At 41.3% G+C, this 57,671-nt stretch carries 50 protein-coding genes (1 of these 50 only partly in view); 30 read left to right on the forward strand and 20 right to left on the reverse strand.

What is annotated here, in order from left to right:
* Positions 1–185, forward strand: partial view of a peptide-methionine (R)-S-oxide reductase MsrB gene (msrB, locus tag ABD930_RS14570; protein ID WP_345232470.1) — the 3' portion only. 331 nt of this gene lie to the left of the window's left edge; the window shows 185 of its 516 coding nt (coding positions 332–516); its start codon lies beyond the left edge, outside the window; the stop codon is at positions 183–185.
* Positions 186–221: 36 nt separating this feature from the next.
* Positions 222–1,634 carry a cardiolipin synthase gene (gene cls / locus ABD930_RS14575; protein WP_345232471.1) on the forward strand — a complete coding sequence of 471 codons (1,413 nt, stop codon included), beginning with the start codon at positions 222–224 and terminating at the stop codon, positions 1,632–1,634.
* 351 nt (positions 1,635–1,985) lie between these two features.
* Here the strand turns inward: cls and ABD930_RS14580 are convergent, their stop codons facing one another.
* Both ABD930_RS14580 and ABD930_RS14585 read right to left on the reverse strand, forming a co-directional pair.
* Complete coding sequence (locus ABD930_RS14580; RefSeq protein WP_345232472.1) at positions 1,986–3,425, reverse strand: Gfo/Idh/MocA family oxidoreductase; 1,440 nt, start codon at positions 3,423–3,425, stop codon at positions 1,986–1,988.
* Positions 3,426–3,688: 263 nt separating this feature from the next.
* Positions 3,689–4,150: a DUF4268 domain-containing protein gene (locus tag ABD930_RS14585; RefSeq protein ID WP_345232473.1), complete on the reverse strand. Its 462-nt coding sequence runs from the start codon at positions 4,148–4,150 to the stop codon at positions 3,689–3,691.
* A 123-nt stretch (positions 4,151–4,273) separates the two neighbouring features.
* On the opposite strand from ABD930_RS14585, the gene ABD930_RS14590 reads away from it, so the two are divergent.
* Both ABD930_RS14590 and ABD930_RS14595 read left to right on the forward strand, forming a co-directional pair.
* Positions 4,274–5,440, forward strand: a complete 1,167-nt coding sequence (locus ABD930_RS14590) for a hypothetical protein (protein WP_345232474.1) — start codon at positions 4,274–4,276, stop codon at positions 5,438–5,440.
* Positions 5,441–5,626: 186 nt separating this feature from the next.
* Positions 5,627–7,192, forward strand: a complete 1,566-nt coding sequence (locus ABD930_RS14595; protein ID WP_345232475.1) for a carboxylesterase/lipase family protein — start codon at positions 5,627–5,629, stop codon at positions 7,190–7,192.
* On the opposite strand, the gene ABD930_RS14600 is transcribed toward ABD930_RS14595, so the two are convergent.
* A complete protein-coding gene (locus tag ABD930_RS14600; protein WP_345232476.1) occupies positions 7,185–8,207 on the reverse strand; it encodes a LacI family DNA-binding transcriptional regulator in 1,023 nt (340 codons plus the stop codon). The genes ABD930_RS14595 and ABD930_RS14600 overlap by 8 nt on opposite strands.
* 214 nt (positions 8,208–8,421) lie before the next feature.
* On the opposite strand from ABD930_RS14600, the gene ABD930_RS14605 reads away from it, so the two are divergent.
* From ABD930_RS14605 to ABD930_RS14635, 7 genes are all read left to right on the forward strand, one after another.
* Positions 8,422–9,294, forward strand: a complete 873-nt coding sequence (locus tag ABD930_RS14605; protein WP_345232477.1) for an inositol oxygenase family protein — start codon at positions 8,422–8,424, stop codon at positions 9,292–9,294.
* Positions 9,295–9,433: 139 nt separating this feature from the next.
* Positions 9,434–11,125, forward strand: coding sequence for a sodium:solute symporter family transporter (locus tag ABD930_RS14610; RefSeq protein WP_345232478.1), 1,692 nt, complete (start codon positions 9,434–9,436; stop codon positions 11,123–11,125).
* Between the two features lie 86 nt (positions 11,126–11,211).
* Positions 11,212–12,459 (forward strand): PQQ-dependent sugar dehydrogenase, encoded by a 1,248-nt coding sequence (locus ABD930_RS14615; protein ID WP_345232479.1) that lies wholly within the window; start codon positions 11,212–11,214, stop codon positions 12,457–12,459.
* A gap of 340 nt (positions 12,460–12,799) precedes the next feature.
* Positions 12,800–13,549 carry a sensor histidine kinase gene (locus tag ABD930_RS14620; RefSeq protein ID WP_345232480.1) on the forward strand — a complete coding sequence of 250 codons (750 nt, stop codon included), beginning with the start codon at positions 12,800–12,802 and terminating at the stop codon, positions 13,547–13,549.
* Positions 13,542–14,252, forward strand: a complete 711-nt coding sequence (locus ABD930_RS14625) for a LytR/AlgR family response regulator transcription factor (RefSeq protein WP_345232481.1) — start codon at positions 13,542–13,544, stop codon at positions 14,250–14,252. Before ABD930_RS14620 ends, ABD930_RS14625 begins: the two co-directional genes overlap by 8 nt.
* Before the next feature lie 221 nt (positions 14,253–14,473).
* A complete protein-coding gene (locus ABD930_RS14630; protein WP_345232482.1) occupies positions 14,474–16,747 on the forward strand; it encodes a cation:proton antiporter domain-containing protein in 2,274 nt (757 codons plus the stop codon).
* Between the two features lie 135 nt (positions 16,748–16,882).
* A complete protein-coding gene (locus ABD930_RS14635) occupies positions 16,883–17,104 on the forward strand; it encodes a hypothetical protein (RefSeq protein WP_345232483.1) in 222 nt (73 codons plus the stop codon).
* Positions 17,105–17,197: 93 nt separating this feature from the next.
* Here ABD930_RS14635 and ABD930_RS14640 read toward each other — a convergent pair whose 3' ends face one another.
* The gene (locus tag ABD930_RS14640; protein WP_345232484.1) at positions 17,198–17,851 is read right to left on the reverse strand and encodes an NAD(P)-dependent oxidoreductase; all 654 of its coding nucleotides are present in this window, start codon (positions 17,849–17,851) and stop codon (positions 17,198–17,200) included.
* 403 nt (positions 17,852–18,254) lie between these two features.
* Between ABD930_RS14640 and ABD930_RS14645 the strand changes: the two genes are divergently transcribed.
* The 8 genes from ABD930_RS14645 to ABD930_RS14680 all read left to right on the forward strand — a co-directional run bounded on the left by ABD930_RS14645 (position 18,255) and on the right by ABD930_RS14680 (position 33,951).
* Positions 18,255–19,685, forward strand: coding sequence for a glycoside hydrolase family 140 protein (locus ABD930_RS14645; RefSeq protein WP_345232485.1), 1,431 nt, complete (start codon positions 18,255–18,257; stop codon positions 19,683–19,685).
* Positions 19,686–19,846: 161 nt separating this feature from the next.
* Entirely contained in the window at positions 19,847–20,419 is a 573-nt protein-coding gene (locus tag ABD930_RS14650) for an RNA polymerase sigma-70 factor (RefSeq protein WP_345232486.1), read from the forward strand.
* A gap of 88 nt (positions 20,420–20,507) precedes the next feature.
* Positions 20,508–21,644 (forward strand): FecR family protein, encoded by a 1,137-nt coding sequence (locus tag ABD930_RS14655; protein ID WP_345232487.1) that lies wholly within the window; start codon positions 20,508–20,510, stop codon positions 21,642–21,644.
* A gap of 208 nt (positions 21,645–21,852) precedes the next feature.
* Complete coding sequence (locus ABD930_RS14660; protein ID WP_345232488.1) at positions 21,853–25,206, forward strand: TonB-dependent receptor; 3,354 nt, start codon at positions 21,853–21,855, stop codon at positions 25,204–25,206.
* Between the two features lie 47 nt (positions 25,207–25,253).
* Positions 25,254–27,068 carry a RagB/SusD family nutrient uptake outer membrane protein gene (locus ABD930_RS14665; protein ID WP_345232489.1) on the forward strand — a complete coding sequence of 605 codons (1,815 nt, stop codon included), beginning with the start codon at positions 25,254–25,256 and terminating at the stop codon, positions 27,066–27,068.
* 94 nt (positions 27,069–27,162) lie between these two features.
* Positions 27,163–29,382 (forward strand): glycoside hydrolase family 3 N-terminal domain-containing protein, encoded by a 2,220-nt coding sequence (locus ABD930_RS14670; RefSeq protein WP_345232490.1) that lies wholly within the window; start codon positions 27,163–27,165, stop codon positions 29,380–29,382.
* Positions 29,383–29,394: 12 nt separating this feature from the next.
* A complete protein-coding gene (locus ABD930_RS14675; protein WP_345232491.1) occupies positions 29,395–31,449 on the forward strand; it encodes an alpha-galactosidase in 2,055 nt (684 codons plus the stop codon).
* A 39-nt stretch (positions 31,450–31,488) separates the two neighbouring features.
* On the forward strand, positions 31,489–33,951 hold the full coding sequence (locus ABD930_RS14680) for a glycoside hydrolase family 2 TIM barrel-domain containing protein (RefSeq protein WP_345232492.1): 2,463 nt from the start codon (positions 31,489–31,491) through the stop codon (positions 33,949–33,951).
* A 27-nt stretch (positions 33,952–33,978) separates the two neighbouring features.
* On the opposite strand, the gene ABD930_RS14685 is transcribed toward ABD930_RS14680, so the two are convergent.
* The 9 genes from ABD930_RS14685 to ABD930_RS14725 form a co-directional block, all read right to left on the reverse strand.
* Positions 33,979–34,137 carry a hypothetical protein gene (locus tag ABD930_RS14685; RefSeq protein WP_345232493.1) on the reverse strand — a complete coding sequence of 53 codons (159 nt, stop codon included), beginning with the start codon at positions 34,135–34,137 and terminating at the stop codon, positions 33,979–33,981.
* Positions 34,138–34,161: 24 nt separating this feature from the next.
* Entirely contained in the window at positions 34,162–34,725 is a 564-nt protein-coding gene (locus tag ABD930_RS14690) for a hypothetical protein (RefSeq protein ID WP_345232494.1), read from the reverse strand.
* 127 nt (positions 34,726–34,852) lie between these two features.
* Positions 34,853–38,323, reverse strand: coding sequence for a DEAD/DEAH box helicase family protein (locus tag ABD930_RS14695; RefSeq protein WP_345232495.1), 3,471 nt, complete (start codon positions 38,321–38,323; stop codon positions 34,853–34,855).
* Between the two features lie 45 nt (positions 38,324–38,368).
* On the reverse strand, positions 38,369–38,932 hold the full coding sequence (locus ABD930_RS14700) for a PIN domain-containing protein (protein WP_345232496.1): 564 nt from the start codon (positions 38,930–38,932) through the stop codon (positions 38,369–38,371).
* A complete protein-coding gene (locus ABD930_RS14705; protein ID WP_345232497.1) occupies positions 38,922–39,377 on the reverse strand; it encodes an excisionase family DNA-binding protein in 456 nt (151 codons plus the stop codon). The genes ABD930_RS14700 and ABD930_RS14705 overlap by 11 nt, the downstream gene beginning before the upstream one ends.
* 88 nt (positions 39,378–39,465) lie before the next feature.
* The gene (locus tag ABD930_RS14710; RefSeq protein WP_345232498.1) at positions 39,466–40,491 is read right to left on the reverse strand and encodes a hypothetical protein; all 1,026 of its coding nucleotides are present in this window, start codon (positions 40,489–40,491) and stop codon (positions 39,466–39,468) included.
* Between the two features lie 19 nt (positions 40,492–40,510).
* Positions 40,511–41,704 carry a restriction endonuclease subunit S gene (locus ABD930_RS14715; RefSeq protein ID WP_345232499.1) on the reverse strand — a complete coding sequence of 398 codons (1,194 nt, stop codon included), beginning with the start codon at positions 41,702–41,704 and terminating at the stop codon, positions 40,511–40,513.
* Position 41,705: 1 nt separating this feature from the next.
* Positions 41,706–43,181, reverse strand: coding sequence for a class I SAM-dependent DNA methyltransferase (locus ABD930_RS14720; protein ID WP_345232500.1), 1,476 nt, complete (start codon positions 43,179–43,181; stop codon positions 41,706–41,708).
* Positions 43,182–43,314: 133 nt separating this feature from the next.
* The gene (locus tag ABD930_RS14725; protein WP_345232501.1) at positions 43,315–43,887 is read right to left on the reverse strand and encodes an outer membrane beta-barrel protein; all 573 of its coding nucleotides are present in this window, start codon (positions 43,885–43,887) and stop codon (positions 43,315–43,317) included.
* Positions 43,888–44,079: 192 nt separating this feature from the next.
* Here ABD930_RS14725 and ABD930_RS14730 point away from each other — a divergent pair, with 192 nt between their 5' ends.
* Together ABD930_RS14730 and ABD930_RS14735 are read left to right on the forward strand one after the other, a co-directional pair.
* The gene (locus ABD930_RS14730) at positions 44,080–44,316 is read left to right on the forward strand and encodes a type II toxin-antitoxin system VapB family antitoxin (protein WP_345232502.1); all 237 of its coding nucleotides are present in this window, start codon (positions 44,080–44,082) and stop codon (positions 44,314–44,316) included.
* A complete protein-coding gene (locus ABD930_RS14735) occupies positions 44,313–44,477 on the forward strand; it encodes a PIN domain-containing protein (protein ID WP_345232503.1) in 165 nt (54 codons plus the stop codon). Before ABD930_RS14730 ends, ABD930_RS14735 begins: the two co-directional genes overlap by 4 nt.
* A 53-nt stretch (positions 44,478–44,530) precedes the next feature.
* Here ABD930_RS14735 and ABD930_RS14740 read toward each other — a convergent pair whose 3' ends face one another.
* Positions 44,531–45,538 carry a helix-turn-helix transcriptional regulator gene (locus tag ABD930_RS14740; protein WP_345232504.1) on the reverse strand — a complete coding sequence of 336 codons (1,008 nt, stop codon included), beginning with the start codon at positions 45,536–45,538 and terminating at the stop codon, positions 44,531–44,533.
* 279 nt (positions 45,539–45,817) lie between these two features.
* Here ABD930_RS14740 and ABD930_RS14745 point away from each other — a divergent pair, with 279 nt between their 5' ends.
* Positions 45,818–46,195, forward strand: coding sequence for a hypothetical protein (locus ABD930_RS14745; RefSeq protein ID WP_345232505.1), 378 nt, complete (start codon positions 45,818–45,820; stop codon positions 46,193–46,195).
* Between the two features lie 19 nt (positions 46,196–46,214).
* A complete protein-coding gene (locus ABD930_RS14750; RefSeq protein WP_345232506.1) occupies positions 46,215–46,712 on the forward strand; it encodes a hypothetical protein in 498 nt (165 codons plus the stop codon).
* Positions 46,713–46,881: 169 nt separating this feature from the next.
* On the opposite strand, the gene ABD930_RS21890 is transcribed toward ABD930_RS14750, so the two are convergent.
* The 4 genes from ABD930_RS21890 to ABD930_RS14765 form a co-directional block, all read right to left on the reverse strand.
* The gene (locus ABD930_RS21890; RefSeq protein WP_425571135.1) at positions 46,882–47,097 is read right to left on the reverse strand and encodes a SymE family type I addiction module toxin; all 216 of its coding nucleotides are present in this window, start codon (positions 47,095–47,097) and stop codon (positions 46,882–46,884) included.
* Positions 47,051–47,218, reverse strand: a complete 168-nt coding sequence (locus ABD930_RS14755) for a hypothetical protein (protein ID WP_345232507.1) — start codon at positions 47,216–47,218, stop codon at positions 47,051–47,053. The genes ABD930_RS21890 and ABD930_RS14755 overlap by 47 nt, the downstream gene beginning before the upstream one ends.
* 131 nt (positions 47,219–47,349) lie before the next feature.
* Positions 47,350–47,649: a type II toxin-antitoxin system RelE/ParE family toxin gene (locus ABD930_RS14760; RefSeq protein ID WP_345232508.1), complete on the reverse strand. Its 300-nt coding sequence runs from the start codon at positions 47,647–47,649 to the stop codon at positions 47,350–47,352.
* Positions 47,649–47,882, reverse strand: a complete 234-nt coding sequence (locus ABD930_RS14765; protein WP_345232509.1) for a hypothetical protein — start codon at positions 47,880–47,882, stop codon at positions 47,649–47,651. Before ABD930_RS14765 ends, ABD930_RS14760 begins: the two co-directional genes overlap by 1 nt.
* A 204-nt stretch (positions 47,883–48,086) precedes the next feature.
* On the opposite strand from ABD930_RS14765, the gene ABD930_RS14770 reads away from it, so the two are divergent.
* Both ABD930_RS14770 and ABD930_RS14775 read left to right on the forward strand, forming a co-directional pair.
* A complete protein-coding gene (locus ABD930_RS14770; RefSeq protein ID WP_345232510.1) occupies positions 48,087–48,278 on the forward strand; it encodes a type II toxin-antitoxin system VapB family antitoxin in 192 nt (63 codons plus the stop codon).
* Positions 48,275–48,508: a PIN domain-containing protein gene (locus tag ABD930_RS14775; RefSeq protein ID WP_345232511.1), complete on the forward strand. Its 234-nt coding sequence runs from the start codon at positions 48,275–48,277 to the stop codon at positions 48,506–48,508. The genes ABD930_RS14770 and ABD930_RS14775 overlap by 4 nt, the downstream gene beginning before the upstream one ends.
* Before the next feature lie 134 nt (positions 48,509–48,642).
* Here ABD930_RS14775 and ABD930_RS14780 read toward each other — a convergent pair whose 3' ends face one another.
* Both ABD930_RS14780 and ABD930_RS14785 read right to left on the reverse strand, forming a co-directional pair.
* A complete protein-coding gene (locus tag ABD930_RS14780; protein ID WP_345232512.1) occupies positions 48,643–49,272 on the reverse strand; it encodes a hypothetical protein in 630 nt (209 codons plus the stop codon).
* Positions 49,273–50,257: 985 nt separating this feature from the next.
* The gene (locus tag ABD930_RS14785) at positions 50,258–50,473 is read right to left on the reverse strand and encodes a hypothetical protein (RefSeq protein ID WP_345232513.1); all 216 of its coding nucleotides are present in this window, start codon (positions 50,471–50,473) and stop codon (positions 50,258–50,260) included.
* 392 nt (positions 50,474–50,865) lie between these two features.
* Here ABD930_RS14785 and ABD930_RS14790 point away from each other — a divergent pair, with 392 nt between their 5' ends.
* The 5 genes from ABD930_RS14790 to ABD930_RS14810 all read left to right on the forward strand — a co-directional run bounded on the left by ABD930_RS14790 (position 50,866) and on the right by ABD930_RS14810 (position 57,658).
* Entirely contained in the window at positions 50,866–53,031 is a 2,166-nt protein-coding gene (locus ABD930_RS14790; protein WP_345232514.1) for a glycoside hydrolase domain-containing protein, read from the forward strand.
* A gap of 48 nt (positions 53,032–53,079) precedes the next feature.
* The gene (locus ABD930_RS14795; RefSeq protein ID WP_345232515.1) at positions 53,080–54,105 is read left to right on the forward strand and encodes a LacI family DNA-binding transcriptional regulator; all 1,026 of its coding nucleotides are present in this window, start codon (positions 53,080–53,082) and stop codon (positions 54,103–54,105) included.
* 165 nt (positions 54,106–54,270) lie between these two features.
* The gene (locus ABD930_RS14800; RefSeq protein ID WP_345232516.1) at positions 54,271–55,419 is read left to right on the forward strand and encodes a glycoside hydrolase family 130 protein; all 1,149 of its coding nucleotides are present in this window, start codon (positions 54,271–54,273) and stop codon (positions 55,417–55,419) included.
* Between the two features lie 9 nt (positions 55,420–55,428).
* A complete protein-coding gene (locus ABD930_RS14805; protein WP_345232517.1) occupies positions 55,429–56,337 on the forward strand; it encodes an ROK family protein in 909 nt (302 codons plus the stop codon).
* Positions 56,327–57,658, forward strand: a complete 1,332-nt coding sequence (locus tag ABD930_RS14810; protein ID WP_345232518.1) for a sugar porter family MFS transporter — start codon at positions 56,327–56,329, stop codon at positions 57,656–57,658. Before ABD930_RS14805 ends, ABD930_RS14810 begins: the two co-directional genes overlap by 11 nt.
* Positions 57,659–57,671: the final 13 nt, after the last annotated feature.

Genomic DNA, 57,671 nt, shown 5'->3' on the forward strand with positions numbered 1-57,671 from the left:
TTGAACCGGTAAGATCCAATGGTGTTATCTATAAAACGGATAATTCGTTTGGTATGCATCGGATAGAGGTAGAATGTGCACGATGTAATTCCCACTTGGGCCATATTTTCGATGATGGGCCTGCGCCAACATATAAGCGTTACTGCATGAATTCGGTATCGCTGGATTTTGAGCCAGGTATTTAAATCTACAACAACAAAATTAGTTAAAGCTTGGCGGTAATGAAATTAGATTGGTTTCTGATTTACGAAGTCGTTTATGTTATTGTTGCTATTTTGGTATGCTTACGGATCGTTTACGACACCCGTAATAATACCAAAACCTTAGCCTACCTCTTACTGGTTATTTTCTTACCGATTGTTGGTATTATCTTTTATTTTTCATTTGGTATCAATTACCGAAAGCGGAAGATGTATAGCAAGAAGCTGGTTGAAGATGAAAACCTGACGAAGAGGTTGGCCGACGAAATAGTTAAATATTCAAAAACTACTTTTGACGAAAGCCGAGAAGATATTAGTCAGAATAAAGAACTTATGCTGATGCTATTGCGTGATAGTATGAGTCCGTTAACAGCTAACAATGCTGTTAAATTACTGATAAATGGAGAAAATAAATTTCCTGAGGTCATACAAGCCTTGCGTGATGCAAAAAACCATATTCACATCGAATATTATATTTATGAAGATGATGAAATCGGCCAGACGATTGAACAGTTACTTCTAAAAAAAGTACAGGAGGGTATAACCGTACGGTTTATTTACGATGATTTTGGTAGTAGCTCTATCCGACGTAGGCTAGTTAAGCGTCTAAAGGAAGGTGGCGTTCAGGTCTTTCCGTTTTCTAGGGTTTTGTTCATTGCCTTTGCAAACAGACTGAATTACCGTAATCACCGAAAAATCATTGTGGTAGACGGAAAAACAGCTTTTGTGGGTGGTATAAATGTTAGCGATCGATACATCAATAACGAGACGAATCCCAATAAGCTGTTCTGGCGAGATACTCACCTACGTATTGACGGCCCTGGCGTTCAATATTTGCAACATATCTTTTTATGTGATTGGAATTTTTGTTCGGATGAAAACTTACGTCCAAATGCTACGTATTTTCCTAAAATTAAAGATCTTCCCATTACAGGAAATAAAGTGGTACAAATTGCAGCTAGCGGACCGGATTCGGATACACCACTTATTATGTACTCCTTATTGCAGGCGATCAATCTAGCGACAAAAGAGATCTTAATAACGACTCCTTATTTTATTCCTGATCAAAGTTTGGTTGACGGATTAACAATTGCTGCGCTAAGTGGTGTTTCTGTTAAACTTTTACTACCTGGAATTTCAGATTCCTGGTTGGTAAATTTAGCGGCGCATTCCTACTATCAAGATCTGTTAAAGGTCGGGATAGAAATTTATCAGTATAAAAAAGGCTTTGTCCATAGCAAAACGATGGTTACAGACAGAAGTATGGCCATGGTGGGGTCTGCTAATATGGATAACAGAAGTTTCGACCTGAATTTTGAGGTTAATGCGATTGTGTATGATACAGAGATTGCGATGCAGTTGCGCGATGCCTTTTTTCAAGACTTAAAAGATGCTGAAAAAATAGATGCAATATCTTGGGGAACGCGGCCTTAGTATAAACAATTGCTAGAGCAAACCGCACGCTTGATATCACCTTTGTTATAATAAATTTCTATCACTTTTTCCGCAAACCATGGAGTAGTTTGAATGCCTTTAAAAACAAACTCGATATGAAAAAAGTGACACAAAAGCTCGTCACTTCAAAATTTACCGTAACACTAGTGCATCCCACTGCATAAGGTAAATTTTGGATGCGATATTTTCGGTAATCAACATCAGGTGTTTTTTAACGTATTATTTCTTAATATATAATTTTTTCTGTTAGCGGTTTCCTGGTTATTTTGCAAAGACCTTTAAACAAAAAGGGCCTCAATAACCATACATTTGAGGCCCTTTAAATCGTTTTTAAACTTTATAATACGCTTCCCAGCCTTTTCGAGGAGGTTCACCAACCAGTAGTTCGTTGGCTCTTTTGTTATTCGTGATGATTTTCTTATCTCGATCAAATAACAATTTGGTATTTAATCGCTGCGCTAACACACCTAAGCAGAATACCTGGCTAAGTGGGCCTGCTATATGGAATGGCGAACGGGTTTCTTCTTCTCCTTTACAAGCCAGTAAGAAATTCTTGTAATGATTAGACGGACTTACCGGAACCTCAGGTAATTTGGAAGCCATTTCCTTAGCCTTTTCTTCCGGAATAATCGATAAGGTGCTACCGTGTGTTCCCCCTTTAAACGTTAATTCTTTGCTATAAATAATCTTACCCGGATTAAGTTTGGCAGGTTCAATGGCCCCATTACTTGGGGGTGGGATATTCGGATCTAATCCGGAAACACCATAGCCTTTCGGGATAGGAGGGAGGTTGTCTATGCCGTCATACCAAGTAACTTCCAGTGCAGGCATTTTTTTCCGTTTAGGGAATTTGAATGAAAGGGTTGATGACATCGGGAAGAAGAAATCGTTATGACCCGTCAATTTGACGGCATTTACTTCTTCCGGTAATCCAAGGTCTAGAAATTGATGCGCTGTATCTAAGATGTGTGCGCCCCAATCGCCCAAAGCGCCCATACCGAAGTCGTACCAACAGCGCCATTGTCCGTTAACATAGTCGTGATTATAGTTATGGAAAGGACGTGTCATCAGCCAAGTATCCCAATCCAAGGTAGACGGGATGGGTTCGCCAGGAGGCAGAGACTTTATATTCGGATCCCAACCGTGCCAGCGTCTTGGCGCGTTCATGTGTGCCGTAATCGCCGTTACATCCTTGATGATACCGGCGTCTACCCAAGCTTTGAATTGAAAATAATTGGCCTCAGAATGTCCTTGATTCCCCATCTGTGTAACCACTTTTGGATTTTTCTTTGCGGCCTTCATCATTAATTCAATCTCATTGAATGTCCGCCCCATCGGTTTTTCCGTATAGATATGAATGCCTCGGCTAATAGCCTCCATGACAATGGGAAAATGCGAAAAATCTGGAACGCCAGCGGTTACCGCCTCTATCTGGTTGCCCATTTTGTCGAACATTTCACGAAAGTCTTTAAAGCGAGGCACATCCGGAAACTGTTTGAGTGTTTCCAAGGTATGCGGTGCTCCCATATCTACGTCGCAAAATGCAACAAAGTTTGCTAAACCTGTTTGGTGAAATTCACGTAAAATTTCTCCTCCTCTATTACCTATACCACAACAAGCGAGATTAACCCGTTCGCCGGCTTTAGCTAGTTTAACTTCAGAAAAAGGATTGGTTGTGGCACGTATTATGCCCGGACTAACCGCTGCCGCTGCAGAGAGCATCATTGCCCGCTTTAAAAATGACCTTCTGGAAGAATCTTTTGTATTCATTTTTTTTAATGGTTTATACCTGTTTAGATGTTTGCTGATATATGGCTAGTTTGACATCGGACAGGTCGTTGGTATGTAAATTATTTTTGCCTATTTTTTTATTTAATCCCTTTGCCAACTCGTTAAAAACAAGTCGAAATTGGTTATCAAATGTTGAATATAGGGAATTTTTACAGAAAAAAATCAAGGCTTCGCTGTAACAGATATGTTAAAATTTGTTAAAACAACCGTTTTACGAAAACGATGTCGTAGAGCGATTTCGGTCATTTTAAGGCATCAAATGGATATTTTGCCAAGCTCCAAAATTCGTCTAAAGCTAGGATTCTTTTTTTAAAAAAAGTGATTAATTGCGGCCAGTCTTCTTTTTTAAATACGCTCACTTGATGAATTTCCTGCCAAATCTTACTAATGGTTTTGTCGTATTCATTGACGGCATGTAGCTGCCAGTTCCATTCTTCTTCTAAGGTCTCCTGAAGGAGCTCTTTGAAAACTTCAAACTGCTCAAAAAACAACGCTTGTATTTCCAGGTCAGGATGGCTAATTTCAATGGCAATAGATGCTGTATGCTTATCTGCCGCCATTCTGAAAAACAAATGCTTATGTCCTGTTTTATAGTTTATCCAATTTGTTTTTAGGCCTTCGGCCGAAGGAATAACCGCCATATATTGGCCAAAAGTTGTCCAAAATGCTTGTTTTAGTCGGGATGCCTGTTCGCGTGTATACACCTTTGTGTTGTCAGGTTAGTTTTGTTATTCCATCTCCCAAACTTAGGCAACGTATGTCATTTTTACAATGAAATCCCTATCTTTCACCTGATTTTTAGAAAACAACCCTTATAAACTAAACGAATGAATCGGCGGCGTTTGATTTTATTTCTCTTTCTATTAAGCGGTATTGTCATCATCGTCATGCAATGTACAGAACGGCCTCCCACAGATGTGAGGGGAACAGCATACGCCGCTCAAGAAACCTGTTTACAATGCCATGGAGAAATTGCAAACCAATATGTTCATAATGCGCATTTTAGAACGTCAAGTGTCGTATCATCTGCAAAGATGGCAGATAGTTTAGGGTTAAACGAAGGTATGTATGTTTTTAATAGCCATACGAAAGTAGGCATCGAGAAAAAAGCAGATGGTATTCATCAGATAGCCTATATAAATGGTGAAAATAAGAAAGAAGAGCACGCTGATCTTGCTTTTGGTGCCGGTATCACAGCCTACACTTTGGCTTATTGGTACGATCAAAAGCTCATGCAACTTCCGTTAAATTACTTGACCCAAAGGAAAGAATGGGTGAATAGTCCGGGCTTTCCCTCCGATCAAATTTATTTCGGGCGGGCAATTGTTACGAAATGTTTGGAGTGCCATAGTTCTTTCGTAGAAGCAAGAAAGATTCCTACGAAAGATTTAAGCATGGAAGAAACCTTCGTAAAAAACTCTTTAATTGTTGGTATTGACTGTCAGCGTTGCCATGGGCCTGGTGCGGAACATGTTACGTTTCATCAAGAACATCCAGCGGTTAAGGAAGCAAAATATATGGCTAGTTATCACCAACTATCTCAAGCACAAAAGGTGGATATGTGTGGAGTTTGCCATTCAGGATCCAATGTACAGCTATTAGATCCTGCCTTTTTCTTTAAACCTGGCGATACGCTTCGAAATTTACCTGAATATACGACGTATACAGGTGAAGACCCGGATGTCCATGGTAAACAAAAACAATTATTACAAGCGAGTAAATGCTATCAATTAAGCAATTTAGATTGCAGTTCTTGCCACCGTTTGCATGACCGGGTTGAACCCAGTTTAGCGGTATATTCACAGACGTGCCAAAAATGCCACGAAAAAGTGAAACACCCGTCAATGGATCAAAAAGCGTTACTAGCGGCAAAAGATAACTGTATCGATTGCCATATGCCTGTCAAGTCATCAAAAGCTATTGGTTTTCAACGGAGCGGAAGTAAGGAAATGATTCCTTATCAGCAACGTACCCATAGAATTGCGGTGTATTAGGTTGGTTGTTAATTAGATAATAGGAAGTAGGTAGGGAGTAGTTGGTGGTTTAGTTGTTGGTCGGTATTGCGTAGGGCCTATTGCCTATTGCCTATTGCCTATTGCCTATTGCCTATTGCCTATTGCCTTTTACCTTTTACCTTTTACCTTTTTATTTTTTACTTTTGAATTCAAATCCTATAAACCATGAAAACTATTTTAGGGATGCTGATCGTTCTCGTAATGCAGTTAGTATATGCACAAAACACTGTCGAAGGGGTGCATCCGCGCATAAAGGTTTCCGAGGGTACTCTAGAGGGGCAGTACAAATCAGGAATAGCGTCTTTTAAGGGTATTCCTTTTGCTGCGCCTCCTGTTGGGAAGTTTCGTTGGCGCGAGCCACAGCCCGTGCAGCCTTGGCAAGGTGTACGAAAAGCAGATCGGTTTGGACCTAGAGCAATGCAACGACCTATTTTCGACGATATGCAATTCCGATCAGACGGGATGAGCGAAGACTGTCTGTACCTAAATGTATGGACACCGGCAAAGACATTTAAAGAAAAATTGCCGGTATTGGTTTATTTCTATGGTGGCGGTTTAATTGCCGGAGATGGTTCTGAGTTTCGTTATGACGGAGAAAGTATGGCCCGAAAAGGTATTGTAACGGTTACCGTAAATTATCGGTTGAATATTTTTGGCTTTTTTTCCCATCCGGAGTTAACGTCAGAATCCCCTTACCACGCATCTGGGAATTATGGTTTTTTAGATCAGCTGGCAGCATTAAAATGGGTACAGCAAAATATAGGCGCTTTCGGAGGTGATCCCACAAAAGTTACCATCGCGGGAGAGTCTGCCGGTTCTTACTCCGTAAGCGCACAAATGACCTCTCCTTTAGCAAAAAAACTTTTTCGTGGAGCGATTGGTGAAAGTGGTGCTTTATTAGATAATCATCGTCCGCGACCGTCATTGGCTGAAGCGGAACAAAACGGACTTGCTTTTGCTAAGGCGGTACAAGCAAATTCGCTGGCCGAATTAAGAGCGCTACCTGCTGAAGAACTATTGGCAGCAACAGCTAAGTTCGATGCTAACTTTTCAGCAACCATCGATGGTTATTTTTTCCCAGATGATCCCGTGAGCATATTTAAGCGTGGCGCACAGGCAAAAGTGCCTTTATTGGTAGGGTGGAATACCGAAGAATCAAACTACCGAGGCTTATTGGGAGATAAAGCTCCGAACATCGCTAATTTTAATCAAATCATAAACGAACGGTTTGGTAAGCAGGCAGCACAGCTCTTGCAGGTCTATAAGCCCCAATCGGATGAAGAAGTGAAACAGGTTGCAACTGATTTTGCTGGCGATCAGTTTATCGCTTATGGAACTTGGCGTTGGTCGGATTTGCATAGCCAAACGGGGAATCAACCCGTTTATCGTTATCATTATGCACGGCCAAGGCCGGCGATGCGTCATCAAACGGGTGAAATAGCTACTGGAGCAGTACATTCGGCCGAAATTGAGTATGCTTTAGGTAATTTACCAACCAATAGAGTTTATAATTGGCAACCAGAAGATTACCAGGTATCAGCCATTATGCAAGCTTATTTCGTAAACTTCATCAAAACAACCGACCCGAATGGCCTTGGCCTCCCGGTATGGCCTAGGGTGAAGGCTGGTGAGCCCGCACAACTGATGCATATTGACGTTGAAACGAAAAGCATCACGGAACAGCATCGGGATCGCTACTTATTGTTGGAAAAATTGTCTGATGCTAAGTAGTATACAGCATTGTCGATTTCCTCAGATCAAGTTTTGAAGGGATAATGACTTTGGTTTCCGCTGGATCCACTGATTTTCCTTTAATGGTTTTGATGAGTAAGGAAGCTGCGGCTTGCCCCATTTCAAAGGCAGGCTGCGTAATCGTCGTCATAGGTGGTTGTAAAATAGATGCCGTGGGTAAATTAGCAAAAGCTGCAATCTTTATAGTTTCTGGAATGCTTAAATGCTTTAACGCACAAGCATGATACGTACATATTACCAACTTCTCTACGGAGGCAATAATGGCATCTGGTCTGTTCTTATGGCCAAGCCGATATTGTATTAATCGTTCATTTTCCTGATCATGATTGGAACATACGATTAAGTTTTCGGTATTAAATATTAATCCATAATCCAGCAACGCTTGTTTATAGCCCTCTAAACGGGTCTTTATGATCGACAAGGCATTGGAAAATAATAGAAAATCAATATTGCGACAGCCCTGCTGAATGAGGTGTTCTGTCAATAAATAACTTGCACGGTAATCATTTGTCGTAACTTCTCCTCGTCCGATATTTTCGAAAATACGATCAAAAAATACAACAGGCAGACCTGCCGCAACTAATTCATTAATGTGATATGCTTCTTCGCTCTGTCGGGTGACAGAAATAAGCAGGCCATCAATCCGCCCATTGAGCAATTCCTTCAAAATAGCTTTTTCCCGTTCCAATTGTTCATGGGTTAAATAAATCAATACATGGAAACCATCCGCATAGGCAATCTTTTCTACGCCATTAATTGCCTGGGCAAAATAACTGTCGGCCACTTCGGGGATAACCATTGCAATGGTTTTGCTTTTTTTACCCCTTAAGCTACTCGCTTGGGCATGAGGAATATAACGGAGCTCTCTAGCGAGCTTTAAAACCCGCTGTTTTGTTTCATCACTGATATCATAACTGTCGCTTAGCGCCTTTGATATGGTTGCAGTGGATAAATTGAGCGCTTTAGCCAAATGCTTCATACTTATATTTTTCATACCTATGTTGCTTGTTGGTTCTTAACTTAGCTTTACGTAATCGATTAAGTAAATATATCTAATCAAAAACAATTTATCCTAAAGAAATTGTCGCAAATTTGGTTATTCCAATTAGCTAAATGGCGAATGAGCCAATAGGATAATAAGCTAATTTTTAATGGATTTGTACGTAAAAGAATAGGGAACAACGAATAACTAACAAACAATAACCATTATGAGCAATCAAATAAGTCATACACCACTGCCAGATTTAGATTTATGGGAAGACGATTTATTGCGCCGTTATCCTGATCCAGACACCATCGCAAGTAGCAAAACGAAAGAGGAATATCGAAATTATGAGGAACCTAGTCGTGATAGTGTCAAGGAGTTTTATCGCTTAAATCATACCCATCAAACGTATGCGTTTGTAGAAGAGAAAAAACGGGAATTTTTGAAATTCGATAAGAAAGAGATGCCCATATGGGACGCTTTTGATTTTTTAAATCAATTGGTAGATGATTCGGACCCCGATACCGATTTAGATCAATTTCAGCATTTATTGCAAACGGCTGAGGCTATACGGGCTGATGGGCATCCGGATTGGATGGTGTTAACTGGATTGTTCCACGATATGGGCAAGGTTCTTTGCTTGTTTGGTGAACCGCAATGGGCTGTCGTGGGTGATACTTTCCCTTTGGGATGCGCATTTTCCGATAAGATTGTTTATCCAGAGTTCTTTCAAGCCAATCCGGATTATCATCATCAATTGTATAGTACCAAATATGGTATTTATGCGCCGCACTGTGGCTTAGATAAGGTCCAGTTATCATGGGGGCATGATGAATATATTTACCATATGATGAAGGATTACTTGCCTGAATGTGCACTATACATGTTGCGTTACCACTCTTTTTACGCCCAACATCGTGAACATGCTTATGATCATTTATTGAGCAAGCATGATCAGGAAATGTTTTATTGGGTTAACCTTTTTAATCCGTACGATCTCTATTCTAAAAATCCTGTTCCCCCTGATTGGAATAAATTAAAGCCCTATTATGAAGATTTAGTCGCTAAATACCTTCCAGCAACCTTGAAATTTTAATGGAGGCAAATAATTTTCTAAAAAAGAGTTTCTTTTTTGTGATTAGGCTACATTTTAATGGAGGATATTCGTAAATACGTGTATTTTAGCTATGTTTGCGGCTGTGCATCCAATTATTACTGTCGTTTAATTTACATTTATGTCTACTCATCTCGTTATTTGGGATTTCCTTGTTTTCGCCCTATATTTTGTTTTGGTCGTTTCCTACGGGTATTTTATCTACAAAAAGAAGAAGAAATCTGAAAGCAGCGATTCCAAAAACTTTTTTTTGGCAGAAGGTTCCCTAACGTGGTGGGCAATCGGAGCCTCTATTATTGCTTCCAATATATCTGCTGAGCAGTTTATAGGCATGAGCGGTGACGGCTTTTTCGCTGGTATAGCCGTTGCCGTTTATGAATGGTTAGGGGCGGCAACGTTGATACTGGTTGCTTTTTTCTTGATGCCCATTTATATTAAAAACAAGATTTATACTATGCCACAGTTTTTAACCATGCGTTATAACAGTCAGGTGGCATTGATTATGTCTATTTTTTGGCTTTTTCTATATGTGTTTGTCAATCTTACCTCTATTCTTTATTTGGGTGCGTTGGCCATTAACGGCTTATTAGGTGGAGGCTATTTTCATGAAGTGATGTTGGTGCTGGCCCTATTCGCCATATTCATAACCCTTGGCGGAATGAAAGTTATTGGTTATACCGATGCTATACAAGTGGCAGTATTGATTATCGGTGGTTTAGCCACGACCTACATGGCTTTAACCATCGTTAGCCAAAATTTTGGGTTTGGTAAAGATGCTTTAGCGGGCTTTAAGGTCCTAATGCACGAGGCACCTGATCATTTTCATTTGATGTTTAAGAAGCCAAAAGTGGATGCACCGCAGATAGATATCGATAAATACTTGATATTACCCGCTTTCGGTATGTATGCAGCAGGGCAGTGGATCAGTAACTTAAATTATTGGGGTTGCAATCAATACATTACACAGCGGGCATTGGGTGCTGATCTCAAAACTGCCCGTACCGGGATCTTGTTTGCCAGTTTACTTAAAATTTTAATGCCTGTTATTGTCATGTTACCGGGTATTATCGCTTATGTGCTCTATCAAAAAGGCTTGCTTCCCGGTATGGAAGATGGCAACAAAGATTCGGCGTATTCAGCGATCTTAGCCTTCTTGCCCACCGGTTTGAAAGGTTTAGCGGTTGCAGCCTTAACGGCTGCGATTGTTGCCTCATTGGCGGGGAAAGCGAATAGTATATCCACGATTTTTACAATGGATATCTACAAAAAATACCTCCATAAAGATGCGGGCGAAGTTGCGATGGTTAAAACAGGACGCCTAACCGTTATCGTAGCCATGTTGCTAGGAATAGCCTTTACTTGGAACGATCTACTGGGTATTAGCGGCGAAGGAGGATATACTTTTGTGCAGAAGTATTCCAGCTTTATTAGTCCGGGAGTCCTGGCCACCTTTTTATTGGGAATGTTTTGGAAGCGTACAAGTGGTGCTGCTGCGGTGGCTGGTATTGTTACCGGTTTTTTAGCTTCTATTTTTTTCAACCAGTTGGCTGTTCGTATTTTTGGTCCGGAAACCTGGTTGTATTCGGCTTTCCGTAATTCGGAAGGTGTCTATGAAATCCCATTCTTTATTTGCTTAGGCTGGTCTTTTCTAACAACGATGTTGGTCATGATAGGCATCAGTTTGGCAGGTCCTGTAATAAGCGAAAAAGCCATTTTTCTGGATAAAGCGATGTTTAAATTGGAGCCATCGTCCATTATACTAAGCGTCACAACCATGCTGTTGTTGGCGGCTATCTATAGTAGATTTTGGTAAATAAATCAACCTACCTATCCTACATGATAGGAATATGCAGAGATATGTTTAGTTTTGCGGCCGCAGACTAAACAAGCAAGAATAAAATGTACAAAAGCCTAAAAAAAATTATTACTGCTGGCGTGATAACGAGCGCCTGTTTCGGTTGTCAGCCAACCGCAAAGCAATCCGTGAAAATTGCTCCTATTAAAGTTGATTCCGGTTTTACAGCAACGATAGTTGCCGATTCACTTGGCGCAGCTAGGCACATAAGTGTCAATAAGCGTGGTGATATTTATGTTAAACTTGCCCATTTGAAGGATGGAAAAGGTATTTATTGTTTATCCGATACCGATGGAGATGGCGTTATAGACCAAACAACAGCTTTTGGCGATTACCCGGGCACCGGCATCCTGATTAATGGTGATTATTTATACGCTTCTTCTAACACAACGGTATATCGGTACAAATTAGATCAAAACCAACACGTAATCGATACATTGCATCCGGAAATTATTGTAAAGGGATTGGTAGAACGGGCCGTTGATGGAGCGAAGCCCCTGGTCATTGACCCCCAGCAAAATTTATATGTAGCCGTAGCATCTTATTCGGATGCCTGTGCAAATGAATCTAAGGACGGAAAATCCTGTCCGTTACTGGACTCTGTAGCCGGAATCTGGCAATTCAGTGCAAATAAGCAAAACCAAAGCTATGCTGATGCTATTCATTACGCCACAGGTCTAAAGGGAGTAATGGGTTTTGCTTGGAACGATAGTTCGCAGGCATTGTTCGCATTGCAACACGGTAGGGGTGCCTTTCACGAGAAATATCCGCAATATTTTGATGCGGCGTATTCGGCAAACTATCCAGCAGAAACGTTTTATGAATTGACGAAAGGTGCCGATGCCGGTTGGCCTTATATTTATTACGATCAGGATCAGCATAAAAAATTGCAAGCGCCAGAATTCGGTGGCGATGGAAAGCGGGAGGGAGACGCTAAATATTTGGATCCCATTATGGCTTTTCCTGCACACTTAGGTCCTAATGCACTCTTATTTTATACGGGGGATATGTTTCCTGAAAAGTATAAAAATGGAGCTTTTATAGCCTTTCACAGTCAATCGTCAACACTTCATAAAGGTTTTTGTGTGGCCTTTGTTCCCTTTAAAGATGGGAGGCCTTCTGGCGACTGGGAAATTTTTGCCGATGGTTTTGCGGGTATTGATTTAGCCAAACCGGAGGGTCCGGCACAACATAAACCTTGCGGATTAGCGCAGGGACCAGATGGTGCACTTTATGTGAGCGATGACATGCAAGGAACTATTTATAAAATAACCTATCATGGAAAAAGCTAAGAGGTTATGTCAATATCCTATTAAAGTAAAAAGCATAAAAAGCGAATCAGCCGCAGGAATGTGGTAATCCGGTTTAAGGAGATAAAGATTTGTTAATTCGTTTTAGCAATATGTTAAAATATGTTAAAACCTAGAAATAATTTGCAGGGAACGTTTCCGGTCCTTATATTTGTGTCATCATAATTTAGGTTTATAATTGGTTAGTAAAGGTCTTCAATCTCCCCGGTTGGAGACCTTTCGTTTTTTAAATCAATAAGAAACCAAGTGCATATTTGTTAGTAGCTTTAAAATTGCATAATTATAGTAGTTTACATATGTTTGCCTACAAAAGAATACTATTTTGTTCAATCAAGAATCCATAAAGCCCCTGCTCTTTGTTGTTGGTATAATGGCCTTCGCATTTATTGTTGTATCATTCGTTTTATGGAATAAATTAAACGTTTTCAAAAAGGAGAATAGTAGATTAAAACGGAATTATCAAGAGCTGGAGAAAAAAAGCGCTGTTGTTGACGATGAAGTATTACGCTATAAGCTCAATCCGCATCTTTTTAAGAATGCACTCAATGCGATACAATCGCATGCCTATCAAAGCTATTATGCCTTGGATAAACTATCCAATGTATTAGATTATATCTTATATGAATCAAGTACACAATATGTGCGGTTAAGAGAAGAGGTTGAATTTACGAAAAGCCTTATTGAAATAAATCGATTAAAAACGAGTCCGCTCTTTAATTTACATGTAAAAAACAAGGTGGATACAACAGATCCCCTCTATGAAAATGGCCTAATTGCACCGTTAATCACCATAAACCCGATAGAAAATGCCTTTAAGCATGCCAATCTCCATCGGGAAGACGCCTTTATATCCATCGTTTTTGATTTAGTAGATGGTTGGTTCCAACTTTCGGTTTCCAATAGTGTGGACGACGGAACGCAGTCGGAAAATGAGAAAGGGGGCTTAGGGAATCCGACCTTCAGCAAACGCTTAAAACGGATTTATGGAGAAGATTTTGACTATAATGAATCCGTTGGCAATGGCATCTACAGTACGTCTTTAGCTATCAAATTGAGGGAGCCTTATGGTTAGATGCATATTGATAGATGATGAGCTTCCCGGACTTGGCTATTTACGACGCCTATGCGAACAGATTCCTGATGTAGAGGTCGTGAAAGCCTACACCGATCCCAAAAAATTTTTAAAAGAGGTGGATGATCTCACTTTTGACCTGTGTATACTCGATATTGAAATGCCGGGAATGAATGGTTTGGAAGTTGCTAAACATCTACGGGATAAATTGATTATTTTCTGCACGGCCTATAAAGAATACGCTGCGGAAGCTTTTGATCTGGAAGCAATCGATTATGTTCGAAAACCCATCCAGCAAGATCGTCTGGAAAAGGCTTTGCAAAAGGCGAAATTACAGTTAGAGCAAGGGAAAATAGCAGATGAATTTATCCATATCAATAGTAATAAGGGAAAAACCTTTCTTTACTTCAGTGAGTTGCTCTATATTACTGTTGCAGATACGGATAAACGAGACAAACGGGCTGTTCTCCGAAATGAAACGGAACTGATACTCAAAAACATCTCGTTCGATGATCTGATGAAATACTTGCCTAAAAGTATTTTTATTAGAATAAATCGGCAAACCATATTGGCAAAAAAGATCATAACGGCCTATACCGCCGATACCATAACAACGGCTATAATAGGACCTGATGGTAAGCCGGTAAAGTTTGCACTGAATGAGCATTATCGAAAAAACTTTTTGGATTATTATAAGCATTAGTGTCATCATCTCCGTCATGAAGGTACCCGAAAAGTTTTATTTTATTATCGAATTATTATAGAATTGCTTCACCTTGGTTCCTCAGGTTTGCCAAGAAGAGAGAAGGAGCCCTTTCATTACAAAATTTATCCGCTTCATTACAAAATTCTTTCCGCGACTTTTCAAATAAGGGATGTACCTGTATTTTAGCAGTCCTCTAGACGCTATTGGGCATATTTACTATGAAGGGAATTAGGAATTTAATATTTTATATTGCGGTCATTGGCGGACTTTCTGTCTTTATCTATTTTATCATTCTCCATGGAGAATCGTTTCAAGAAGGCAGGCTTTCGATAGCAGTTTCCAGCTCGGCAACTTCCAGCTGGAGCCATTTTATCGAATCCATGGCACATAGTGTAACCAATCCCTTTGCCATCCTGTTGTTACAGATTATAGCCATTATATTGGTTGCACGGGTTTTTGCTTTTCTATGTAGAAAGATTGGCCAACCGTCTGTCGTCGGTGAAATCATTGCGGGGATCGTTCTCGGGCCCTCTCTTGTAGGAACGTATTTCCCCGAATTTTCGGCCTTCCTGTTTCCAGCTTCGTCTTTAGGCAACTTAAGCATCATGAGCCAAGTCGGACTAATCCTATTTATGTATGTGGTTGGTATGGAGTTAGATTTGAAGGTGTTGCGTAATAAAGCACATGAAGCAGTGGTTATCAGTCATGCCAGTATTATTTTTCCTTTTGCGCTGGGAGTTGTACTGGCATATTTTATCTATCAGCAATCGGCTCCGGATCACGTGAGCTTCATCTCTTACGCGCTGTTTATCGGCATATCGATGAGTATAACCGCCTTTCCCGTTTTAGCACGAATTGTACAGGAAAGAGGCCTTACCAGAACAAAATTGGGATCTGTTGTCATTACCTGTGCTGCTGCAGACGACATTACAGCCTGGTGCATATTGGCTGCTGTAATAGCCGTAGTTAAGGCAGGTTCACTACTTAGTGCGGGCTACACGTTATTACTCGCGATCGCTTATGTTTTTCTGATGTTGAAGGTGGTTCGTCCCTTTTTAAAACGGATGGGTGATATTTATTCCAATAAAGAAGCGTTAAGCAAACCCGTTGTAGGCGTTTTCTTTGTGACACTTTTATTATCCGCTTGGTGTACAGAAGTTATTGGTATTCATGCGCTTTTTGGCGCTTTTATGGCTGGCGTGATTATGCCGGTGAATGTCAATTTCCGGAATATTTTTGTAGATAAAGTGGAAGACGTCGCCTTGGTATTCTTGCTCCCCTTATTTTTTGTGTTTACAGGATTGAGGACGCAAATAGGGTTACTAAATGAGCCAGGTTTGTGGCAGTTATGTGGATTAATTATTTTGGTTGCCGTAGCAGGTAAATTTCTGGGTAGTGCACTTGCTGCCCGTTTTGTAGGGCAAAATTGGCATAATAGCCTCACGATAGGTGCCTTAATGAATACCCGAGGTCTTATGGAATTGGTGGCCTTAAATATTGGTTATGATCTAGGCGTATTAAGTCCTTCGGTATTCGCAATGTTGGTTTTAATGGCCTTAGTGACTACCTTTATGACAGGGCCAGCCTTAGACCTCATCAATAAATTATTTAAAAATGAAGAAGAATCGGTTGTTGAATTGAGTATGAAGGATAAGTATAATATCCTCATTTCTTTCGGTAATCCGATTACCGGTAAGCTCTTGGTGAGATTAGCGCATGCGATGGTTCGCAAGTCGCGCGAATCGGCAACGATAACCGCTTTACATCTTTCCCCTGGTAATGAATTGAATCACTTTAATATGGGAGCCTATGAAAGTGAAAGTTTTGCTCCGATCAAAGAAGAGGCCAATAAACTCAATCAACCGGTAATCTCTTTATTTAGACCATCGCAACGTATTGACGATGAAATTATTGAAATGGCCAATGAGGGGAATTTTGATTTATTATTAATCGGTATCGGACAATCGGTTTTTGAAGGTACTTTTTTAGGTAAGATCCTCGGTTTTACTACACGTGTTATTAATCCCGAACGGATATACGATAGCTTAACAGGTAAAGAGAATTTGTTTACCGTTGGTGTTTTTGATGAACGTACGAAACAAATTTTGAAGTCGACCAAAATTCCTACCGGAATCCTTATTGATAAAAATCTAGGCGAGATAAAACAAGTTATTGTCCCTGTTTTTTCGCTAAGTGATAGCTTTTTATTGATTTATATACAGAAATTAATTCATAACGGACAAGTAAAGATTACCGTATTGGATGTAACCGGTGTAATCAAACATGATGTCGAGTTCAAGGAAGCTATACGGGCCATTCAGCAGGTTGCATCGGATTACATTACTTGGACACATCATGATCAGATGAAGATGGAATCTTTGGCCCAGCAAGACTTGATGATTATTAGTCATAATAGCTGGAAAACGGCCATTGAAACGAGAAGTGTTTGGTTGGCAGAAACACCTTCTGTTTTAATTATGAAACCGGCTTAGGGAAGTGATGAGCCTGTTCACCTACCGGCGGGTTGCGTGTTGACAACTCACAACTTTAGAAAGGTTTTGATACGTATGTCTTGATACGAATTAAGTAGTGATAGTAATTGAGTGTGTAAACATAAATTTAATCTTATGGAAACGTTAAAATTTAAAACAAGCTTGGATAAGCCTTCTGCTTTAAAAGAAATCGCCCCGCTCTTAAAAGGGGTACACGGTTTAAAGCGGTGGACAGTAGATTTTGACTCCATCTACAATTTGTTGATTGTGGAGGGGATTGGTTTGTGCGCATTAGAAATTATCAATAGCCTGCAGCATGCGGGCTTTATGGCGATGCGCCTGTATGAAGAAGGGTGATAAAGAATGTCCGAAAAGTCCACATTGCTGTCATTACCATACTCATCGTAATGACGCGTTTTTTGCAAAGGCTTTCCGGACACTTCCTTCCTGTTAATAACCCACAGTAAAACGCTGTTTGCGATGTTTAGGATGTAAGGCCTCATCAACGATTGCTACCGCGAGGTCGTCTACGGTAATCCACGAGCGGCCGCTTTCATCGGCTACCGGATAGTCTGTTCCAATGCGATAAGTTCCCTTGCGCTCGCGAGGTAATCCCTGATGCATTTCAGGTGCAGGGCTAATAAAGGTCCAATCCAGTTCTTTTTCTTCTTTTAAGATGTTCAAATAATCCCGGGCTGCGCTGGCACCTGTTTTCCAGTCGTCTGGAAATTCGGGGGTATCTACCAATTGCCTGCCATCTGGGGTGTATAGACTACCTGCACCACCAATAACCAGTAAACGTTTTACGCCAGCTTTTTTTACACCTTCCTGAATGGCTGTTGAACCGGCTATGAAATCCTCATAAAGCGTTGGATCCGCCCAACCTGCGTTATAGGCACTGATGACTACGTCATAATCCTTCACTGCAGCGGCAAGTTCATCAATATGGGTAACATCGGCTTTTATGACATGCAGTTTTTCGCTAGTTTCAGTTAATTTAGCGGGGTTGCGAACAATGGCGGTAACCCCTTCGCCTCGGGATAATAATTCGTTTAGAACCGTTGCGCCAACAAATCCTGTGGCACCAATTAATGCAATTTTCATGATGAAAGTAAAATTAATAAAGTAAAAATTCAAAAGCCTGCCTCCCGTTAGGGAGGGTAAAAAAACCGAGTTGTTATTTTTCTCTTATTGCTACACAAAGATACAAGCGCTATAGTTGATTTCGGTTGATATAAGGTAAAGAATTGCCCTAAAATGCTATTATGTAAATGTGCAATAGAAGTTATGAAAATTTGCAATTAAACAAATATTTCATCTCCGGCATCAATTACAAAAACATTGGTTTACGGCGGAGAGGAAAATGAAAAACGATCAAAATATACAATTATAAGCTGGAAAAATATAGCCGATGAATAGTTGCAATCATGGGTAATTTATCCGGTCTTGCTATTTCATTTTCACTGTAATATTTTGTAAACTTAGGGTGTATTTTAAGGAACCAATTATGATTATCAATTCTTCAAAATGGCTACGGAAGCAAGCATTGTTCGTGTGTTTTGCTGTTTGCTTGGCAATGTATAGTATTGCAGTGGGGCAGCCGCAGGAAAAGAAACGTTTAATTGTTTCTGGAGATGGTCATGGATTGCAGTTTGAAAATGGCACACCTTTTTTCTGGTTAGGAGATACCGGTTGGGAATTATTTCATCGGCTTACACTGCCCGAGATTGAACAATATTTAGATAACCGTGCAGCCAAGGGGTTTACGGTGATTCAGGCTATTGTATTGGCCGAGTTTGACGGATTGAAACGGCCCAATCCTTATGGCGAATTGCCTTTGATTGATCAAGATCCAACAAAACCCAATGACGCCTATTTTAAAGTAATCGATAGCACCGTTCAGATGGCATCAGAACGAAAGTTAATTTTAGGCTTGCTTCCCACTTGGGGCGACAAGGTAACAAAGGCATGGGGAACGGGGCCAATGATTTTTGATAGCGTTAATGCCTACGCTTACGGTCATTGGTTGGGTAAACGCTATCAGGATCGGCAAAATATTGTTTGGATTTTAGGGGGCGATCGGCCGCCTGTCTTCGAAGGTAAAGATTTCCGCCCTGTTTGGCGTCAAATGGCTAAAGGACTTCGAGATGCTACAAAGGGAAGATGTTTAATCGCTTATCATCCTTGGGGCGGGAACGTGTCTAGTTCCAGCTGGCTGCAACAAGAAGATTGGTTGGATATCCATATGTTCCAGTCTGGGCATGGAGATGGACACGATGTGCCCAGTTGGAAAACGGTAAAACGCGACCTTCAATTGCAGCCTGCGAGGCCGACGCTGGATGGGGAACCCAATTATGAAGACCACCCGGTCAATCCTTGGCCAAAATGGAATCCTGACAACGGTTATTTCCGCGATTACGATGTGCGTAAACAATGTTATCGCTCTGTTTTTGCAGGAGCTTGCGGCGTTACTTATGGTCATCACGCCATTTGGCAATTTATGAGTGCCCGCGAAGAATTGATCAATTTTGCCGACCGCGGTTGGGTCAACGCAATGGATAGGCCCGGTGCTTTTCAAGTAGGATATTTACGTAAACTCATTGAATCTAGACCATTTTTGAACAGGGTGGCTGATTCGAACTTGGTTGTTGGTGGCTTGGGTGTGCGATCGGAACATATGGAAGCATTCCGTGGCGATGAGAATCACTATGCGATGGTTTATTTGCCGATAGGGCGAACAATTGAACTGAACATGAGCTTTATGAAAGCGAAAGAGATTAAGGCGTGGTGGTTTAACCCTAAAACAGGAGAGGCAACACCATTAGGCCATCTAAAACGGTTAGATAAAATGAAGTTTACTACCCCAACTCAAGGTAAAGAAAATGACTGGGTATTGGTGGTAGAAGATGCGAATAGGAAGTATCAGACTTTGCAATGATGCAAATATAAATCGGTGTTGCAAAAGAATGTATATGCTCAAAAAAACATATAAATAGTGACGCAATTTAAAATTGTCCAACTTTTTATATAGATTCGTGCCGCGTAGTATACTTAACCACACGTTGCCTAGTTTTTAGCATAAACTTAAGAATGGAATCGATGCTAACCAAATATGGAAGCTTTACGGACGAACAGTTGCTCGAACATGTCCAACAAAATAGTGAAGAGGCCTTTACGGAACTATACCATCGATTTTGGAAAAAATTATTTGTCGTAGCAGCCAATAAACTTCAGGACAAGGCTGTAGCGGAAGAGTTAGCACAAGATTTATTGGCTGATGTTTGGCAACGCAGGCACAGTATACGCATCACTACTACACTGCAGGCGTATATGGCCGTATCGATGAAATATAAAATCATCGATTATCTGGCACATCTCAACCATCGCCAAAAGTACCAAGCTTATATTCAATCAACCGGTACATCTCTAGATCACGGAACCGAGAAATGGTTAAACTTCGAGGAATTAAGGGTCCGGCTTGAACAATATGTGAACGATTTACCTGAAAAATGCCGATTGGTTTACCAACTTAGCAAGGAGCAGGGCTATAAAAATCAGCAAATTGCGCAAGAGAAGGGTATCTCGGAGAAAACAGTAGAAGCGCATCTTACCCGGGCTCTTAAGGTATTGCGGCGCAAGCTCAGCCATTTCCTATTTTCCCTTCTTTTTTAAAGCACGTCGCCGCCTTCAAAAAAAAATCTTTTTGATATAGGGTTTTTTCATTCACAACCGATATTATATTACAAAGACCAATACTTGCATGGGACAAGAAATTGATAAACGTTATTTAGAACTTGCCGAAAAATGGTTGAATGGCACCATAACCCCAGAAGAAGAGGTTGTTTTTGCCAACTGGTATAACCAAAACCAAGACAATACCGTATGGGTAGAAAGCGATTATGCCGCCAACGAAGTAGTTCTGCGGGAGCGCATACGCAAGCGTTTACAGGCTCGTAATAAATCTGTACGTATCGGTCAAGAAAAATGGAAGCCATACGCCTATCCACTTGCAGCAAGTATTGTATTGTTGTTGGCCGTGGCCGTTTACTTCGGCACATCTCACTATTTTGAAAAAGGGGAAACGACCGATATTCTGCCCGGTGGTAACCATGCCGTGCTGACCTTAGGCAACGGTAAAAAAATCTCATTAGATGAGGTTAAAAATCAACATCTCATAACCGCCTCGGGCATAAACCTCACCAACACAGATGAAGGTACCTTGGTATATACTTCTACTGCACTTGCTGCACCTGATCAATCCACCGAGAAAAATCAGATTGCCACACCAAATGGTGGAAAATACCGTATTCTTTTGTCTGATGGGTCAACCGTTTGGCTAAATGCCTCTTCTTCCATTAGCTTTCCGGTGGTCTTCAGCGATACAGCCAGAGAAGTTGAACTGGAGGGAGAAGCTTACTTTGAAATCCAAGCCGATAAACACCGGCCTTTTCGTGTCGTAACGGCAAAACATACCGTAAATGTATTGGGCACTTCCTTTAATATTTGTGCTTATCCAGACGATGCTGCAACCAAAACAACGCTCATAAATGGTGCCGTACAGGTAGCAACCGCTCAGACGCATACGCTATTACAGCCTGGCCAACAAGCTGCAAGCTTCTTGGCTGATGCTCGTTTACAAGTAAGCGAAGTGGATGTTGAAGCAGCCATGGCGTGGAAAATGGGCTTTTTTACCTTTGATAATGAAAGTCTTGCCGAAGTCATGAAAAAAGTTTCCAGATGGTATGATGTGGAGGTGGTTAACCAAAGTAAGTCAAATGACTTTAGATTTGGTGGAACCTTTTCATGCAACAAGAAGCTGTCCGAATTATTACGCCACCTGGAAGAAATCAGCAATTATCATTTTACCCTCAAAGAAAGGAGGATTATCGTCCAATAAAGACTTATTAGACAAGATATAGACTTTAAACGTTAGAGGCGCGTCAACGCCCCCAACGCTTCATCAGCAAGGCTGATGGCAGGTCAAAAATTCTATTTTTGTTCAGCTAACAAAACAATTATTAAACCTACATAGTCAAATGTATAAAATTTTTACTGCATTCTTTTTAAAGAAATGCCAAACTGTTTTTTATAATTTTTTTCTGATCATGAAACTTGCATTCGTTCTACTCTTAATTACCTGCATACAGGTAAATGCAAAAAGTTTCGCACAAAATGTCAGTATCCGAGCATCCAACACTTCATTGTTAACCGTTTTAAAGCAGTTGAGGAAACAAACTGGATATGACTTCTTGTATAATTTCCAACTGATAAAGAACGCTAAACCGGTGTCGGTCAACTATGAAAATGCATCGCTAACAGAGGTCCTTGATGCTTGTTTAACTCCGCAGCAATTAACATATCGTATTGAAGAGAGTACGGTTGTCATTAAAAAAGCTCCTTCGATTACTACCAATGCGGTAGACCAAATCGAAAGCGCTTCACAAGCAACTCCACAGCAAATGCAGGTATCTGGAAAGATTGTTGATGAGCGTGGTGATCCTCTCCCGGGTGTAAGTGTTTATATTAAAGGGAACACCGATGTGACCCAATCTGATGCAAACGGTAATTACCAAATTACAGTTGCCAGTGGTACCGAAACGTTGGTTTTTAAGTTTGTCGGTTACAAGTTTCAGGAAATTGCGGTAGATACCCGTAGGCGAATCAATGTTACTATGGAACCAGATATTGCCAGTTTAGATGAAGTAGCCGTCGTAGCCTACGGTACCCAGCGAAAAGAAAGCGTGGTTGCCTCTATTTCAACAGTTAATGTACACGACGTAAAACAGGCCGCACCACGTTCCTTAACCAATGCTTTAGCAGGGAAAGTTTCTGGGCTTATTTCGGTTCAACGGAGTGGAGAACCGGGATATGATGATGCGCAATTTTGGATTAGAGGAATCAGTACGTTTGGTGCTGGAGCCCAACCCTTGGTGCTCGTGGATGGAGTAGAACGGCCAATAGCCAATATAGAGCCGGAGGAGATAGAAACATTTTCTGTGTTAAAAGATGCGGCAGCTACGTCTGTCTACGGTATAAGAGGAGCGAATGGCGTTATTTTAGTCACCACTAGAAGGGGGGCGAGCCAAAAACCGAGCATCAGTTTCAAAATGGAAAGCGGAACAAATAGGCCTACCGATTTACAGCAATATGTAGACGGACCTACTTGGTTGGAGTTATACAATGAGGCCCAGGTGGCCACTAATCCGAACTTTGCTACGCCATATACACCCGAAATTATTGAAAAATATCGATCTGGTGAAGATCCATATCTATACCCAAATGTGGATTGGCTTGATATGATGATGAAAGATCAATCATCCAATCAAAGAGCTAACTTAAATATTACTGGTGGCAGCGAGATGGCGAAGTACTTCGTTTCCGCAGGCTACTATCAGGAAGATGGTATATGGAAAGGAGACAATTTAAACGACTATAATACAAACGCCAAATTGAAACGCTATAATTTCCGTGCGAATATTGATGTGAATCTCAATAAAGATACAGAGCTTAGTTTGGGTTTAGGCGGCATATTAGTAACTGCAAACTATCCTGGGACAGGCAATGGTGATATCTGGGGTGCTATTCAGAATAATACCCCAATAGGTTATTCTCCTACCTATCCTGATCCAAAGGATCCGAATGGTTTTGTGTATGGAGGGATAAGCAGTTTAATCAACCCTTATGCCCAATTAACGGGTACCGGTTTTAAAACACAATGGCGAAACAATATCCAGTCTGACCTCACGCTAAAGCACGATTTGTCCCGATTTGTAAAGGGGTTATCCGTTCAAGGAAAGTTCGCATTCGATGGCTACAATTATCATTATATTAACCAAACGCGGGCATATTTAGCCAATAGTGATCAGGTTGATAAATATTATGCAACAGGTCGAGACGAGAATGGTAATCTGATATTGAGCCAGCTCGTGACCGGAAAAGCCGATCTGACTTTCGGCAAGTCATCCAGTGGAGATCGCCGAATCTATATTCAAGCTAATATCAATTATAGCCGCAGTTTTGGCAAGCACGATGTAAAGGGCTTGCTCTTATATAATCAACAAGATTACCAAAATGCGGATGCCGGAGATGCCATTAGTGCCTTGCCTTTCAGACTTCAGGGATTGGTTTCCAGACTTTCCTATGGTTACAATAACCGTTATTTTGCAGAATTCAGTGCGGGTTATAACGGCTCGGAAAATTTTGCAAAAGGTCATCGCTTTGGTTTCTTCCCGTCTGCCGCAGCAGGTTGGATACTTTCTGAAGAATCTTTCTTCAAAAATCATGTAAAAGGAATTGAGTACTTAAAGTTTAGAGGTTCATGGGGAACCAAAGGTAATGATCAAATCGGCGGGCGAAGATTTGCGTATTTAACAACGGTGGGCGGTGGAAATGGTGCTTATTACTTTGGTATAGATGGCAATAACCGTTTTGATGGTAGAGGAGAAGATCAATGGGGTTCGAACTTGACGTGGGAAAAGGAAAGGGAGATTGATTTGGGCCTAGAGATGCGGTTCTTGAAAGGATTCAGCTTACAAGCCGATGTGTTTAAACGCCACCGAGATGGAATATTTTTACAACGTGCCTCATTACCTGCCATGCTAGGTTTAAAGAATAACCCTTATGGTAATCTAGGCGAGATGGAAAATAAGGGTTTCGAAGCAACATTGGAGTATCGGGCAACTTTAGGGCAGGTAGATCTCTCTTTCCGCGGTAATTATACGTTTGCTAGGAACAAATTGCTCAATACCGACCAGCCAGATTATACCTATGCTTATCAAAACAGGGTTGGAAAGCGGTATAACCAACCGTTCGGACTTATCGCTGTGGGCTTGTTCCATGATCAGGAGGAAATTGATCATTCGCCTACACAACAATTTGGTACGGTAAGGCCGGGTGATATTAAATACCTAGACTATAATGACGATGGTGTTGTAAATACGTTTGATGCGGTAGCCATTGGTAATCCACCGGTACCGGAAGCCATATATGGTTTTGGTACGACAGTCGCCTTCAAAGGTTTTGATTTTTCGATGTTTTTTCAAGGGAGCGGACCTGCTAGCTTTACTCTTGGAGGTAAGGGGTGGTACCCGTTTGAAGGGGGTGGATTGATCGGAAACTTGAATATTAATAGTTTAGATCGGTGGACGCCCGAAAACCCAAGGCAGGATGCCTTATTTCCAAGGCTTTCTTTTGGTACAAACTCCAATAATTATCAAACGTCCACTTGGTGGCAGCGTGACGCAAGTTATCTGAGGTTAAAGTCGGCCGAAATCGGTTATACCATCCCGAAAAGGTTAACAAATAAATTGAAAATAAATACGCTACGTGTTTATGCTAATGGTTTGAATCTATTAACCTGGAGCAGTTTTGATTTTTGGGATCCGGAATTGGGCAGTGCAAATGGTGGCGCTTATCCCATTCAGAAAACCATCAATTTCGGAATTAACCTGAACTTTTAACGTTGAAGATAGACAAACTAATCCAATAAAGCTTTAAGTAACAGATTATGTTCAATAAAAAATCTATATATTTTATACTAATCGCCTCAACAATTATCTTGTTTTCTTGCGAAAAGTACCTGGACAAACAGCCCAATGATATGTTGACGATCGATGAAGTGTTTTCTACTAGGTTGGAAACAGAAAAGTATCTGGCCAGTGTCTACAGTTATATTCCCGATCCATTGGTTTGTAATGGCGTAAATTATACCCCGCTTTCGGATGAAGCGGACTGGGTGTTTAACTGGCCTCATCAGCAGATTAACACAGGCAATTGGTCGCCGGTAAACACACCCTATAATATATGGGCCAAATACTATCAAGGTATCCGATCTGCCAGTACCCTTATCCATCGCGTAGGCGAATGTCAAGAATGTGAGGACCTTAACCCGGGTATTACCGTTCAATATCGAGAAGAAGCAAGGGTACTTCGTGCTTTTTATTATTTTCTCTTGATCAGGCAATACGGGCCTGTCCCTCTTCTTCCAGATGAACCGTTGGCTATTGATGCACCTTTATCTGAGATTCAGCTACCACGGAACTCATACGATGAGTGTGTCGATTTCATTGTTTCGGAGCTGGATAAAGCGCAAGCTATTTTACCGGATAAGCCTACCAATACAAACGATTATGGTAGAGCTACCGCTGGCCTGGCTAGTGCTTTGAAAGCTAGGGTGTTACTTTATGCTGCTAGTCCTTTGTGGAATGGGAATAGCGATTACGCGGATTTTAAGAATACCGATGGTAAGCAACTTATTAATCAAATATATGATGAAAATAAATGGAAAAAAGCTGCTGAAGCAGCTAAAGCCATCATTGATCGTATGCCCGACGGACTATATAAAAAGAATGATGCCAGTGGAAATTTCGACCCCTATTTGTCTTATCAATATGTGTTTTTAGACCGATGGAATAAAGAGGTCATTTGGGGCAGACCGAGAACCGGTGATGAGGTTCGTTGGGAGCGTTGTGCCTCGCCTCGCCAGCTGAATGGTTATATCGGTCTTTCACCCAGTCAACAACTCGTTGATGAATACGAAATGGCAAACGGGTTAAGCCCTTTTGCAAAGGAAAGTACAACCGCAAACCCGGTTATCAATCTGGCATCAGGATATTCCGAAACGGGTTTTTCGGAGACAGCTACCAAATATACGAAAGCAGGTATCTATAATATGTACGTTGGAAGAGAACCGCGTTTTTATGCTACAGTAGGTTACAATGGCATGGATTGGCTTTATAAAGGCGCAGACGGTAAAACCATCACTCGGGTAGAACTCTATTCAACGGGAAGGGATGGGTACAATGGCTCAAATGACCACTCTACAACCGGTTATACCTCCGTTAAATTGGTGCATCCCGACAGTGATGTGAAAAATTCGAAGCATGTATTGAAATCGTGGATATTCTTCCGGTTAGCAGAAATGTACTTGAATTACGCTGAAGCACTAAACGAATACGATCCAACCAATACAGATATTTACAAATACATTAACTTGGTACGTGAAAGAGCTGGTATGCCAGAGATACCTTCCGGTCTTGACCAAGATGAATTGCGCCAACGTATCAGACATGAGCGCAGGATAGAACTAGCCTTCGAAGAACATCGCTTCTGGGATGTAAAGCGTTGGAAAATTGCAGAGGAAACGGATGCCGCCCCCATTTATGGGATGAACGTAAGAGCCGGCACCAGTTTTACAGATCTGAGTTTTTATAAGCGTACAGTTGCTGAATCACGTGTGTTTGAGAAAAAACACTTGTTATGGCCGATTCCTCAATCAGAAATCGAGCGAAATATAAATTTAGTTCAAAATCCCGGGTGGTAACCACGATCATTTATCATTCCATCCTACCGATATCGGTTCGGTAGGATGAATGAAATAAAAGCCAATAAGGGTCTATAGTCAGACGCTACTATATATGAAAAAAATTTTAATAATACCTTGCTTATGGTATGCAGTAGCATTTGCTCAACTAGCACCATCTGCAGTTGATGGTAAAGTCGAAGCACTGATGGCCCGAATGACACTGGAAGAAAAAATCGGACAACTAAATCAATATTCGAGTGATCGACTGACAACCGGACCTGTACGGCCTAATAGCGACAAATATAACGATATAAGGCAAGGCAAGGTCGGGTCGATGCTCAATGTGAAGGGTGCGAAAGAAACACGGATGGTGCAGGAACTCGCTTTACAATCCCGATTAAAAATTCCATTATTATTCGGGATGGATGTTGTGCATGGATACCGCGTCACCTTTCCAATCCCGTTAGCCGAAGCAGCAAGTTGGGACTTAGAGGCCATACAATTGTCTGCGCGTATCGCAGCAAAAGAAGCTGCTGCCGCCGGCCTACATTGGGCTTTTGCTCCCATGGTTGATATCGCTCGTGATCCAAGATGGGGACGTGTCATGGAAGGAGCTGGAGAAGACCCTTACTTAGGGGCGCTCATTGCTACCGCTAGAGTTACGGGCCTTCAAGGAAAAGGCTTGGGTCAATTAGATGCTGTGATGGCTTGCGCGAAACATTTTGCGGGTTACGGAGCAGCCATAGCGGGAAGAGATTATAATTCGGTGGATATGAGCGAACGCATGCTATGGGAAGTGTACCTGCCACCTTTTAAAGCCGCTGTAGATGCAGGAGCTGCAACGTTTATGACCGCTTTTAATGATCTGAATGGTGTTCCTGCCACGGCTAATGTGCATTTGTTGCGCAACATCCTAAAAACAAAATGGCAATATCCGGGCTTTGTGGTAAGCGATCACAGCGCGGTAATTGAGTTGATCAACCATGGTGTCGCGGCAGATAAGGCAGAAGCAGCAAAAGCGGCCATATTTGCAGGTTGCGACATGGATATGGAAGGTCATGCCTATATCGAAACCCTCAAACAACTCGTTCAAGCAGGAAAGGTACCTATCGAGCTGATAGACGATGCGGTAAGGAGAATACTGCGTATCAAATTTGAACTCGGCTTATTCGATGATCCTTTCCGTTTTAGCGATGAAAATCGAGAGCAAAGGGTGCTTAATGCTCCCGAACATCATCAAGCAGCCTTAAAAATGGCGGAGAAAAGTGTGGTATTGCTGAAAAATTCTGCGGCTACCTTACCATTAACTGGTGATTTAAAATCGATCGCCGTTATCGGGCCATTAGCGAAATCCAATTGGGATATGCGGGGTAGTTGGTCTGTATATTGGCCAGAAGATCATATGACATCTTTATACGAAGGTTTACAAGCTAGGGTGGGCAAAGCAACACAACTGCTTTATGCCAAAGGTTGTGGTATTGCCGATACGTCAAAGAAAGGCTTTGCAGAAGCCGTTGCGATAGCCAAGAAGGCTGATGTGGTTATTATGGCCTTGGGCGAATCAACGGATATGACGGGTGAAGCAAAAAGCCGTGCACATATTGAAATTCCAGGTGTACAGGAGGAATTAGTCAACGCAATAAAATCAACAGGAAAAAAAGTAATTGTCTTAATGATGTCTGGACGACCGCTGATCTTTCCTTCAACTGCTAAAAATGCGGATGCAATTCTCTATACCTGGTGGTTAGGCAGTGAGGCAGGCCACGCAATGGCAAATGTTTTATATGGAGATTACAACCCTTCAGGTAAACTACCCATCACCTTCCCCCGCATGGAAGGGCAGATTCCCATCTATTACAGTCACCGTAACACCGGTAGGCCACTGGTTGAAGGACAAAATACGAACTATCGTTCTAAATACCTAGATGTGAGCAATGAACCGGCATTTGCATTCGGTTACGGACTAAGTTATACCACTTTTGAATTTAGCGACCTACGGTTGTCACAAAAGACAATGAGCGCCACTGATACGCTTACCTTAAGCTGTGTGTTGAAAAATACAGGCCACTATACCGGAGAAGAAGTGGTGCAACTGTATATTCAAGATCCGGTTGCAAGTATTGCCCGGCCGGTAAAAGAGTTAAAGGGGTTTAAAAAAATAAAGTTAAAACCTCAGGAAAGTAAAAAAGTTACCTTTGCCATCGATAAAGAAATGCTATCTTTCTTTGACGAACAGTTGCAATGGAAGGCAGAACCCGGAAAATTTAACGTACTATTGGGCAATTCTTCTGATAATATACTACTGAAAGAGACATTTGAACTCATAAATTAGCATTGCGGAAAAATGATGAAATATTTATATGCCATTTTATTTACGTTTATAGCTTGTGCCCAAGGTCAAGCACAAGATTATTACAGCCGTTTGGAAAACGATACACTGACCATCGGGAATAAGCTGATTGAACGGAAATTCATTTGGAACCATGGAAACTTAATCACTTATAGCCTCGCCGATAAGCGTGCGGATCAATGTTGGTTGAATCAAAATGAATCGCCAGACTTCCATATTGTAGACGGCCGGGTCACTGCAACGAACGCATCGTATCAGGCTACCGAAGTGAAAGAAACCGTCATACACCCGGCCTATCTGGAGACCATCGTTACCTTTTCTTTAGGAAATACAGCAGTCAAAAGGGTGTACCGAATATATCAAGATTGTCCAGCAATTGCCTGCGATACCTACCTAAAAGGAAGCAGCGAGGCGAATTGGGATGGAAAGACGGCCAACTTGGCTGATATGAAAAATATCGAGTCTACCGCAGACATGCAATCCAAGCAAGTAACTGCCGTGCTTGACCAAATCAAGCTACAAGGATTTCATTGGCAGACAAAAATCGTGGAATTTCAGGATGTCACAGATTGGAATAATAACCTGGTTTTTGAAACGAATATCATCCCTTATCGAAAAAATTCCTATCGGGGAAATTTGCTTTTCGCTCGTAACAATGAAAATGGAAAAGGCTTCTTTATGCTAAAAGAAGCACCTTCTTCGAGTGTGCAACTGAATTACAATGGCCATGACTTTATTACGGCATTCGGGCATTTTCAAATGACTGGCTTGGGTATATCTGCGAAAGATATCCGCAATGATGAGTGGCGTAAAGCATATGGCTGCGTAATCGGGGTTGGTACGAATGAATTAAACCAACTGTTGGCCTTGCGTACTTATCAAAAGCATTTGCGAAAACTACTTCCTGAGCGAGATGAAATGGTTATGATGAACACTTGGGGCGATCGCAGTCAGGATTCGAAAGTGAACGAGAAATTCAGCTTAATCGAAATTGAAAAAGCTGCCCGATTGGGTATCACTCATTTTCAGATAGATGATGGATGGCAGATTGGCAAAAGCCCGAACTCTGCCGTAGCCAAAGGTTCGTTTAAAAATATCTGGGATAATCCCGACTATTGGAAGCCAGATCCGCAAAAATATCCGAATGGATTCCGGCCGATTATAAAGAGAGGGAAGGAGCTCGGTATAGAAATTTGCCTGTGGTTTAATCCAAGCGTTCAGCACGATTATGCGGATTGGGAAAAAGATGCACAGGCCCTCATTTCCCTGTATAAACAATATGGCATTCGTACCTTTAAAATAGACGGCCTAGCCATTCCTAATAAGCAATCAGAAATCAACCTGCGCCAGTTTTTCGATCGGGTGCTTGAAGCAACCGACCATCAGGTGGTCTTTAACTTAGACGCTACTGCCGGAAGGCGCGGGGGCTATCATATGTTTAATGAATATGGGAACATATTTCTTGAAAATCGCTATACCGATTGGACGAACTACTATCCCTACTGGACTTTACGCAACTTATGGTGTCTATCTAAATATGTTCCGGCGGAGAAGTTGCAGATCGAGTTTTTAAATAAATGGCGAAATGCAAATAAATATAAGCAGGATGCTTTTGCACCGGCAAACTATTCGTTCGACTATTTATTTGCCACCACCATGGCCGGTCAGCCTCTGGCTTGGTTTGAAGCTAGTGGCCTGCCGGAAGAGGCTTTTTCCATCTCCGGGCTTATAGATCAGTATAAAAAAGTGCAACACGATTTTCATCTGGGCACTATTTTACCAATCGGCGATGAACCATCGGGTAGATCGTGGACAGGATTTCAGTCGATTAAGGAAGATCGCGGCTATCTTATTTTTTACCGGGAAGATAATCCGAATAAGACGGCCTTTGTCCAAACTTGGTTGCCAGAAGGTACCCAGGTAAAATGTGTTCCCATACTGGGAAAAGGAAAGGCTTTTTCACAGCTTGCCGGACATAAAGGCACGTTGAAGATCACATTGGCTGATAAAAATAGTTTTGTGCTGTATCGGTACGAAATAAGTAAGTAGTTGAAAAATAAATAAAATAATCCATATAGATACTATAACATGTTGTACATCCGATTAACGCTGCTACCTTTCTTTTTCTTTTGCTGTTTGCTCATCGATGCAAAATCGCAAACCATACGCGAAGAATTTACCCTAGAGAAAAATTGGCGTTTTACAAAAGGAGATAAGCCCGAGGCAAAGCAAAAGGATTATGACGATCGTAAATGGGAGGTGGTAACGGTTCCCCACGATTGGGCTATCTATGGCCCCTTTGACCGGAGTTATGATTTACAACAGGTTGCGGTAACACAGAATGGCGAGTCGGTTGCGTCAACCAAAACCGGGCGCACCGGCGGACTTCCCTATGTCGGTATAGGCTGGTACCGGAATACATTTCATATTGCACAGTTCGATAAAAATAAAAAGCGGGTATCGCTCGTTTTCGATGGAGCTATGAGTGAGGCACATGTTTACGTAAATGGCAAAGAGGCTATTTTCTGGCCTTATGGTTATAACGCCTTTCACTGCGATGTAACCGATTTGTTGAATGCTGATGGAAGAAATAATGTCTTGGCTATTCGTCTCGAAAATAAGGAGCAATCCTCCCGGTGGTATCCGGGGGCTGGATTATACCGTAATGTACACGTCATCAGTAGCAACAACATACATGTTCCGGTTTGGGGTACTTATGTTACAACGCCATTTGTATCAGAAGCATATGCCTCGGTCAAACTGAAAACGGATATCGCAAACTGCGGAGAAGTAGATGTGCGGGTGCTGACCGTCATAAAAGATGGTGAGGGAAAGGTTGTTGCTCAAAAAGATAATACCTTGGGCATGCATCATGGTCAACCTTTTGAGCAAAATTTTATTGTCGATCAACCCAATTTATGGTCGCCAGAAACGCCCTATCTGTATAAAGCTATTTCCAAAGTATATAAAGATGGAAATTTGGTAGACGAATATACTACCCGTTTTGGCATACGGGATATCCGCGTGATTGCCGATAAAGGCTTTTTCCTTAATGGCAAAAGACGTAAGTTTCAGGGTGTGTGTAACCATCATGATTTAGGGCCTTTGGGCGCTGCGGTGAATGTGGCTGCCTTGCGCCGTCAGCTCACCTTATTGAAAGATATGGGCTGTGATGCCATCAGAACCTCCCATAATATGCCCGCCCCGGAGTTGGTTGATTTATGTGATGAAATGGGTTTTATGATGATGATAGAACCGTTTGATGAGTGGGATATCGCCAAATGTAAAAATGGTTATCACCGGTTTTTTAACGAATGGGCCGAAAAGGATATGGTGAATATGCTTCATCATTATCGCAACCATGCCAGTGTAGTCATGTGGAGTATAGGCAATGAAGTGCCTTCGCAATGTAGTCCAGAAGGGTATAAAGTTGCTGCTTTTTTGCAAGATATATGCCATCGCGAAGATCCCAGTCGGCCGGTAACTTGCGGCATGGATCAGGTATCCTGTGTGTTAGAAAACGGCTTTGCTGCATTATTGGATATTCCTGGACTAAATTACCGGGCAAATCGGTATGAAGAAGCTTATCATCGGTTGCCGCAAAACCTAGTTCTTGGAAGCGAAACGGCTTCTACCGTCAGCTCACGGGGCGTATATAAATTTCCGGTAGAAAAGAAAACGGACGCGCGCTATGACGACCATCAATCTTCTGCTTATGATCTGGAATATTGTAATTGGTCTAACACGCCTGACGTAGATTTTGCTATGGCCGATGATTTTGACTGGAGCATGGGGCAATTTGTATGGACCGGATTTGATTACCTGGGCGAACCCACGCCTTATGATAAAGATGCATGGCCAAACCATAGCTCTATGTTTGGAATCATTGATCTAGCCAGTATTCCTAAAGATCGCTATTATTTATATCGGAGCGTTTGGAACAAAAATGCCCATACCCTACATATTCTGCCGCACTGGAATTGGAAAGGACGCGAAGGGCAGCAAACGCCGGTATTTGTGTACACCGATTATCCAGCGGCCGAGCTGTTTATTAATGGTAAGAGCTATGGTAAGCAAGTGAAAAATAAGGCCAGTGTAGAAAGCCGTTATCGTTTCATGTGGATGGACGCTATTTACGAACCCGGAGAAGTGAAGGTGATAGCCTATGATGATCAGGGAAATCAGGTAGCGGAGAAGAAGGTTGTGACAGCAGGTAAGCCCGATCATATTGAGTTGATTCCCGATCGTACAGCGCTCGCCGCAGACGGTAAGGACTTGGTCTATATGAACGTCCGGATAGTTGACAAAGATGGTAATTGGTGTCCAGCCGAGAGCCGACTTGTCAAATTTTCGGTTTCAGGAAGTGGGAAATACCGCGCTTCGGCAAATGGAGATCCCACCAGTTTGGATGCTTTCCACTTGCCGCAGATGCACTTGTTTAGCGGACAGCTAACCGCTATTGCACAAGCCGGAGAACAAGAAGGGATGCTTATCTTTGAGGCAAAAGCAAAAGGAGTCCGCTCGGCTAAAATTGCTATCAACGTTAAGTAAGGTACGATCTAAGCTTGCTGCTTTCCGCTATCGCCTGCCAAATACAAAAGCGTAACCCAGTTCCACGTTTAGATTTTGTCCAAAGCGAGCAGAACGGACCTTATTCCTCGAGATTTCTTCATCTCCCTTGGTATAAATTGCTTCTCCCCATGCTTTTTGCAGGGGGTGTTCGGCAGTAATACCCATAAACAAATACCCTTTGCGGAATAGTCAGAAATGACCGTTTAATCCGGCTTGCATATTAAGGAGCGCTCCTTTCATTTGATAGTGCAACGTGGTGCCTTCTTCCTTTAAATCAATTTCTCGATCCCGTCCCCAATCATTCACCGTATATCCCAATCCTAATTGGGGCAGTATTTCCCATCGGCCAGCTTGTATGCGGTATTGAATGCCTCCGTCTAATGTTAATTTAAGGGCTTCGAATGCACCAAAAATGCCTTCTACGACATCTTCTTTATGTATGCCGATATGAGAGGGATCTAATATGGCTGGTCGCTCTGTCGAATAATAATTGGCACCATAGCCTGCATACCATAGCCATTTTTTTGAAAAAGCATGCTGTACGCGGAAACGCTGTTGCCCGCCTAAGTTTGGGCGTTTGCTTAATAAAGGAGATGTTGACGCATGCCGCATCAATACGATACCGCCACTTAATTTGATCGACCAATAACGGTCGGCAATATAGGCGGATGCAGTGTCATGCTGGGCGTAGGTCGGCAAGAACGAGAAAACAAAAGAAAAGAAGGAAAGAGCCGTAAGGAAAAGGTTTTTCATCAGTATAATAGCTGTTAATAATTAAGTACTGCAAAAGCAAACGACGGTTATTTTCAAATCGCTACACGGGATGTTAACGTTTAGGTATAATTTGAAGAAATAGCGAGGTTGAAATTTAGTGGTGCTATTACGCCCCTTCCGCATTTCCATTTACCTCCTTAATCAAACTAATCAGTTTATGTGCGCTATTGTCTTCAAACAATCCGATCACACCACTATCATCCATATCGGTGAACGGCGGAGAGGTTAGACTTGCCGGGTCAAGGAAACCATTTTTCATAAAGTAACGCACTACAGTGTCTACAAATTTAATCTGTCTACTGGAGAGGTTGGCGTCTTTAATAAACCCGGCAAAGTGTTGGTTGATCGCCTCCTGATCGAGGCCGATGATTCGGCGTATGAATGTTCCCAAAGGTTGTTCGCCAAATTCCTGAACAAACTTCTCTTTGCTGTCCAACGCTTCTACAATTAAGTACTGTTCCAATTGCTGCAGTTCAAAAGTGTTGATTGGCAAGTTTCGGTAAAGTTTATCAATCACCAGGTGATTTTTATTTTTCCTTATAAACGCTTCGACACGATCTTTATAGCTTTGGAGGTTTTGGAAATTTTTGATGATGTCGTATGCTGCCACCTCTTCCTCCAATAGGTTGTCCTGGATGTTGGTATAAATGGGTTTTACTGTGTTTTCTTCTTTTAGTAAATGAATAAGGTCACGAAGTTCCTTCCGGATATGTTCTATTTGGGTGATCGACACAGCTGTCCACCATTCAGCGGAAGTGACTTGACGAATCGTGGCTTCTTTTGCGGAAACAGCTGGTACATTTCTTTTCTGTAAAAGACGTTTTCCAATATCCATTATATTTTGCATAATACTGCTTTGCCTTGACGATCGGTTCAGTAAGGCCGATTGCAATTTATAACTGTTCAGGTCGAAGCGTTTCGCCATTTCATCGGTATCGGCTGTATAGGGAATGAGATGGGAAACTTCCAACTCCAATTCCAATATATCGGACTTAGATAGATTATTCCATTTTTCACGAACACTGAAGCGATGTACAGCAGCCAAGTGTTTACGCACTTCATAACGTTGCTGATCTAAGGTTACTACCTTCTTATGCAGTTCATCAAGATAAGTATGTGCTAAATCCAATTCTTCCGTTGTAGCATCGCTATTCTTCTGAATCAATTCAGCTACATATAGTTGTTCCAAAAATAAAAGCTGTGTCAGTGAACGTTGAGGAGTGGCTTGCATACCGTCCGGATGCTCTCCAAAAAACTCCAGGTTTTGGCAATAGTCGAATATAATGAAGTACTTTTTATCCTTCCCAGGTCCAAAGATATTTGGCGCTAAGCGGGTACCGCGACCTACCATCTGCCAAAACTTAGCGTAAGATTTCACCTCTTTGAAAAATACCAGGTTCAACACACGTGGAGCATCGACACCGGTGTCCATCATATCCACGGAGATAGCGATCTGCGGATCAATTTCCTCCTTATCATAGCAGAATTTCTCCAACAAGTCTTGCGCTTTATCTTGGTAGTTGTCAATCACCCTGCAGAAGCTTCCAGCATATTCCGGAAAGTTTTTATTAAAGCGTTCTTCAATGAAAACAGCATGACGATGGTTTTTGGCAAAGATAATGGTCTTACCTATCTTATCACCTCCGGCCACTTTTAATCCGTTTTCCATGAGATGGGCTAGCACTTTATCAATCGTATCCTCATTAAAAAGGAAGGAGTTTACTTTAGACGCTCCAATTTCTAAACTATCCAATGCTGTACTATCGTCTCCATTTAGGCCTAGTTTCTCTTCCAATTGCCGCTTATCCTCTTCACTGAGGTCCTTATATTTTACCCCTTCACGTACTAATTTGACAGGTACCGAATAAGATTTTGGCGGAACCAAATAGCCATCCTGCACGGCTGTATCCAACTCATAGGCAAAAGTTGGTACGTCATCTTCCAGCTCAAAGAACGAATAGGTATTTTTATCCAGATCCTTCTTTGGGGTAGCCGTTAAACCAACCAGCAGTCCGTCAAAATATTCGAAGATCGATTGATACTTCTGATAGATCGAACGATGGGCTTCATCGATGATGATGACGTCAAAGTGCCCCACACCATAAAAGCGTTCTTCTGACTCCACCTGATTATTGATGTAGTTGAGTATGGTAGGATAAGTAGAGAACACGACGCGCGTAATGCCCGATTCCTTCTCTTTGGTCAAGTCAATAGCCGAAAGATGTGGGAGATATTCCTTAAAAGCATTCTTGGCCTGCGTTACCAAAGCATTCCGGTCGGCCAAAAACAGCACGCGTTTTGCCCAGTTACATTTCGTCAGCATATCCACTATGGCCGCCGCCGTTCGTGTTTTACCAGAGCCTGTTGCCATCACCAATAAGGCCTTGCGGTATTTTCCCCGCAGTTTCCCTTCTCTAAACGTCACAAAATGTTCTGCCAGCCTTTGGATAGCTTCCAGCTGATACGGTCGACCGGCAATTTCTGTGTTCACTTCAAAAGCGCGAATATCCTCGCGTATTTCCCTTCTCTTAATCAGTGTCTGCAGTTCCTCTTTCGTATAAAAACCATGTATTCTTCGCGGTCCGTAAAACAGATCATCCCAAATAAAGGTTTCATAACCGTTGGTATAAAAAATGATGGGCCGTTGCCCGGTGGCTTTCTCCAAACAATCGGCATACAAGGCTGCCTGATGCTTACCCTTATTGGAATCATGCAAAGTACTTTTAGCTTCCACAACAGCTAACGGTTTGGCATCATCATCCCATAACACATAGTCTATATAGCCCTTGCCAGAAGGATTAGTGGATTGTGGCATTCCGCTCACTTCATACTCGATATCGCGTGGTTTCTTTAGGTCGCTCCAACCTGACTCACGCAGATAGAGGTCGATTAAAAACTGGCGTGTTTCGAATTCGGACACCAACCTTGGCGGCTCGGGTAGTGTCGCAAAATGTTGCGCCCGTTCTTCCTTTTGCTGTGTTAGTTCACGTTGTAAAGCTTCAATCTGCTGGCGGAGAGACACATTGGCCGCCAAAGCACGTTGTTGTTCCAGGTAAGCTTCCTCCGTCCGTTGTTTTTCTGCTTCGACCTGTTGCTCGAATTGTCGTATGCTTTCGGCATTAATATCCCTGGTCTCTCCTTTAGGGATCAGTTCCTCGCTAAATGCAGGAATTTGGGGTACTTTATTCCCGTAGAATTTCGCTAGCCAAGCTAAAAATGAAAAGCTATATTTCAGCACCTTCAGCGCTTCGGTTTCCTTGATGGTCTTTACCCGGTTACTGGAACCGCCATGTGCCGCCACATTCCCCAATAAACGGATGGCATTCAGCTCCTCCCAAACAGAAGGGCGGATACTTTCTTTAAAAGAATCTTCGTTAAGTAGACTGTTGATCGACTTATCCAACGGCATCTCAAACTCTTTGTCGTTTTCGTACAGCCAGAACAAGGTAAACTCCAGTGTGGAACGACAAAGCAGTGCAGCATAACGTGGAGCTGTAAAAGTAAATTGTTCAGCTTGGGTAATTTCCGCATATATCCGAGGAAACTCTTCTGCCAAAAAGTCGAAGTTTGATGCCATTTACCTGTTTAAAGATGGTTTGGTATAAAGTTAACGAATATTTGTCTATAATAGAGAATGAAGGTAATCTGCCGTATCTTTTAACCCACATTTCCTCAATTGATCCAATACTTGGTATTCATCCAATTTTGGATTCTTTTTGTGCAGCACCATTTCCCGAAATGCTTGAATAGAAACTTCGTTTTTAAGATCGATGATATCCGTTAAAAAGTCGTCAGCCGTTTTTACACTTAAACCAAATGTACGAAGGTACTCCTCCGGAAAATCCTTGATATTATTAGATACGATTAAATTGGCATTGGCTTTAATAGCGGCAGCTAAAACATGACAATCATCAGGATCGGGTAATGTGAGGTTTGGTATAAGGCCTTCGTAATTTATGACAAGTGCATCCGGAAAAGCCTTGTTGGGAACATTTGTTCTTTTGATCGTTTCTTCTTCAGAAACACCTTTTCGGCGCATCACGCGTTTCCATTCCTCAAAGATATGGGCACTCCACTTAGGAGTATATAGATCATAATACGCAAACCATAATAAGAGATCCCGAGTAATCACCGGATAGATCACATTGGTATCCAATACGGCGGTAAAACGTACACTATGAATCATATAGTCCTAAATCTTCATCAAAATTCATCATATCAATCAAATGCTTTTTCTGTTCCTCCTTCATTTGCTTTTTGTATTCCACCACATCTTCAAAGAGGATTCTTCTATGTTTACCTATTTTGGTATACTGAATCTTTCCTTCTTCGAGTAATTTAACCAAATGCGGCCTGGAACATCCCAGCATTTCAGCAGCCTTTTGCGTGGTCACTTCGGTAGCTAGCGGAACAATAGAGATCGGCTTCCCCTCTGACATCGCTTTTAAGATGCCTCCGAATAATTTTAGCGCACGCAAAGGAACAACAATCTTGTCTTTCGTTTCCTCGATCTCGATTTCCGTCTGTTCGGTATGAAGCTGATCGATAACGGCTGTTAATGAATCATATGATTCCATGGCTGCTTTCTGTTCCGCTTTAGATGGCCTGCTAATTCTATCCAAGGTTTCCATGAGTTCTATTTTTTGTTTCAACAAAAACAAAAATAAACGAAATATTCGAAATAAACGAAAAAAATAATAGGATTATGCTTTAATTTTTTTATGAATTCAGTTTGAAGCCGAAACCATCTATCTTAAAAGTTTCCGGCAGGTCTGCGTTTAACTGCTTTTCGATATATTCTCGCAGCTGTTCACTATTGAGTGTAAAATTCATACGGTCAGTTTTAGTCACTTTGTCTATAGTCCCTAAATTCAATTGCTCAAACTCGACTTTAGCCTCATAATTAGGTATAGAAAAAAATAAGGGAGGTGGCATTTCCACTCGCATTTGCTCATAATACCCCTTCTTAAAATCGTATAGGTGTAATGGAAGAGGTATTACAAAAATAAAATCCTCATAATACAACGAAAAAAGATGAAAGGGTATATTCGTGTCCAGCTTTTTTTGGAATAACATGTATTTCAGACTGTCGACCCTATTAGCTCTTCCAACAGAATATATGCCTATTTTCGCCATAGAAGATAATTCTTCATTGTTCTCTTCATGAAGTAAAAAGTTTTGAATAAATTCTTTGTAATATGGGATATCGTCATCATTCATTATAGATAGGGCCATTTTTACCAGCGCCTTGTACATGAAAATAGGTTTATATGAAGTTTTGATTTGACAATAAATTTCATCTCCATTCACTTTTAAATCTTTGCCGGTAAAGTTAATCACTCCTTCATCGTTACGAGAGACATGCTGACTCCCGTCACTTGACTTAATCTTGGGTATTGCATGTTTACCCTTTGTGCCGTTGAGAATTCTGTAAACCTTAAGATATTCACCAAGGTATGTCTCATATTTAGCGAATTGTAAATTACATTTGTCACATTCAAAATCATTGAGTAGGAAATTGTTTCCCAAAAAATGAGAAATGCTATGCGCTTTCTTAGTAAAAATTGTTTCTGGATAGCTTTTGCCGCAGAAGCGGCATAATCGTTCCTTTTTGGCCTTTAGAGTCTGTCTGTCTCTATCTTTCTTAATGTCAACCAACTTGTTAACATGGTAATTTTTAAAAAAAGCATCAGAGCGACTTTTTTCGCTGGGATACGTATAAAGCTGAATTTTGTTTTGGTTCATTGTCATTACAGATTTATTTTTAGTCCGACGTTTGTCCAAGTTCGGTAGCGTTAACCAAATCACCTTTAAACGCTCGCTGTAATAAGGATTGAAATAATTCTTCCGATTTCGTTGAATTAGCCTTTTCTTTCAGCTCATTGATGAGTTCGATTTTTTTGGCAAAGGCTTGTTGGAGATGAAGAGGGGGAAGTAAAATATTAAAGTTTTTTATTTTTTGAAGTGTAAATCTTTTTATCGCAGCTCCAGCCATAAATTCTCTAATTAAATTCTCTTTCACAAAGTCTGCGTTCAGATAATATGTCAGGTAATCGTGATTTATAAAACTCTTATTGAGCTTAAATAATGCAAGACTCGACAACATACTAAATTCTTCTGTCAATGTGTTTACGGCTGCCATACCAGTTGTTGCCCCGTCCTTAATATATAACACATCTTGAAATTCAGGGTTGCACCTTTCAAAAATCTCTTTATGATCTGTTTCGGAAACATATGTTGGATTTGAATTAAAATCTAACTTGCAATTTTTAATATGTTTTGCTGTAACATATTTATAGCCTTCATTTGTGTTTTTTGGCGAATGGTGAGTACCATCCGTAATCTTTCTACAAATTTCCCCCAACTTCCTCACCTCCCAACCCTTTTCATTCTTCACTGGGTCGCCGAACATGTCGATAAAGATTGCTTGCGCAAGTTCATCGTATTTCCTTTGCAGTTCTTGGTCTTTTCTACGGAACTCATCGGCCTTATCTAAAATAGCAGCTATTTTTTCTTGGATAGGCTGTGGGGGAACAGGAATTTCGAAATTTGCTAACTCTTTCGTACTTATATTAGGCTGAGCTGCACCGCCTGCTTTTCTTAGAATATCGTCTTTAATTAAATTTAAGTAATTAAATATGTATGCCTGACAGATATTTGCTTTAGCTCTGATTAACCCCACGCGTTGGTTTAAATAGGCTTTTTGAGAATCAGTAAACATTCCAAATTTTCCAGTGGTTGCACCGGAGAGAGCAACTAAGATGTCCCCCTTCTTTATTTCGTACGCAGAATACTTCGGACTTTCTGTAATTGTGTATTGATAATCGATAACTATAGAGCTCTCGGTGATATTAGAAATTCGAACTAAAGGAATTTCATTATTCGTATATTGTTCACTTTGAAAAGCATACCCTCCAAGTATATCACAAATTACCCCTAACTTAACCTTCTCCCACATATTACAACAGCTCCTTTAATTCGTTCAACAATGCTTGGCGTTCACTATCAATCTGTGCAATCTGTTCCAAGATAACTAGCGGTTTCTCATAAGCCACTTCTTCATATACTACCTCCTTGTAGCGGTTAATGCTGAGGTCATACCCATTTGTCCGGATTTCATCCGCGGGTACGAAAAAAGATTGTTCCGTGCGTGCACGGCTGGTTTCCGCACCGATGTTTTTATATCGAGTGATAATATCCGGAATATCGTTCGCTGCAATCACACTGCGCTTGTCGTCCAGGCTGTAACCATCAGCTTTCATATCGTAATACCATACCTTATCGGTACCACCAGAGTTGGTTTTGGTAAAGATCAATATCGCCGTGCTCACCCCGGCATAGGGTTTAAACACTCCAGAGGGCATGGATATCACCGCCTGCAATTGCTGATTATCTACCAGCTCTTGGCGAATCGCTTTATGTGCGCCCGATGACCCGAACAATACACCATCCGGTACAATGACCGCAGCTCGGCCTCCTAAGGTCAGCATCCGCAGGATTAAGCTTAAAAATAGCAATTCAGTCTTCTTGGTCTTGGTGGTTTGAAGTAAGGAGCTCTCCACTTCGTTGTAATCCAACGCCCCTTTAAATGGCGGGTTAGCCAATATCAACGAATATTTGCTGGCAATGGTGTTGCGTTCTGCCAAAGAAGATCCCGAAAATAATACCGGGTTTTCAATGCCATGCAATTGCAGGTTCATGGAAGCAATGCGTAACATGGAAGGGTCAATCTCCATCCCGTTGAACATTTCACCATAAAAATGGTCACGAAATCTTTTATCTAAAAGCCAGTCCTCGTGCTGCTCGTGAATGTATTCAGCGGTGCTGACAAGGAACCCGGCTGTTCCCATGGCCGGATCACAGATCAAATCATCCTGCTGCGGCTGCATTAGCTCGACCATCATGCGGATAATATGCCTTGGCGTGCGGAACTGCCCGTTGGTTCCAGCCTCTGCAATTTTACTGAGCATGTATTCGTACAAATCACCCTTGGTATCGCGATTTTGCAAAGGAAGTTTATCGATTTGCTGCACTACCCTATCTAAAAGATTTGCACTTTCAATCATAAAAGTAGCACCCCGCATATATTGCGAAAATTTTCCACCGGTAGCGCCCAGTGTACGCATAAAATCAAAGGCGGTCAGGTTATCCAAGTCGGTCTGTGGCACACGGAAAATTTCCATCATATTTTCCGGGTCTAATTCCTTAAAATACGACCAACGGAGTTTATTTTGCTCCGGGTTATAAATGTCTTTCTTATTTGATTTCCCTAGAACGGTTTTCTCTTTATCGATCAGCTTTTGTCGGTCATCCAGCTGTTTGAGGAAAATCAAATAGGTAAATTGTTCAATGACAGTTAAGGGGTTGGAAATACCTCCTGTCCAGAAGTCGTTCCATATTTTATCGATTTGGGATCTAAGTTCTCCGGTGATCATGGTTTAAATTAAAAGTCAAAATTAAAAAGCCTCCTCCCATAGGGATGGTAAAAAATGCACCGTCTTGTTTAACGGTACATTTTTAATGGTATAAAGGTAATCATTTTGGTTGATCTGTTTAAATCGGTAAACGTTACCTCAAGCGGTAACTCAAACCCACGGTAGGCTGGATGGTCTGTATCTTTCTGTCCATATAATCTCCCTTATTATTGGCGCTAAGCATATCTACATTGAAGGATAAAGACCACTTTTCTGCTAGATGCGTGCGTATGCCAATACCCACATTGTAGGCAAAACCTGTCCCATCGATTTTATATCCTTCCAATTTCATGTTGGCTACGGAATAACCGATCTGTAACCGGGAGTCAAGGTCTACTTTTTCACTGATTGGGGTGGTAAATAGAGGGCCGGCGAGCAAGCCGCCATAATACCACATGCCATCGGATAAACCCAGGTAGCTGACATCAATATTGTGCGCACCCCCATACCAGTTAGCGGCGATGCCTACATGCTCACTGAATAAGTAACCGAAATTAATCAATGAAAGGTTAAGTCCGGTATTGGCTAATCCTTCATTCTTGAATTCGCCCATGGGGAATGAAGGACCAATGCTGATACCTATGTAACCTTTACGTTTATCTTGAGCGTTTGTTGATAAGGTGATCAGGGTGAAAATGATCATCATAGTGGTAAACTTTGCTTTCATGTTTTTTCTTTTTTTTGATGATTGATTTAATAATTACTTGTACAAAGATGAAAGGCTTCTATGCAGTGGATGTGCATAGTAACATCGTTGTTGTTGCCCGCTAAGATAGTGGAGGTAAATGGGCAGGTTTTACGGTTTTCCGTAAGGGCTTATCTTTTCGTATGAGCACAAATAGCCGATGATATATGCAATGTGTATAGATTTTATTTATCTTTACACATTGCAAAAATTATAAGTATTCGGACAAATATAGAATTAGACGAACATCTCATTCAGACAGCTCTTCAAATCAGTAAACTGAAAACGAAAAAGGATGTGGTACATGAAGCGTTAAAACAATATATCGCTTCCATGAAACGAAAGAATATTTTATCGCTAAGAGAAAAGGGTACATGGGAGGGAAACCTTGATCAATTGCGTAGTTTATGAGCGTACCCCTGCTTTTCGATACATCGGTATGGATCGACTTCTTGAATAGAAAGGATACCCCTCAAGCCAGATTATTGGAAGCGTATATTGAAGCAGATGACGGCGTATTACTTACTCCAACTATACTTCAGGAAATTCTTCAAGTTTTTTCTATTGGATAAAATCCGATTGTTTCCGCAATAGCGCGAGATACGATTTTTGAGGGTGCAAATAACTAAGAATAATTCCCCAACATAGCAACCAACTTTTCCTTCATCGTGAATCGGACACTCTCTGGATCAATTACCTCTACAGCTGGCCCAAAACTTAGTATCTGCGCATAAAATTCGTAGTTTGGAATCACGTCCAGCTGTATTATCGTGTGGTCTTCCTTTTTTTCTAAGATCTTTTGAGAGGGGTGTAGCGGTTTAGAGTCGATATAAGGCCAAAGGCTCTTATTGATTTTGATCCGAACAAGTTGAGCGGTTAATTCGATGGGTTTACTGACGCCAATCAGATCTTCAAAATATTCATCCGGATGAATATATGCTGGTTTATAGACTTCGTCATGCTGAACGGAGAAATCAATGATGCGGTCTAAGGCCAGGCTACTCCAGTTTTCAAAATCTTCCCGTTGGCCGAATAAAAACCAACGTTTGTTGTATTGCTTTAGGAAATAAGGATGAAGCAGAAAACTTTCTTCCCGATCCTGGTTGAATGACTGATACCGTACGTGCAGTACCTGTTTATGCTGGATAATTTTTAACAGATCGCCTAGGAGATGAAGGTTTTTAAGATACTCGTTCTGATCAAAAAAAATGCAATCACCTAAATCCTCCAATTGAAAACTCTTTTTTAATTTCAAGGCCAGCTCTTGGACAAAGTCAAACTGTGGCAACCCTTTAAATCTCCCAAGCATATCCAATGTCGTTTTCAGAAGATCGGCTTCGACTGGGTTGATCTGTTGCATAGCAAGCGAATAGCTTCTGTCTGAATAACGGTAGTAGGTCTTTTTCCCTTCTTTGTAAGATTCGATCGGTGCACGAAATCCGGCTTCACTGCGCATGAAATCCATGTCTTTGAAGATCTGTCTGCGTGATATGGAAGCCTTCGATCCACTATATTCTTCGATGGCTGCCGATACATAAGCGATTAGATCATCGATGAAAAATTGTCGTCCCTTATTGGAAAAGCACCGATCCAATGCTTCATAACGGATAATTGCGTGTTTATTGGTGGCCATATGGTTTTATTTGGTATACATACAAAGATACGTTTTCCAATGCAGTGAACGTGCATAGCTATGCATGAAACTGTGCACATAGGCTACATCAATTGTTTTTTACTTTGGCCTAAAGTTACACATAGGAAAAATGCTTGCCTTACGGGTTTCCGTAATGCTCGCTCTTATGGATTAAATACTTTTGGCAAAACATAAAAACAGATGAAACCTGTATGAGCTATAAAAAAATAAAACACCGCTCATGCAAGCTTCATTATGATTAAAAAACAAATTATTAGAATGAAAAAACTATTACTATCAAGTCTCTTGATTCTTTCCTTGTGTGCCTGCAAGAGCTATAAATATGGCACCGAAGGCAATGCGCAGAAAAGCAATCTCACAATAGGTGTGGTGAAAAGCCAGTTAAAAAAAGGACAGACTTCGCAGGATGAAATCCTTAAACTCTTTGGTGCCCCTAATCTGGTATCCAAAAATAAATCAAATAAAGAAGTTTGGAGTTATAACCGGATGTCTGTGGAACATAAAGCAGGCTCGACCGACTTTTTCTCCGGACAGCGTGCCAGTCAAAGCAGCACCAGTAAGTCTTTTGATCTCATCATCACCTTCGATGAAAATGATATAGTAGAAGATTACTCCGTAGTATCAACCGCTTATTAACCTTTCAACATATATAAATATGAAACGAATACTTTTACTCGTATGTAATGTAGTACTGTTAACATCCTGTGCTACCAAGATGGTTACCAAATCGCCCGCCGAAGTGAAGATGATGACCACCAAACAATTTGAGTCGGACCAAGAACTTGTTTTTAAATCCGTAATTAGTCTGCTCCAATCCGAAAGCTACATCATAGATCGTGCAGATAAAGAAACCGGTCTTATCAATGCCAGCAAACGTATTGAAAATAAAAACGCTGCTTCTCAACGGTTTTGGCTAGGCACTGCAAAAGATGCCAATACCTCTAAAGCGATGTTCTATATAGAAGGAGTTAACGATAATCTAACTGAGGTAAAGATTACCATGTATGAAGGAGCCGAGTCCAGCCGCAATGGTTATTGGGGACAGGTGAATAAAGACAATAAAGAGCAGATGATCTATGAACCAAAGGTGTATCAGGAATGGTTTCAGAGTCTGCAAGCTGAAATAGAGCGTAGAAAAGCGTTAGGTCGGTAGTCTTGTCTGAATAGGTAATTTGTTCAATAAAAAGGTTTGTTCAGTTCTGCTGAACAAATCTTTTTATTGAACGTTAATTTGGATTGCGCCATAAAATGCCATAATTGCGAAGTAATTGAGATTATCACGAAAAAACCGCCAATCCTATCAGAACCGGCGGCTTTTAATCTTAATCTTCATCCAAACTAATGATAAGCAATTTATTCATCGTTGTAACTCTAACTCGTTGATCGGGACTAAATCCTAATTTGTCGAGCCAAAGCCCGCTAAGCCTAATAATAGGAACAGTGGTTTGGCTAAAGCGATTAAATTTGATAACGGGTTGGATTTTTAAGCTTCTAACCTTGGGTTGTCTGCTTACTTTCTTTTTCTTGGGCGTTCGCATAACTTTTTGAAAAATTAAAATAAGTAGCCTGACAGTGCTGCGAACACCCAAAAAGTCTGGAAATGTGCAGGACTTGCACCTGCTCTCTGCCAGGCATATTGTTAAACATGATTGTTGTCATAATAATGACTTTTTAGTATTGTTCGCACGTCAAATATAAACATTATTTTCATTAGAATATAGATTGTTTAACGGTGGCTCAAAGTCCTTTGTTGAAAAGCTCATTGAGAAAAAGACGGAGGATAAAACAATTTACTTTCGGTATTTTTTACCAGGTCTTCGGCTTGTATGGAATATAGAGGCGATAAAAATCACCTCATCTTTTTGATATATTTTATAAACGATAAGGAAAGGGAATACGTCCGTTAGCGCTTCACGGTACTTTTTTCTCTTTTCAGGATAGTGTAACGGATTTTGAAGAATAGATTGTATTTTCTTATCGATTACTTGAGCGAAACGATCTCCCAAGCCTTCAGATCGCTCTTCATACCAAAGAAATGAAGCAAGATATTCCTTTTCGGCTTCAGGGTGTAGGATGACGGAATAAGCCATTATTTTTTTAAAGCTTTGGCTTTAGCCTTCACTTCCTCCCAGGTTGACATTTTTTCGCCCTGCTCATACTCGGTGACCCGTCGGTCAAGCTCAGCCATGAATGCAGGATCGTCCCATGGATTGGACTTTACGGCTATTTCATCGGCAACTATGGCATAAATCGCTTTTACCTTCTTTTCGTCCGCAAAACGAATGTAATCATATAACTTTTCTCGAATAGTTGTACCGCGCATTGTACAATATGGTTTGAAATTTCTTTGATATACAAAACTAGCAATATAAAAGGACTAAAACAAATGTACTAACTGGGAAACAAGGCGGGTCTTGATTGAATAACGTTATCCTAATTTGTCGAGCCAGAGCGAGCTAGGCCTAAGAAAAAGGAACAATATATTATGTGTATAGATTTTAGTATCTTTACACATAAACTTTAACCTATGAGAACTAACATTGAATTAGACGAAAATCTTATTAAACAGGCGCTTCAAATAAGCAAGTTAAGAACAAAAAAAGATGTGGTACATGAAGCTTTAAAGCAATATATTATATCAATGCAGCGCAAGCACATCTTATCATTAAGAAAACAGGGTACTTGGGAGGGAGACCTAGACCAGATGCGTAGCCTATGAGCACACCTTTACTTTTCGATACCTCTGTATGGATTGATTTCCTGAATAAAAACGATACCCCTCAAGCTGAATTATTGGAATGCAGAAAGGGCGTAACCATCCGTAAAAGTAATGATTGCTTGATTGCATATTATGCCATTTTTCATGCTATAACAATAGTGCATGCCGATCGTGATTTTGAGACAATTCGACAACATAGCGATTTACAGGTTTGGAAGCAAAAAAATTAATTATAAACTATGGATGAAAATTACCCATATCAAGGAGGAATAGCAAAAATTGGAAAAACACAGCTCATCATGTAAAAAGAGCTTAACAAGTTGCCCGCGTACTGCGGACAACTCTTGTAAGCTAGAGGTAATATCTACCTAACCATTAAACTCACCGGGGCACTCCAATCGCTCAGGCCTTTGCCATTGCGTGCGCGTACCTTAGCGTGGCATATGCTGCCGGGTTGCAAAGGAGCAAGGATATTATTACGCGATCGGGTAGTGGTGAAAACATCGGTCCAAATCGGTTCATTCTGCTCGTCTGTTTCAGTTGCATAACAATATTCATATTCCCAAGCGCTTTTCACTGCGTTGAAATCGAAGCGGAGCTGACCGCTTTGCGAAGTGTCCATTAGGCGCAGACGTTCGGGAATGGCTGGAATATCCAGCGCAGTTCGCAACTGTTTTACGGGAAAACCCGAGCTCAGTACAATGTGTAAGGCACCATTGGCTACGGTATTGACATAGAATGCCAATTTTTTGAGTTCGGTCTCCAGCAATTGCCTACTGTGGTTTTTCTCGCTGGTATTAAATGGACTTCCTTTTCTGGTAACGGCTAGTTTATCGCGGAAATCATCCACCAAAACCTGCACATCGGCTAAGGCCGGTGAGGGTGTTTCGAAATTGGGGTTCGCTGTCATAGCCGTGATAACGGTTACGCCTAAAGTAGCGAAAGCGTCATCACTCATTTTATTAAAACTGGTATTTGCGTATCTGTTTTGCATGATATAAAAAATTAAAATTAAAAATTAATAAAGCATAAAGCATAAAGCATAAAGCATAAAGCATAAAGCATAAAGTTGCTATAAGAGCTGTTTCCTAAAACCCTTATTTAAGGTGGCCGCCTGGGATGTTTTCTTTTCGTGTACATAAAAACCTTTTTATTTACTTGGCACACCATCCATTGATGTACAGTACAAAGGTTAGTATACTTGCGAAATGTCGTGTCCGAATTTGGCGTTTTTGGCGCTTTTGTCCGAATTTGGCGCTTTTGTCCGATTAAGTGTCAAAATGGTACATTGAATTTTCGGTTTTTCTGGTTACTTTGAGGTGGAGGGTGGTTACCATGAGCATCATGGTGATTGCCTTCGGCTCAATGGTAATTACCTTTAACCTCAAGGTGTTTACCTGCAAGTTCAAGGTAATTGGTTTTAATGCAAAGATGATTACTCCAGTGTCTCAGGTAAACACCATGAACTTGAAGGTGGTTACTTTTAAAGCAAAGGTGATTACCTTTGTTGCATAAGTGATTACTTCTACGGTAAAGGTGATTGCTTTCACGCACAAGGTGATTACTTTCGAGTACAAGGTAATCATGCTCATCCTCTAGGTAATTACTATCAAGTACAAAGTAATTACTTTCATCCTGATGGTGTTTACTTTGAACTGAAAGGCAGTTACTTCAAACCTCAAGGTGGTTACTTCCGGCGTTTCGCTCATTACTTTAACGTTAAAGGTAGTTACCTACCAGGTAAAAGTGATTGCCTTTGCATTCAAGTTAATTGCTTTTGCGTAAGAAGTAATGAGTAAAAACCTCTCGGTAATTACTTTTAGGCCAATGGTGAATACCGATAGGTTGAAGGTAAATACTTTTAGAGGAAAACAAGCGCTAGATAGCCGCATAAAAAACCACGACCCAAGAAAGGTCGTGGCCATGGGAACAGAAAAATGTGTTTTACACGGAGCAATCCCATTGCTCAGCTATCCGTGCTACCGTTGTCGGGATATATTCAAAAAAGCAGCGATTTTGGATACCGGTATATCCAGGTATTCAGCAAAGTGGTATACTGTTACGGGCTGCTGCTTCCCTAAATTGAACATGTCCCGAATCTGCTGCATGTAGCGCTGGCATGATCGCATGCTTTTGCCGGTGATGCAAGACAGATCGGCAGTAAAAACAGATAATCGATGTAAAGGTATATCCATATTTTCCATTTTACAATACCAAAAATACCAGCTATTTGCTTTTTTTTGCAAGAAAAATGGTAAAAAAAATACCTTATTTTTGAATTTTTAATAATTTCATAACGCTTGGTAAATGACAATTGTAAATTTCATAATGCATGCAGCAGGAAGCATTATGAAATTTGCAATAAAATAAAATGGGTTATCCTCATCTTTCCTACTGAAATCTCCATAGAATGGTGCAGAAAATCAATTTACATTTGTACATTTGCCAGAAACCAAATTTGTTTTTGCCCATCATGTATGATTCTTTTTAAACTGCAAAGCATTTGGTGATTTAAATTAGCTAAAACGATTTAAATAATTTAAGTAATGAAACCTGCATAAATTGCCATAAACAAAAGGCATGATGAATGTATGCAAGCTTCATTGCCATTAAAACCGCCGAAGGCAGCATGAATGCCTTTAAAAACGTACAAGTAATGAATAAACAAATTATTCGAATGAAAATTGACCATTATAACCTGCTCCGTGGCATAAGTATTTGTTTGGCCTTATTAATGGGCGGTTGCGCGCTAGCACAACAGGCTGGTCTGGATAAACAACCCCTGGTCAATGTTTTTCTCGGCTCATCCGGTGATCACGGACAACTATCGCCCGCTGCATCGTATCCGTTCAGTATGTTGAGTATTGGTCCACAAACCAATCCTACCACACACATGGGTTATGAGTATTTCGCAAAAGAATTTTTGGGTTTTACACATAATCGCTTCGAGGGGGTAGGTTGCCAGGGAAGTGGTGGTCTGCTCTTAGTAAAGCCCTTTTTGGGTGATACCGATGATGAGAAACCATTGATGAAAGTTGCCGACCAAGCAGAGCCGGGCTATTATGCGGTTTCTTTTACCAATGGCATACAGGCCAGTTTTGCGGTAAACCAACAAGGAGGAGTACATCACTATCATTTCCCCAAAGGAAAGAAGGGTATCCGCATAGATTTAGGTTATTGCATTAATCGTACGTTTGTAGATGAATATCATCAGCTGGAAGATCAAACACTGAGTGGCTGGATCAAGGGAAAGACCGTCTGCCACGCTGGTGTTTATCAATGGTTTTACCATTTGGCCTTTTCTAGCCCTGTCAAGCTCACTCCATTAAGTAAACATGAAGTACTGGTCTTTCCAGCAGATGAAGTGGAGGATTTAGAAGTGTATGTAGGTACCTCTACCGTAGGGGCCAGCTATGCAGTAAAAGCTACACCGAAGCAGAAAGGAATAGCATCAGCCAAACAGTCGAGCGCCACCGATTGGAATCAATTGCTGGGACAGATAGTCGTGAAAGGAGAAAAGGAAAGAACACAGCTTTTCTATTCGTTACTGTATCGTACCCTACAATCGCCTTATCTGATCAGCGAACCGGACGGTACTTTCAGAGGTGTAGATGGCAAAACTGATCAGGCCAATGGGAAACGATACCATGGATGGGCCGTGTGGGATAACTACAAAACACAATTACCTTTGCTTAGTCTGGCCTATCCAGCTATTTATGGCGATATCGTCCAATCCCTTGCAGGTTTGTATGCGCATGGTAAGCATGATTTTGCCGGTCAAACCGAGCCGAGCAATACCGTGCGTACGGAACATGCCGAGGTGGTTTTGTTAGACGCTTATCGGAAAGGTTACGCGGTCAATTTCGAAGCCATAAAAGACTCGCTATTGTTAGAGGCTACGCGGTTTAATTTTAGTAAACCCGACCGTGCGCTCGAATCAGCCTACGACTTATGGGCTTTATCACATATTTTTGATGTGTTGAAAGACAAACAGCGGAGTGATTCACTCATGCAACGTGCTGCCGAGTATCAAACCGTTTGGAACCGAGAGTTTAAAGATTTGTCGAAAGGAGATGTCGATCGGATGTCGGCCCGTGGGATGTACCAAGGAACCATTCGCCAATATCGTTGGGCAGTGCCTTTCGATATGAAGGGGCTCGTTGATCTGGCCGGAGGGAAAGCGGCTTTTACCGAGCAGTTGGATGGTTTTTTTGATAACCATTACTTTAACCGGGCCAACGAGCCGGATATGCAATCGCAGCTATTATACTATGCAAGTGATAAACCTTGGAAGTATCAATGGCTCACCCATCATTTGGCTTTGGATACGGTTATTCAATATTACTTTAACGATAATAGCAGGGGAACCGGTGCATTTATAGACCGCATTTATAAAAACGAACCCAAAGCCTACATCCGTACCATGGACGACGATGCTGGAGCCATGTCTGGCTGGTTTGTGCTTACGGCCATTGGCTTGCAGCCTGCCTGTGTAGGAGAACCTATATATTATTTAAACGTTCCGCTATTTCCGGAAATAGTGCTAAAAAATAACGGTAAGCCATTCGTTATAAGGGTGAAAAATTTTGGCGATAGACGACCCTATATAAAAGGTATACAATTAAATGGTAAGTCGTTGGATCGTGTGTGGCTTAAGCACGATGAAATAGCAAGAGGTGGTACCCTGGTTGTAGAAGCATCAGAAACACCAAAGGAATTTGGAAAAGGAAAGATGTGGGTAAGTTCGTTTTAAGAGGAACGGATTTTTTCCTAAGTTTGAGCCGTTTACCAATTGCCGGTTATGGGAGTAAAAAAGATTTCTATATATGATATTGCCAAGCACTTTCAGATTGCAAAATCAACCGTATCGTTTATTATCAATGGTAAGGCAGAGGAAAGGCGGATAAGTAAAGAGTTGGAAAAGCGGGTGTTGGGTTATGTGGAAGAAATCGGGTTCAAGCCTCATTACCTGGCTCGGAGTTTGGCCACAGGTAAATCGAACAGTATTGGTTTGATTGTAGAAAATATCGGCGACTCTTTTTTTGGTCCCATTGCTTTAAAAATTGAAGAACGGGCAAAATCCATGGGGTATCGCGTGGTATATAGCAGTACGCTGGGTAATACACAGGAGGCAATCGATATTTTGAAATTGTTTCGTGAGACTCAGGTTGATGGATATATCATTGTGCCTCCTGTAGGTATGGAAGAAGCCGTTGAGGAAGTGATGCGAGAGGGTAAACCCGTGGTGGTATTTGACCGGATGTTGGATGGGGTACAAGTAGATTATATCGGGACAAATAATCAGGAAATTACCTATGCAGCCTGTATGCACTTGGTTGAAGAGGGATTTAAAAACATTGGTTTTGTTACACTTGATTCCAGTCAGAGCCAAATGGTGGAACGGCTTAACGGATATAAGCAAGCCATTGATCAAAATAATGGAAATGAGGTCGTTTTGAGTGTGAATTATTGCTCAAATAGAAGTGATTATAAGAATGAAATAAAGCAGTTTCTGCAAGAACATCAGCAAGTAGATGCACTTTTCTTTGCTACAAATTACCTTTGTGTAGCCGGATTGGAAACATTGCGCGATTTGCAAAAACATATTCCAGAGGATATAGGTGTGGCTGTTTTTGATGAGAATGATTTATTTAGATTGTTTGATCCGGCTATTACCACAATCGAACAACCCTTGGAAGATTTAAGCAAGGCTATTTTTCAGACACTGCAAAAACGTATTTTGCGTGGCAGCAATAGAGTTGTTTATACAAAAAAAATTATTCCATCCAGATTAATCGTTAGACAGTCAACCATACGAAGAAAATAATTTGTTTTTTAGCTTGCTAAACTGGTTTTTTAAAGTTATGTTTGTGAACTAGATTGAGAGGCTAACCTTTTTTTATGTTTTTTGCAAAACCGGTTTTCTTGCTGATTTTTAATTACGGTGATAAAGTAGGTGGGGCAAAAGAAATGGGAACTAAGAATTAAACGAATGAACAAGAAGTACTTTTTTATTGTAAGCTGTTTCCTCTTTTGGAATTTGGCTGTAATGGGGCAGGGCAAGCAGAATGTATTGCCGGATTGGGCTTTTGGTGGCTTTGTTAGGCCAGACGGTGTAAACCCGGTTATATCGCCTTTAACACATACGCAGTTTAAAGATCCCATGACAGGGGAAATGGTGGCTTGGGAAAACAATGACACTTTTAACCCAGCGGCTGCCGTTAAAGATGGTAAAATTGTGGTATTGTACCGTGCCGAAGATAAATCCGGAGTAGGTATTGGTCATCGGACATCCCGATTGGGTTATGCGTCCAGTAAGGATGGTCTGCATTTTAAGCGACAAAGCAAACCCGTTTTTTATCCTGGTGACGATAACCAAAAGGAGTTTGAATGGCCCGGAGGTACAGAGGATCCACGTGTGGCTGTAACGGAAGATGGTTTATACGTAATGTTTTATACACAATGGAACAGAAAAGTACCTCGATTAGGAGTGGCAACATCGCGCGATCTTGAGCATTGGACGAAGCATGGGCCCATTTTTGCCAAAGCCAAGCATGCTGATTTGATATTGAACAAATCGCATAAATCGGCCTCCATTCTGACAACTTTAAACGATGGCAAGCAGGTAATTACGAAGATAAATGGTAAGTATTGGATGTATTGGGGCGAATCGGGCGTGTTTGGTGCTACCTCAGATAACTTGATAGATTGGGAGCCTGTAGTAGATCAATCGGGTCAGTTACAAGCCTTTATCCGTCCAAGACCAGGATATTTTGATAGTAGTTTAACCGAATGCGGGCCGCCCGCAGTGCTAACTGATAAAGGTATCGTATTACTGTATAATGGCAAAAACAGTCCTAAATCGGGGGATCCCCGATTCAATAAAGGGACTTATAGTGCAGGGCAAGTGCTTTTTTCGAGTGAAGACCCGACGAAAGTAGTGGCGCGGTTGGATGTACCCTTCTTACGGCCAATGGAAGCTTTCGAAAAAAGTGGCCAATACGTAGATGGTACGGTCTTTATTGAAGGTTTGGTCTTCTTCAAAAATAAATGGTTTTTGTATTATGGTTGTGCCGATTCTAAGGTTGCTGTAGCGGTGTACGACCCTGCGCGTCCCACTAATGCGGATTTGTTGCCGTAACCGAATGCCATGCAAGAAAAAGTGACAATTATTGGTGTCGACGTGGGTGGATCGCACATTACTGCTGCACTTGTGTGCCCCAGAACCTGTACGGTAAAAATAGAAAGTATTGTGAGAAGTACTGTTAATGCGGAGGGTTCGGCCAGTGAAATTTTAGACGTTTGGCTGGATGCTATAGCTGCAGTGCTTTCTAAACGTGAGCATTCCGCCGATGAAATTTACTTAGCGTTTTCTATGCCTGGCCCCTTTGATTATGCCAATGGTATATCCCTTATAAAGGGCATGAATAAGTATGAAAACCTGTATGGTATATCTATTCGACAAATTTTCGCCGAACGATTCCGCATTCCGGAAAATCATATTTTGTTTATCAACGATGCACTAGCATTTGTGCGGGGAGAGGTACTCTTCGGTGCTGGAAAAACATATAATCGGGTATTCGGGATGACTTTAGGTACTGGTCTGGGAACAGGTTTTCACGAAAATAATGTAACCGTAGATTTGAATTTTGGATCATCACCCTTTCTATCCGGGATTTCGGAAGATTATATCTCTACAAGGGGTGTTTTGAAACATTATCGATCGGTAGGAGGCAAAAAAGCGAATGATGTTCAACAGGTTGTTTCTGAAATTCAATTATCAGATTCACCCCCGGCTAAAAATGCAATGAGGCAATTAAGCGTATGGCTAAAGGATTTCATTATGCAATACGTCATTAACCTGAATCCACAGATAATTATTATAGGAGGAAATATCACGCTGGGACATGCTTATTTTCTTCCAACATGTTTGGAATTATTATCTGATAATCGTGTTCATGTTCCGATTAAGCTGGCACAAATGGGGGAATGTGCTGCGCTTTCTGGAGCATCATCTTATTTCAAGCTAACGCATAGAACCGAATCTTATGGAGGGTAAAACAAATTATCAATTAGCCGTCAAATATGCATTAATTGCTTCTTTAGGAGGCTTTCTTTTCGGGTTTGAAACGGCAGTGATTTCCGGTGCTGAAAAAACGATACAGGAATTGTGGGCACTTAGCTCATTTTGGCAAGGATTTACCGTTTCTGCAAGTTTGATAGGTACTGTCATGGGCTCTTTGGTAGCAAGCAAACCAGCTCAAAAGTATGGTAGAAAACGTGTGTTATTGGTGGTAGCTGTTGCATATTTATTGTCGGCCGTTGGTTGCGCCACAGCACACATATGGTTATGGTTTGTAGGATTCCGTTTTTTGGGAGGCTTGGCAGTAGGAGTTTCTTCTGTGGTTGGACCTATATATATTGCTGAAATTGCACCAGCAAGGATCCGAGGCCGATTAACGAGCTCTTTTCAGCTGATGATTGTATTGGGGATTTTTGTGGCATATCTCACTAACTTTGCTTTTGTAGGCCTGGGCGACGAAGCCTGGCGTTGGATGTTAGGTATTATGGTGATTCCTGCATTGGCCTTTTTCGTATTGCTCAACATCGTTCCGGAAAGTCCGCGATGGTTGGCAATCAACGGAAAAGTGTCAGAAGCACAACGGATTTTTTTCAAACTAGGAGATGTTGATGCATGTGATAAGGTCTTATCATCAGCCGAACATGTTGCTGTTCGTCATCAGGAACCCCTGTTCCAAAAGAAATATGTTAAACCAATCCTATATGCCGTTCTTCTGGCCATGTTTAACCAACTGAGTGGTATCAATGCGATATTGTATTATGCGCCGAGGATTTTTGAGATGGCGGGATTTTCTAAATCATTGGCTTATTTACAACCTGTTTTTATCGGCGGAGCCAATCTATTGTTTACCTGTTTGGCCATGTTTGTTATAGATAGATTTGGCAGGAAGAAGCTTTTACTCATCGGAAGCTTGGGGATGGTTTTTTTCTTGGGTTTAGTGGCCTATACGTTTAGCCAGAAATTGGCGGGCAATATGCTGATTCTAATTTATTTAATTGGTTTTATCGCATTTTTTGCGTTTTCCCAAGGTGCAGTGATTTGGGTATTCATTTCCGAGATTTTTCCAAACCAAGTACGTTCGAAGGGAAGTTCGCTCGGAAGCTTTACACACTGGATCATGGCAGCCATTATTTCTTGGTTGTTCCCCATCATTGTTGAGGGGAATGTAAACGGCGGTATGTATTCATTTGTTTTCTACGCCCTTATGATGGGTCTATCTTTTGTGTTTATTTGGCGGTTTATGCCAGAGACAAAAGGAAAGACTTTAGAACAGATACAATTAGAGCTAGAGCGCTGAATGAAAAGTGTGA

The organism is Olivibacter ginsenosidimutans (assembly GCF_039542865.1).
Classification (GTDB): domain Bacteria; phylum Bacteroidota; class Bacteroidia; order Sphingobacteriales; family Sphingobacteriaceae; genus Olivibacter; species Olivibacter ginsenosidimutans.

Excerpts from the sequence above, each read along its gene's own strand:
- cls (WP_345232471.1), top strand. The coding sequence starts at position 222 with ATGAAATTAGATTGGTTTCTGATTTACGAAGTCGTTTATGTTATTGTT.
- ABD930_RS14580 (WP_345232472.1), bottom strand. The coding sequence starts at position 3,425 with ATGAATACAAAAGATTCTTCCAGAAGGTCATTTTTAAAGCGGGCAATG.
- ABD930_RS14590 (WP_345232474.1), top strand. The coding sequence starts at position 4,274 with ATGAATCGGCGGCGTTTGATTTTATTTCTCTTTCTATTAAGCGGTATT.
- ABD930_RS14595 (WP_345232475.1), top strand. The coding sequence starts at position 5,627 with ATGAAAACTATTTTAGGGATGCTGATCGTTCTCGTAATGCAGTTAGTA.
- ABD930_RS14600 (WP_345232476.1), bottom strand. The coding sequence starts at position 8,207 with ATGAAAAATATAAGTATGAAGCATTTGGCTAAAGCGCTCAATTTATCC.
- ABD930_RS14605 (WP_345232477.1), top strand. The coding sequence starts at position 8,422 with ATGAGCAATCAAATAAGTCATACACCACTGCCAGATTTAGATTTATGG.
- ABD930_RS14610 (WP_345232478.1), top strand. The coding sequence starts at position 9,434 with ATGTCTACTCATCTCGTTATTTGGGATTTCCTTGTTTTCGCCCTATAT.
- ABD930_RS14615 (WP_345232479.1), top strand. The coding sequence starts at position 11,212 with ATGTACAAAAGCCTAAAAAAAATTATTACTGCTGGCGTGATAACGAGC.
- ABD930_RS14625 (WP_345232481.1), top strand. The coding sequence starts at position 13,542 with ATGGTTAGATGCATATTGATAGATGATGAGCTTCCCGGACTTGGCTAT.
- ABD930_RS14630 (WP_345232482.1), top strand. The coding sequence starts at position 14,474 with ATGAAGGGAATTAGGAATTTAATATTTTATATTGCGGTCATTGGCGGA.
- ABD930_RS14635 (WP_345232483.1), top strand. The coding sequence starts at position 16,883 with ATGGAAACGTTAAAATTTAAAACAAGCTTGGATAAGCCTTCTGCTTTA.
- ABD930_RS14640 (WP_345232484.1), bottom strand. The coding sequence starts at position 17,851 with ATGAAAATTGCATTAATTGGTGCCACAGGATTTGTTGGCGCAACGGTT.
- ABD930_RS14645 (WP_345232485.1), top strand. The coding sequence starts at position 18,255 with ATGATTATCAATTCTTCAAAATGGCTACGGAAGCAAGCATTGTTCGTG.
- ABD930_RS14650 (WP_345232486.1), top strand. The coding sequence starts at position 19,847 with ATGCTAACCAAATATGGAAGCTTTACGGACGAACAGTTGCTCGAACAT.
- ABD930_RS14655 (WP_345232487.1), top strand. The coding sequence starts at position 20,508 with ATGGGACAAGAAATTGATAAACGTTATTTAGAACTTGCCGAAAAATGG.
- ABD930_RS14660 (WP_345232488.1), top strand. The coding sequence starts at position 21,853 with ATGAAACTTGCATTCGTTCTACTCTTAATTACCTGCATACAGGTAAAT.
- ABD930_RS14665 (WP_345232489.1), top strand. The coding sequence starts at position 25,254 with ATGTTCAATAAAAAATCTATATATTTTATACTAATCGCCTCAACAATT.
- ABD930_RS14670 (WP_345232490.1), top strand. The coding sequence starts at position 27,163 with ATGAAAAAAATTTTAATAATACCTTGCTTATGGTATGCAGTAGCATTT.
- ABD930_RS14675 (WP_345232491.1), top strand. The coding sequence starts at position 29,395 with ATGATGAAATATTTATATGCCATTTTATTTACGTTTATAGCTTGTGCC.
- ABD930_RS14680 (WP_345232492.1), top strand. The coding sequence starts at position 31,489 with ATGTTGTACATCCGATTAACGCTGCTACCTTTCTTTTTCTTTTGCTGT.
- ABD930_RS14685 (WP_345232493.1), bottom strand. The coding sequence starts at position 34,137 with ATGGGTATTACTGCCGAACACCCCCTGCAAAAAGCATGGGGAGAAGCA.
- ABD930_RS14690 (WP_345232494.1), bottom strand. The coding sequence starts at position 34,725 with ATGAAAAACCTTTTCCTTACGGCTCTTTCCTTCTTTTCTTTTGTTTTC.
- ABD930_RS14695 (WP_345232495.1), bottom strand. The coding sequence starts at position 38,323 with ATGGCATCAAACTTCGACTTTTTGGCAGAAGAGTTTCCTCGGATATAT.
- ABD930_RS14700 (WP_345232496.1), bottom strand. The coding sequence starts at position 38,932 with ATGATTCATAGTGTACGTTTTACCGCCGTATTGGATACCAATGTGATC.
- ABD930_RS14705 (WP_345232497.1), bottom strand. The coding sequence starts at position 39,377 with ATGGAAACCTTGGATAGAATTAGCAGGCCATCTAAAGCGGAACAGAAA.
- ABD930_RS14710 (WP_345232498.1), bottom strand. The coding sequence starts at position 40,491 with ATGAACCAAAACAAAATTCAGCTTTATACGTATCCCAGCGAAAAAAGT.
- ABD930_RS14715 (WP_345232499.1), bottom strand. The coding sequence starts at position 41,704 with ATGTGGGAGAAGGTTAAGTTAGGGGTAATTTGTGATATACTTGGAGGG.
- ABD930_RS14720 (WP_345232500.1), bottom strand. The coding sequence starts at position 43,181 with ATGATCACCGGAGAACTTAGATCCCAAATCGATAAAATATGGAACGAC.
- ABD930_RS14725 (WP_345232501.1), bottom strand. The coding sequence starts at position 43,887 with ATGAAAGCAAAGTTTACCACTATGATGATCATTTTCACCCTGATCACC.
- ABD930_RS14735 (WP_345232503.1), top strand. The coding sequence starts at position 44,313 with ATGAGCGTACCCCTGCTTTTCGATACATCGGTATGGATCGACTTCTTG.
- ABD930_RS14740 (WP_345232504.1), bottom strand. The coding sequence starts at position 45,538 with ATGGCCACCAATAAACACGCAATTATCCGTTATGAAGCATTGGATCGG.
- ABD930_RS14745 (WP_345232505.1), top strand. The coding sequence starts at position 45,818 with ATGAAAAAACTATTACTATCAAGTCTCTTGATTCTTTCCTTGTGTGCC.
- ABD930_RS14750 (WP_345232506.1), top strand. The coding sequence starts at position 46,215 with ATGAAACGAATACTTTTACTCGTATGTAATGTAGTACTGTTAACATCC.
- ABD930_RS21890 (WP_425571135.1), bottom strand. The coding sequence starts at position 47,097 with ATGCGAACGCCCAAGAAAAAGAAAGTAAGCAGACAACCCAAGGTTAGA.
- ABD930_RS14755 (WP_345232507.1), bottom strand. The coding sequence starts at position 47,218 with ATGACAACAATCATGTTTAACAATATGCCTGGCAGAGAGCAGGTGCAA.
- ABD930_RS14760 (WP_345232508.1), bottom strand. The coding sequence starts at position 47,649 with ATGGCTTATTCCGTCATCCTACACCCTGAAGCCGAAAAGGAATATCTT.
- ABD930_RS14765 (WP_345232509.1), bottom strand. The coding sequence starts at position 47,882 with ATGCGCGGTACAACTATTCGAGAAAAGTTATATGATTACATTCGTTTT.
- ABD930_RS14770 (WP_345232510.1), top strand. The coding sequence starts at position 48,087 with ATGAGAACTAACATTGAATTAGACGAAAATCTTATTAAACAGGCGCTT.
- ABD930_RS14775 (WP_345232511.1), top strand. The coding sequence starts at position 48,275 with ATGAGCACACCTTTACTTTTCGATACCTCTGTATGGATTGATTTCCTG.
- ABD930_RS14780 (WP_345232512.1), bottom strand. The coding sequence starts at position 49,272 with ATGCAAAACAGATACGCAAATACCAGTTTTAATAAAATGAGTGATGAC.
- ABD930_RS14785 (WP_345232513.1), bottom strand. The coding sequence starts at position 50,473 with ATGGATATACCTTTACATCGATTATCTGTTTTTACTGCCGATCTGTCT.
- ABD930_RS14790 (WP_345232514.1), top strand. The coding sequence starts at position 50,866 with ATGTATGCAAGCTTCATTGCCATTAAAACCGCCGAAGGCAGCATGAAT.
- ABD930_RS14795 (WP_345232515.1), top strand. The coding sequence starts at position 53,080 with ATGGGAGTAAAAAAGATTTCTATATATGATATTGCCAAGCACTTTCAG.
- ABD930_RS14800 (WP_345232516.1), top strand. The coding sequence starts at position 54,271 with ATGAACAAGAAGTACTTTTTTATTGTAAGCTGTTTCCTCTTTTGGAAT.
- ABD930_RS14805 (WP_345232517.1), top strand. The coding sequence starts at position 55,429 with ATGCAAGAAAAAGTGACAATTATTGGTGTCGACGTGGGTGGATCGCAC.
- ABD930_RS14810 (WP_345232518.1), top strand. The coding sequence starts at position 56,327 with ATGGAGGGTAAAACAAATTATCAATTAGCCGTCAAATATGCATTAATT.